The sequence below is a fragment of the Thalassospira profundimaris genome (assembly GCF_003326755.1).
Lineage (GTDB): Bacteria > Pseudomonadota > Alphaproteobacteria > Rhodospirillales > Thalassospiraceae > Thalassospira > Thalassospira profundimaris_B.
Genome location: NZ_JPWH01000016.1, coordinates 57672 through 100807, shown reverse-complemented (window position 1 = coordinate 100807; position 43136 = coordinate 57672). Strand labels below are relative to the sequence as shown.

The 43136-nt window shown below is 54.5% G+C and carries 34 protein-coding genes (1 of these 34 only partly in view); 14 read left to right on the top strand and 20 right to left on the bottom strand.

The window, feature by feature from the left end:
- The first annotated feature begins 447 nt into the window (after positions 1–447).
- The 6 genes from TH25_RS17400 (at position 448) to TH25_RS17375 (ending at position 7894) form a co-directional block, all read left to right on the top strand.
- Positions 448–1506 carry a LacI family DNA-binding transcriptional regulator gene (locus tag TH25_RS17400; RefSeq protein WP_114089578.1) on the top strand — a complete coding sequence of 353 codons (1059 nt, stop codon included), beginning with the start codon at positions 448–450 and terminating at the stop codon, positions 1504–1506.
- Positions 1507–1538: 32 nt separating this feature from the next.
- Positions 1539–2885, top strand: coding sequence for an ABC transporter substrate-binding protein (locus TH25_RS17395; protein ID WP_114089577.1), 1347 nt, complete (start codon positions 1539–1541; stop codon positions 2883–2885).
- A gap of 69 nt (positions 2886–2954) precedes the next feature.
- Positions 2955–4283, top strand: coding sequence for a carbohydrate ABC transporter permease (locus TH25_RS17390; protein ID WP_220151445.1), 1329 nt, complete (start codon positions 2955–2957; stop codon positions 4281–4283).
- A 186-nt stretch (positions 4284–4469) separates the two neighbouring features.
- Positions 4470–5534 (top strand): carbohydrate ABC transporter permease, encoded by a 1065-nt coding sequence (locus tag TH25_RS17385; protein ID WP_114089576.1) that lies wholly within the window; start codon positions 4470–4472, stop codon positions 5532–5534.
- Between the two features lie 4 nt (positions 5535–5538).
- Positions 5539–6840 carry an MGH1-like glycoside hydrolase domain-containing protein gene (locus tag TH25_RS17380; RefSeq protein ID WP_114089575.1) on the top strand — a complete coding sequence of 434 codons (1302 nt, stop codon included), beginning with the start codon at positions 5539–5541 and terminating at the stop codon, positions 6838–6840.
- Between the two features lies 1 nt (position 6841).
- Positions 6842–7894, top strand: coding sequence for an ABC transporter ATP-binding protein (locus TH25_RS17375; RefSeq protein ID WP_114089574.1), 1053 nt, complete (start codon positions 6842–6844; stop codon positions 7892–7894).
- 260 nt (positions 7895–8154) lie between these two features.
- Here the strand turns inward: TH25_RS17375 and TH25_RS17370 are convergent, their stop codons facing one another.
- The 6 genes from TH25_RS17370 to TH25_RS17345 form a co-directional block, all read right to left on the bottom strand.
- Positions 8155–9216, bottom strand: a complete 1062-nt coding sequence (locus TH25_RS17370) for an ornithine cyclodeaminase (RefSeq protein ID WP_114089573.1) — start codon at positions 9214–9216, stop codon at positions 8155–8157.
- 72 nt (positions 9217–9288) lie between these two features.
- Complete coding sequence (locus TH25_RS17365; protein WP_114089572.1) at positions 9289–10983, bottom strand: M20/M25/M40 family metallo-hydrolase; 1695 nt, start codon at positions 10981–10983, stop codon at positions 9289–9291.
- Between the two features lie 15 nt (positions 10984–10998).
- Complete coding sequence (locus tag TH25_RS17360) at positions 10999–11763, bottom strand: amino acid ABC transporter ATP-binding protein (protein ID WP_114089571.1); 765 nt, start codon at positions 11761–11763, stop codon at positions 10999–11001.
- Positions 11760–12416, bottom strand: coding sequence for an amino acid ABC transporter permease (locus TH25_RS17355; RefSeq protein WP_114089570.1), 657 nt, complete (start codon positions 12414–12416; stop codon positions 11760–11762). The genes TH25_RS17360 and TH25_RS17355 overlap by 4 nt, the downstream gene beginning before the upstream one ends.
- Positions 12413–13075 carry an amino acid ABC transporter permease gene (locus tag TH25_RS17350; RefSeq protein ID WP_114089569.1) on the bottom strand — a complete coding sequence of 221 codons (663 nt, stop codon included), beginning with the start codon at positions 13073–13075 and terminating at the stop codon, positions 12413–12415. Before TH25_RS17350 ends, TH25_RS17355 begins: the two co-directional genes overlap by 4 nt.
- Positions 13076–13267: 192 nt before the next feature.
- On the bottom strand, positions 13268–14041 hold the full coding sequence (locus TH25_RS17345) for a transporter substrate-binding domain-containing protein (RefSeq protein WP_114089583.1): 774 nt from the start codon (positions 14039–14041) through the stop codon (positions 13268–13270).
- A 251-nt stretch (positions 14042–14292) separates the two neighbouring features.
- Between TH25_RS17345 and TH25_RS17340 the strand changes: the two genes are divergently transcribed.
- Positions 14293–14706 (top strand): Lrp/AsnC family transcriptional regulator, encoded by a 414-nt coding sequence (locus TH25_RS17340; RefSeq protein WP_114089568.1) that lies wholly within the window; start codon positions 14293–14295, stop codon positions 14704–14706.
- 390 nt (positions 14707–15096) lie between these two features.
- Complete coding sequence (locus tag TH25_RS17335) at positions 15097–16716, top strand: hypothetical protein (RefSeq protein ID WP_147253040.1); 1620 nt, start codon at positions 15097–15099, stop codon at positions 16714–16716.
- Between the two features lie 460 nt (positions 16717–17176).
- Here the strand turns inward: TH25_RS17335 and TH25_RS17330 are convergent, their stop codons facing one another.
- From TH25_RS17330 to TH25_RS17285, 10 genes are read right to left on the bottom strand one after another with little or no spacing between them, the layout of a single operon-like run.
- Positions 17177–17575 (bottom strand): RidA family protein, encoded by a 399-nt coding sequence (locus TH25_RS17330; protein ID WP_114089566.1) that lies wholly within the window; start codon positions 17573–17575, stop codon positions 17177–17179.
- On the bottom strand, positions 17565–18041 hold the full coding sequence (locus TH25_RS17325) for an acyl-CoA thioesterase (protein ID WP_114089565.1): 477 nt from the start codon (positions 18039–18041) through the stop codon (positions 17565–17567). Before TH25_RS17325 ends, TH25_RS17330 begins: the two co-directional genes overlap by 11 nt.
- Positions 18041–18886 carry a tryptophan 2,3-dioxygenase gene (kynA, locus tag TH25_RS17320; protein WP_114089564.1) on the bottom strand — a complete coding sequence of 282 codons (846 nt, stop codon included), beginning with the start codon at positions 18884–18886 and terminating at the stop codon, positions 18041–18043. The genes TH25_RS17325 and kynA overlap by 1 nt, the downstream gene beginning before the upstream one ends.
- Positions 18883–20076, bottom strand: a complete 1194-nt coding sequence (gene kynU / locus TH25_RS17315) for a kynureninase (RefSeq protein WP_114089563.1) — start codon at positions 20074–20076, stop codon at positions 18883–18885. Before kynU ends, kynA begins: the two co-directional genes overlap by 4 nt.
- On the bottom strand, positions 20073–21698 hold the full coding sequence (locus TH25_RS17310) for an AMP-binding protein (RefSeq protein WP_114089562.1): 1626 nt from the start codon (positions 21696–21698) through the stop codon (positions 20073–20075). The genes kynU and TH25_RS17310 overlap by 4 nt, the downstream gene beginning before the upstream one ends.
- Before the next feature lie 15 nt (positions 21699–21713).
- A complete protein-coding gene (locus TH25_RS17305; RefSeq protein ID WP_309471289.1) occupies positions 21714–22874 on the bottom strand; it encodes an acyl-CoA dehydrogenase family protein in 1161 nt (386 codons plus the stop codon).
- Entirely contained in the window at positions 22874–23686 is an 813-nt protein-coding gene (locus TH25_RS17300; protein WP_258549202.1) for an enoyl-CoA hydratase family protein, read from the bottom strand. Before TH25_RS17300 ends, TH25_RS17305 begins: the two co-directional genes overlap by 1 nt.
- On the bottom strand, positions 23679–24188 hold the full coding sequence (locus tag TH25_RS17295; protein WP_258549201.1) for a MarR family winged helix-turn-helix transcriptional regulator: 510 nt from the start codon (positions 24186–24188) through the stop codon (positions 23679–23681). The genes TH25_RS17300 and TH25_RS17295 overlap by 8 nt, the downstream gene beginning before the upstream one ends.
- On the bottom strand, positions 24185–24949 hold the full coding sequence (locus TH25_RS17290; RefSeq protein WP_220151444.1) for an SDR family NAD(P)-dependent oxidoreductase: 765 nt from the start codon (positions 24947–24949) through the stop codon (positions 24185–24187). The genes TH25_RS17295 and TH25_RS17290 overlap by 4 nt, the downstream gene beginning before the upstream one ends.
- The gene (locus TH25_RS17285; protein WP_114089559.1) at positions 24949–27246 is read right to left on the bottom strand and encodes a bifunctional salicylyl-CoA 5-hydroxylase/oxidoreductase; all 2298 of its coding nucleotides are present in this window, start codon (positions 27244–27246) and stop codon (positions 24949–24951) included. The genes TH25_RS17290 and TH25_RS17285 overlap by 1 nt, the downstream gene beginning before the upstream one ends.
- A gap of 224 nt (positions 27247–27470) precedes the next feature.
- Here TH25_RS17285 and TH25_RS17280 point away from each other — a divergent pair, with 224 nt between their 5' ends.
- From TH25_RS17280 to TH25_RS17255, 6 genes are all read left to right on the top strand, one after another.
- Positions 27471–28319, top strand: a complete 849-nt coding sequence (locus TH25_RS17280; RefSeq protein ID WP_114089558.1) for an alpha/beta hydrolase — start codon at positions 27471–27473, stop codon at positions 28317–28319.
- Position 28320: 1 nt separating this feature from the next.
- A complete protein-coding gene (locus tag TH25_RS17275; protein WP_114089557.1) occupies positions 28321–30297 on the top strand; it encodes a 3-hydroxyacyl-CoA dehydrogenase NAD-binding domain-containing protein in 1977 nt (658 codons plus the stop codon).
- Positions 30298–30812: 515 nt separating this feature from the next.
- Positions 30813–31964: a non-hydrolyzing UDP-N-acetylglucosamine 2-epimerase gene (gene wecB, locus TH25_RS17270; RefSeq protein ID WP_114089556.1), complete on the top strand. Its 1152-nt coding sequence runs from the start codon at positions 30813–30815 to the stop codon at positions 31962–31964.
- Positions 31961–34135, top strand: coding sequence for a cyclic di-3',5'-guanylate-activated glycosyltransferase NfrB (gene nfrB, locus TH25_RS17265; RefSeq protein WP_114089555.1), 2175 nt, complete (start codon positions 31961–31963; stop codon positions 34133–34135). Before wecB ends, nfrB begins: the two co-directional genes overlap by 4 nt.
- Positions 34132–37314 (top strand): NfrA family protein, encoded by a 3183-nt coding sequence (locus TH25_RS17260; RefSeq protein ID WP_114089554.1) that lies wholly within the window; start codon positions 34132–34134, stop codon positions 37312–37314. Before nfrB ends, TH25_RS17260 begins: the two co-directional genes overlap by 4 nt.
- Positions 37314–38183 carry a DUF4434 domain-containing protein gene (locus TH25_RS17255; RefSeq protein WP_114089553.1) on the top strand — a complete coding sequence of 290 codons (870 nt, stop codon included), beginning with the start codon at positions 37314–37316 and terminating at the stop codon, positions 38181–38183. Before TH25_RS17260 ends, TH25_RS17255 begins: the two co-directional genes overlap by 1 nt.
- Before the next feature lie 82 nt (positions 38184–38265).
- Here the strand turns inward: TH25_RS17255 and TH25_RS17250 are convergent, their stop codons facing one another.
- The 4 genes in view from TH25_RS17250 to TH25_RS17235 are tightly spaced (at most 33 nt apart) and all read right to left on the bottom strand, a layout consistent with a single transcriptional unit that may run on beyond the window.
- On the bottom strand, positions 38266–39678 hold the full coding sequence (locus TH25_RS17250) for a TolC family protein (protein WP_181847678.1): 1413 nt from the start codon (positions 39676–39678) through the stop codon (positions 38266–38268).
- A gap of 33 nt (positions 39679–39711) precedes the next feature.
- Positions 39712–40641: an efflux RND transporter periplasmic adaptor subunit gene (locus TH25_RS17245; RefSeq protein ID WP_147253039.1), complete on the bottom strand. Its 930-nt coding sequence runs from the start codon at positions 40639–40641 to the stop codon at positions 39712–39714.
- On the bottom strand, positions 40638–42830 hold the full coding sequence (locus TH25_RS17240; RefSeq protein WP_114089550.1) for a biotin/lipoyl-binding protein: 2193 nt from the start codon (positions 42828–42830) through the stop codon (positions 40638–40640). Before TH25_RS17240 ends, TH25_RS17245 begins: the two co-directional genes overlap by 4 nt.
- Positions 42827–43136 carry the final stretch of an efflux RND transporter periplasmic adaptor subunit gene (locus TH25_RS17235; RefSeq protein WP_114089549.1) on the bottom strand. 1559 nt of this gene lie beyond the right edge of the window, so 310 of the gene's 1869 nt are visible here — the last part of the coding sequence; its start codon lies beyond the right edge, outside the window; the stop codon is at positions 42827–42829. The genes TH25_RS17240 and TH25_RS17235 overlap by 4 nt, the downstream gene beginning before the upstream one ends.

The following is a 43136-nucleotide window of genomic DNA, read 5'->3' as shown; positions in this document are numbered from 1 at the left end:
ACCTGACGCGATAGGTTTTTGCGGGTGTCCAAGTGCCTGCCAAGATTGTATAAAATTGTCCGCACTACGAAAAGATGCCAAAACAGCACCCTAAACGGGAAATTTACGAATCGCTGCACGCCAAACCCGTCGAATCGGGCCACAATGTTACAAACTTGCTACCATAAATAGCATTTCGCGTTTCGGCGATTCCGCCATCTCCACAAATGGCACACACCAAAACGGCAGCATCGACGCAGGCTGTTCCCACCCTTCGTTTTCGTGAAATAACATATCAAGCACCCTATCCCTTATCCGGCCTTTTATTCCTCTGCTCGGCCATCTGATGACTGTTATTTGACTTCCGAAAGCGCTTTCGGTACCGTTATTAACGCAATAAGGAAAACAGGCCCGGAAAATGTGCGCAAAAATAAAAACCCGCACATAACAAACCGGCGGGGAGGTTGCATGTCCGAATTACAGTCACGAAATGTACCCGTCACCATTGCCCGACTGGCCCGACATCTGGGGCTGTCGGCCGGGACTGTTTCGCGCGCCTTGAACAATTATCCCGACATTGCCGAAAAAACCCGCAAACGCGTGCAAAAAGCCGCCCTTGAACTGGGATACCGGCCTTCATCCAGTGCGCGACGCCTGGCACGCGGGATTATTGAAACCGTCGGCTTTGTGCTGCCCACCACCCGCAACCAGCATTCCGACCCGTTTCTGGCGGAAATATTAAACGGTCTGGCATCGGAACTTTCATTGCATGACTGGGACCTGCTTGTCGCGTCCGTGCCGAAGGGTCAAAACGAAATTGACGTCATTAACCGGCTTGCCGGTTCGGGAAAAGTCAGTGGTTTTGTCATTGCCCGTACCAGGCGTGAAGACGACCGGGTCAATTATTTGCGCAAAAGCGGCCTTCCCTTTGTCGCCCAGGGGCGCACCGACACGCCAGACGATTATTCATGGCTTGATATAGACAATGAACAGGCCTTTATGGATGCCGTAAGTTATCTGCGGGATCTTGGACATGCCAAAATCGCCTTTCTAGGCGGAGATCCGACCCTGAATTTTGCCTGGCAACGACGTAATGGCTACTTGCGGGCGATGGCCGACCAAAACGGCCATATCGGCGTTGGCTATCTGATTGACGGTGTCACCGACGAACTATCCGCGTTCCACGCCACCCGGCGTTTACTGACCATCACCGAACAGGACCGCCCCACGGCCATTTTATGCGTCACCGATGCCGTGGCCATTGGCGCAATGCAGGCCATTACCCATGCCGGACTGACAGTGAGCCGGGATATTTCAATTATGGGCTTTGACGGCCTGCCTATTGGCGAGGCTGTGCAACCCGCCCTGACCACCCTGCACCAGGACAGTTACGAAATCGGCCGCGAGGTGGGTCGCATGATTCTGGATTTATGCACCAATTCACCATCTGCCCCGACACAGACATTGTGGCAGGCCAAGCTGACGCCGCGCGCGTCGGTCAATCGGCCGGGAGGGAACCCGGCCTGAACAATACTGAACAATATAAGGGAGGCTTATTCATGACACTGAAATTTCCCCGTCTTCTGGCGATTGCCGCCATTGGCCTGATGGCCAGCACATCCATCGCCAGTGCCCAGTTACGATTCTGGACCACCGAGGAACAACCCGACCGCCTTGCCAAACAGCAGGAAATGGCCAAGGAATTTGAAAAGGAAACCGGCACTGCCGTCGAGGTTATTCCCGTTACGGAAACCGACCTTGGCAAACGCGCCACGGCCGCCTTTGCCGCCGGTGATTTGCCCGATGTGATTTACCTGACATTGCAATATGTGCTGCCCTGGTCGGAAGCAGGTATTCTCGACACAGTTGCCAATGACGAAATCGTCAAGGAACTGGGGCCCAAAACCTTTACCGCCAAGGCCCTGGAGATGGCGGATTTCAACGGCGAAGTTGCCGCCGTACCGTCAGACGGCTGGACACAAATGGTGCTCTATCGCAAGGATCTGTTTGACGAAAAGGGCCTGGCCCCGCCCAACAGCTATGCCAATATCGAAGCCGCGATTAAGGCCCTGCATAATCCGCCCGAAATGTATGGCTTTGTTGCCGCAACCAAGGTGGATGAAAACTTCATGAGCCAGGTGCTGGAGGAAGTCTTCCTTGCCAATGGCGCCACCCCGATCAAACCCGATGGCAGTATTGGTTTTGATAAAAAGAAACTGGTTGAATCGCTGAATTTCTACAAGACCCTTGCCAAGGCATCCCCCCCGGGGGACCTGTATTGGAAGCAATCCCGCCAGGTTTATTTTGCTGGCAAGGCCGCGATGATCATCTGGTCGCCCTTTATCCTTGATGAGCTGGCTGGCCTGCGCAACAGCAGCCCGCCCACCATCAATGATGATCCGACCTCCACCGAACTGGCCGAAAAAACCGGCATCGTCACCCGGCTTTCGGGACCATCGAACAAGGACGGGGCCGCCTGGGGCGACATTCGCTATTTTGGTGTCACCGCCGATGCCGATACCGACCCGGCGATGAAGTTTGTCAAATTCTCGCTTGATCAGGGCTATACCCAAACCCTGTCGATAGCGCCCGAAGGCAAGTTCCCGGTGCGGACCGGCACCAAGGATGACCCGGAAAAATTCCGCAAGGCCTGGATGACCCTGCCGGTGGGTGTGGACCGCAAAAAACCACTATCCGACATTTATTCAAAGGATGTGATCGATAACCTGATGAATGGTCTGGACAATGCGGACCGCTGGGGTGTGAAGGAAGGCAAACTGGCCGAAGCATCGCGCATCATCAATTCGCAGGTCATCAACCGCCTGACCCGCGAATTTATTGACGGGGAACGCAGTGCCGATGAAACCGCCGATCTGATCAACGAAGAAATCGCGAAAATTCAATAAGCGTTTCCAATCACGCCAACAACCGGCCGGGGGCTTCGTGGCTCCTGGCCGGGATGACGAGGCAGGCCCATGAACACGGCATCAACCAACACCCCACCACAATCTCCCGCAAAATCTCCGGTACCCGGCGGCAAAAAACGCCGCATCGGCCCGATGGAGAGGCGTGAAGCCCGGCTGGCTTACAGCCTGCTTTTACCAACCTTCGTCATTGTGCTGGGCATTGTGCTATTTCCACTGATTGCCAATTTCTGGATTTCGGCAAAACCCGTGACCCTGGGTGATCTACGGGCCCCCCGCATCATTGCCTCCGAACGCTTGCGCGGGCATTTGGAAAAGGCGGGTGATGAAGCCAAAATCGAATATCGTTTACGCAATTCATCGCAAACCGCCGACATTAAAAACGTCACCCTGACCGATACCCTGCCCGCCGGGTTAAGCCTTGCCAAAGCAGATTCCCATTGCCGCGTCGAAGATCGCAAAATTTCCTGCCAATTGGGGGACTGGAAAGGTGGTGCGCGCGAACGACTGTCGATTGGGGTCAAGGCGGACCAAAGCTATATCGATAATCCCGTCCGCCCGCGCGTAAGCGAGCCTGTCCTCAGCGGCACAGCAGACAATATTCTGACCAACAGCGAATTCACCTTTGACAATTTCATCAATGTTTTCAATTCGCGGGAATTCTGGTCGGTTTTTTGGGTGACGATTGCCTATACCGTTTTTGGCACCGGCGGGGCACTGGTATTGGGTCTGTTTGCCGCCCAATTGCTCAATAAAAAATTCGCCGGGCGTTCCATCCTGCGCGGACTGTTTCTGTTCCCCTATGTCGCCCCGGTCATTGCCGTTGCCTTTACCTGGCTGATTTTGCTGGACCCGTTTTCCGGCACCTTTAATGCCATGCTGCAAAAAATGAATATCGCCCAGGAAGGGATCAATTTCTTTGGCTCCCGCTCCGTCCCTGTCACCTTCTTTGGCATCACCTTTGAATTTCCCCTCGCCCTTGCCACCGTTATCGCGTTCGAGGCCTGGCGGTATTTTCCACTCTCTTTTCTGTTCATTCTCGCCCGCATGCAGTCCATTTCATCAGACATGTATGAAGCTGCCGAAGTAGATGGGGCAACCCCGCTGCAACAGTTCTGGCATATCTCGCTACCGCAGCTCATTGGCATTCTATCCACCCTGTTTTTGTTGCGCTTCATTTGGACCTTTAACAAATTCGACGACATCTTCCTGCTCACCGGCGGGGCCGCGGGCACCCGCACCTTAACTGTCGATGTTTACGAACAGGGTTTTGCCCTGTCCAATCTTGGCGCGGGGGCTGCGGTGGCCGTGGTCATTTTCTTCATGCTGCTGATTTTCGCCGTTGTTTATTTCCGCTTCGTCCATCGCGAGGATTCCTGACATGCGTATCGGAACCGGTTTTCTTCTTGCCATTCTGTCCGGGCTGTTTTGGGGGATACTCGCCATTGCCATTGCCGGCATTTCCCTAACACTGATTTCCGGCCTGCCATCGGCCCCGGTGCTGTCGGCCGGGGCCGTGGCGGGGGCCGGCAGGGCCGCCAGGGGGCCGTCAGTGCCGCCATCATTATGTTGCGCAGCCCCAAACTGCGCACCAACGGGCTTTATCTGGCCGCCTTTATGGGGGCCATCATTGCCATGCTGGGCTTTTCCTTTGCCGCCCCCTTTACCGAACCCTTCACCAGTGCGCCGGTGGGCCAGGCGATTGCCATTGCCATCATTGCCGGTGCCGTCACCCTGGCAAACCGCGCCTGCCTCGAGGACATCGAAAGCGGCATGCTCACCCGCTATAAAATTGATGTTGTGATTGTGCGGGTGTTGCGCGGTTTTGGCTTTGTCTTTTTCACCGTCATCGTGGTACTGCCCTTTTATGTGATGCTGATGACCAGCCTGAAAAGCCAGCAAAGCCTGTTTCAAAACCCGCTCGATCTTTCGGTGGATTTATCGCAAGGCAGCGCCAGCCTGTTTAACAGCTATGTCGAACTGTTCACCAAGTTCCATTTTGGCCGTTTCCTGCTGATCTCGACCATCGTTTCGGTCTGTACCGTTATCATCACCCTGGCCTTTTCCATTCCCGGGGCCTATGCGGTGGCGCGCCTGCGCTTTCCGGGGCAAAGTGTTTTATCAAAATCGGTCTTGCTGATTTATCTGGTTCCCATGATCGTGCTGGTCATTCCGCTTTATTCGGTCTTCAGCCAGGTCGGCCTGCGCAACTCAATTTTGGGCCTGCTGATTGTTTATCCCGCCACCACAGTGCCGGTCGCGCTTTATATGCTCCAGGGCTATTTCCGGGGTCTGCCGGTGGAGCTGGAAGAAGCCGGGCTGATGGATGGTTTGGGCCGCTTGGGCGTGATCTGGAAAATCACCCTGCCGCTGGCTCTGCCCGCTTTGGCATCGGTCTCGCTTTATGTGTTCATGATCGCGTGGAACGAATTTTTGTTTGCCTTCATGTTCCTTGATGATCCCAACATCTTCACCCTGTCGCGCGGCGTGGTCTCGCTTAATTCATCCGAAGTCCCGCGCCAGCACCTGATGGCGGGTGCCGTTGTCGCCACGATCCCGATTTTGGTGATCTTTTTGTGGTTTGAACGGTTCCTGGTGCAGGGCCTGACCTCTGGCAGCGTGAAAGGGTGATGGCATGATTGATCCCGAAACGACGGCCCAACTTGATGACGAAGCGCGTCACATCCTGCGCGCCAATGACAAGGAGGGCTATACCGTGCCCACCAAGGGGCTTTATCCCTTTCAATGGAACTGGGATTCCGCCCTCACAGCCCTTGGCATTGCCACCTATGATGCCAACCGCGCCTGGCAGGAAATTGAAAAACTGCTCTCGGCCCAATGGGATAACGGCATGGTGCCGCATATCGTGTTCTGGCAGCACGAAGAAGGCTATTTCCCCGGCCCCGGCGAATGGCAAAGCGGCCAGACCCCACCCACATCGGGCATTACCCAGCCCCCTGTTGCCGCAACAGTCGTGCGCCAGCTTGCATCATCCCTGCCGGGCGATCATGGCGCGCGGGTTACGCCCATGCTGCACGCGCTGGACCGCTGGCACCAGTGGTTTGCCGATGCGCGTGACCCCGATGGGCGCGGTGTGGTTGCCATCATGCACCCGTGGGAAAGCGGGCGCGATAACCTGCCAGACTGGGACGAACCATTATCCCATGTCGATACATCCACTGTCGGCACGTTCCTGCGTCGCGATACCCAAATAGTGAACGAAGCCGAACGCCCCCAAAACCACGACTATGATCACTATATGGCGCTGGTGCAGTTTGGCCGGAACTGCCAGTGGGATGTTAAAACCATTGCCGAAACCTGCCCCTTCTGGGTCGCCGAACCCGCCATGAATGCTATTTTACGCAGGGCCGAACGCGACCTGGTCGCCCTTGCCCTGCAATTTAACCTGCCTGAAATCGCCCGCCGCGCCACCGCCCGGCTGGCCCGGCTTGGTCAGGGTTTTAATCAGCTTTGGTCCGATGACGCGCAAGGTTACGTTACGCTCAACCTGCGACATGATAAAAAAGACAATCGTTTAACATCAGGTAGTTGGTTATCCTTATACGGAGGACCGGAAAACGATAATCGGGCAAAGGCACATTATTCAACCCTGATGGAATGGCGCCGGAAAATCAGTTTTACGGTTCCCAGCTTTGACCCCAACGATGCGGCATTTGACGATATCCGATATTGGCGCGGCCCGGTATGGGCCATGATCAACTGGATGATCGCCACGGGCCTGGCCGAGCATGGCCGACACGACCTTGCCGAGATGATTGCCAACGATACCGCCGCCCTGATCGCAAAATCCGGCTTTCGCGAATATTTCAGCCCCGTCACCGGCCAGGGTGGTGGCGGCAAGGATTTTTCATGGACCGCCGCCATGTGGCTTTACTGGGCCTCGCCCACGGCACGACCAAAAACGGAGACACCATAAAATGGGTCAGATCGAACTTCGCAATGTGCGCAAATCCTTTCGTGATGTCGAGGTGATCAAGGGCATTGACCTGACCATCGATGAAGGTGATTTGATGATTTTTGTCGGGCCGTCGGGCTGTGGAAAATCCACCCTGCTGCGTCTGATTGCCGGGCTGGTTGAGGCCAGCGACGGGCAAATCCTGATTGATGGTATCGATGTCACCGGCAAGCCCCCGGCGGAACGCGAGCTTTCAATGGTGTTTCAGTCCTATGCGCTGTATCCGCACAAAACCGTGCGCGAAAATGTCGGCTTTGCCCTCGAAGTCGCGCATATGGACAAGGCCTCGATCAAGGCCAGGGTCGATGAAGCCGCAAGCACCCTGCAACTTGACCAGTTGCTGGACCGAAAACCCAAGGAACTTTCGGGCGGGCAGCGCCAGCGCGTTGCCATTGGCCGCGCCATTGTCCGCGAACCCAAGGCCTTTTTGTTCGACGAACCGCTTTCCAACCTTGATGCCGGGCTGCGCGTTGAAATGCGCCTGGAAATTGCCCGCCTGCATAAAAAGCTGGCCGCCACCATGATCTATGTGACCCATGATCAGGTGGAGGCCATGACGCTAGCCAGCAAAATTGTGGTGTTGCAGGCAGGCCGGATCGAACAGGTCGGCACCCCGCTGGAACTTTACCGCACGCCGGCCAATCTGTTTGTCGCGCAGTTCATCGGCTCGCCGAAAATGAATGTCGCGGACTGCACGGGCGAAGGTGAAACCATCTCCTTCGCCAGCGGCGGCAGCTTTGCCACCGGGCGCAATGCGCAAACAGCCACGCGCTTTGGCATCCGTCCCGAACATATCACCCTGACCGACCCGGCCAATGGCACCCTGACCGGCCAGATCGAGGTGATGGAACATCTGGGCTCTGACAGCTTTGCCTATATCCAGGTCGAAAATATCGGCCTGTTTACCGTGCGCATTGTCGGCCATTCCGACCTGGAGAGCGGCGCAACTGTCGGCCTCACCTTCGATGCTGAAAATCTGCATCTGTTTGACCCGGATGGGAAGGCGTTAAGGTAAGACAGATATATATTTATACCAGGGTCAGGACGCATTCATTTTCCGCCCACCTTTTTGGGGTTAAAGTGCTTTGATCTGATCCACGAGGAGCATTTCATAAGCGGCCTGTTTTGAGTTTCCCATTCTCAGGTAAGGTGCATCAGCGACACCGCGCCCTGTATATCGCACCGCGAAAACCGAAGGCTTGCCTGTTTGTACTGGGAACAACATCTGCCTCAGGGATCGGCGACGCAAATGGTGCAATCGCCGATCCGTTAAGGCTAAATCTCTAGAAGCGTCGCCTCACGACGAAGTAGCATGCCATACAGATCACGCGGATCGTCCGGGTCCGCCAGCAAGTCAAGATTGACATACAGACCTGTTTCTTCAAGCTTGCTGCGCACATAGCGCAACGCGGAGAAATCCTCGATAGCAAAACCAACGCTATCGAATAGTGTAATGGCCTGATCCGATTCACGGCCTTCACTCTTGCCAGCAATAATTTCCCAGAGTTCTTTTACCGGATGGTCCGCAGCGAGCTGCTGTATTTCGCCCTCGATACGGGTTTGCGGCGGATACTCGACGAAGATGTCCGAGCGCAGCAAAATATCCTTGTGCAACTCGGTCTTGCCAGGGCAGTCGCCGCCGACTGCATTGATATGCAGGCCAGGCCCGACCATGTTGTCAGACAGGATCGTGGCATACTGCTTGTCTGCGGTGACTGTCGTGATGATGTCGGCACCTTCGACTGCCGCATGAGAAGAACTGCAGGTCTTAACAGTGAAGCCTTTACCGGACAGGTTCCTGGCACAACGCTCGGTCGCGCTTGGATCAATGTCGTACAGATGTAGAGACGTCACACCAAGTAGTGCCTTGAAGGCAAGCGCCTGAAATTCGCTCTGCGCCCCGTTGCCGATGATCGCCATGGTCTTCGAATTGGGACGGGCAAGATATTTCGCAGCAACCGCCGACATCGCAGCCGTGCGCAGCGCAGTCAGGATAGTCATTTCAGAAAGCAGCATCGGATAGCCATTGCCAACATCCGACAGCACCCCGAAGGCAGTAACAGTCTGGCGGCCTTCCCTCGTGTTTTTCGGATGACCATTAACGTATTTAAAGCCGTACAATGTTCCGTCGCTGGTCGGCATCAGTTCGATCACGCCTTCCCGGGAATGCGACGCCACGCGCGGGGTTTTGTCGAACTGTGCCCAGCGCCGAAAATCCTCTTCGATAAACATCGCGAGCTCGGTAAGAAAGGTTTCGGTTCCGACCTTTAGTACCAGCCTCATCATGTGGTCCACGCTGACAAAAGGTACGATGTTCAGATTGGAATGAGCAGTCATGATATTCAATCCTTTTGGTTTACCCTTGCGCCAATGAGGCATGTAAAGCGGTTCTTCACATGCCTCTCCGCGTCATTTTCCCTGGCTGTTATCAGCGAGGAATGTTTTGGCAATTTCAGAGACGAGACCCGGAAGTACTCCGAACGCGTAAGGTTCATGCACACGCTCGAACTTCTGGTGAAACTCGCGGCCCCAGGGGCCAAGATTAACGACCGGGAAGTGCTCTGCATTGTGCGGCGGTTGATCAATCAGCCGCGAAATCGGCGTGTTTTCCGAAACAACCTGGCTGTTACTTGCAACTAAACCAAGGAAGCTCATGTCGGAGATGCCCTGAAAATGAGGTTTCCAGACCAGACTGCGCTCGGGCTCGTTGCCAAGACCTGCGCGCGCGCTCTCAATCGCCTGATGCAGGGCGCGATCATTGGGTTCGTTAAGCCGCAGATGACTGGGAGGATAGTGGAGCCCGGCAAATCCGATAACGATTGCCGGGCCGGACAGACGAGCGACCTCGACCAACCACTCCGTCAATTGCCGTGTAAGCGCAAGCGGATTATCGATATGGGAAAGCTCTGCCTCCCGTTGGGCATAAAGCGCGTCAAAGCCTTCTCCACAAACCTTTGCCGCCAGCGCGCGCAGTTCTTGAAACGTCAAAAGACGTGGCTTTCCCGGAGTAGCACCCGCACGTCCACCGATCAGTCTGCCATATTCAACAGACTGGGAACTGAAACGATCCACGGCTTCCGCTGCTCCGGATCGTACTTCCTCCCTGAAACGGGCGAAAAGCTCGTCGGCTGTCATGGCATGGTACAGCCAGTTAAAAGCAATCCAGAATCGTTCCGGCGTGGTCACTTCGTAACCATCGCGAAGGTCCTTGGCTTCCAGGCAAATCGGCGGTGGCGAAATATCATTGTCATCACGATCTGCCAGTTCTGCATTACCTTCCAGACGCGCCAGAATCCCTGCGGCCATCGCCTGCGCACTGACGCCTTCAAATGGATAGCTGGCATGCGAGCTGCAACCAATCACCAGCGCGAAGGGCAGAAGTTTACCAATGGTACCTGCATAGACAGCGCGGCCTTCGCTACCATCGCCTTGATCGGACGTCACGTCCAGATTGAGACCCGCCGCAATCTCGATATCGAATGCTGACGTAATGCCAGGCAACGCATCTCGCAGCGATCGCATGCCACGGCTTTCACGTTCTTCGTCCGGCGTGGCAACAAGCATCAAATTGCCCTGTCGATCAGGGTTGGAGGCAAACTCCTCCAGACAAGCGATCGCAACAGCGATACCACTTTTCATGTCAAGCAAGCCGCGACCAGGCAAGAAGTCACCACCAAGCAAATCCTGCAACGCCCGCTCCTCCTGCTCGGAGCGATCGTCACGCTCCGACAGACTTTCGATCAATGCATCCTTTAATTCAAGACTGGTGCATGCCAGTGACTTGAGTTCGTGGTAATTGTCCGTTGAGACCGTATCAAAATGCCCCGCCATCACAAGCGTGCGCTTGCCTGTGCCGCGAACGAGGGCAACGACATTGCGGGTAAGCGGGTCGCCGTGGCTGTCGACAAGAGACAGGTCTTCGGGGTGCTCGCGGAAGTAGGGAAGCTCGCTCAGAAGTCCGTATAACTGATCAGCAAACTTCGCTTCGCCCGAGGTGCCGGTTTCACTTGGCCATGACGTAAGGCGCAGCGCAAAGTCCCGAACTCGTTCCCTATCGATCCGGGTTCCGGTTGACGGAACCGTCTTTTGTTGTGCTTTTGGCATCCTTTTCTCCGTAATTTAATTCGACAGGTGTTTGCGAAGGAAGACGCGCGTACGCTCCTCGATCGGGTTGGACAGGATCTGACGGGGATCGCCCTGCTCGACGACAACGCCACCATCCATAAACAGAACATGATCGGAAACTTCAGCGGCGAACCGCATCTCATGTGTTACAATCAGCATGGTCATGTGTTCGCTGACGAGCTGCTTCATCACCTGATTGACTTCCTCGACAAGCTCGGGGTCGAGAGCTGACGTCGCCTCATCGAACAACATGACTTTGGGCTGCATGGCGAGAGCGCGGGCAATCGCGACACGCTGTTTTTGCCCCCCTGAAAGTCGGGCGGGGTAGGCCTGGCCCTTATCTGCCAACCCGACTTTCGCAAGGAGTGCGTTGGCACGGTCGCGCGCGGCAGTCTTCGTCAACCCCTTAAGGCGCATGGGCCCGATCATGATGTTTTGCAGGACTGTAAGGTGGGGAAACAGATTAAACTGCTGGAACACCATGCCCATTTCCTGGCGGATATGGTTGATGTGTTTCTCAAACACACGACCTTTCAAAGGCCGGTTGACTTGCTGGCCATCGAGCCAAATCTCGCCGCTCGACGTTTCTTCCAACATATTGATCGACCTGAGCAGGGTACTCTTCCCGGAGCCGCTGGGGCCAATAATAGAAACGATTTTGCCACGGGGGACGACGAGGTCTATGCCCTTTAGCACTTCGTGGCTGCCATAGGATTTGCGGATCTGGCGCAATTCGATCATGGGCTTTTGCTGGTTCATCGGATTTCTTCCGTTTTGCGGCCGGCAATGCTCAGCATGAATTCCATCGCTAAATTGACGACGTAATAGAGAAGAGCCGCAGTGAAATAGAATTCAAAGGGGCGATAGGTCTCGCTGATGGCACGTTGTGCGTCCAGGACAAGTTCGGAGATACCGAGAACTGACAGAACGGCGGTGTCTTTCAGGAGGATGATGCTGTTATTGCCAACTTGTGGTAACGCGGTAAGAACAGCTTGCGGTATGATGAAGTAACGCCGGGTAGCGCCACGGCTGAAGCCCAGGGATCTCGCCGCTTCCATCTGCCCGGGATCAACAGCCTTTAGGGACGCTTGGAAAATATCTGCGTTATATGCAGCATAGTGAAGACCAAGTCCAATCACCCCGGTCCAGAAAGCCGGCAGCATGATACCCACCTGCGACAGCCCGTAATAGAGCAGGTAGAGCTGCAACAGCAGCGGTGTCCCCATGAACAGAAAGATAATACCGCGCATCGGCAGGCTTGCAATTCTTGACCCGTATAACGTTGTCGTCGCAATCACAATGCCCAGCAGAATGCTGATGGATCCAGCCAGAACGGTGATGAAAATAGTCCAGAGCAGACCGGTTAACAGAAGTTGTGAATAGGACCATACCACGCTGAAATCGAAGCTCATGCTGCGGCCTTCCTGTGGGCGTCAAACAGGTGTTCCAAACCGCGCACGGTGAGGAGAATGGCTCCGACGATAACGATGTAGGCCGCTCCGGCGACGGCAAAGACTTCAAAGGGCTTGTAAGTAGAAGTGACGAACCGTTGTGCCGAGTAGGTCAGTTCCACAACGCCGATTGTTGAAACAAGAGCGGTGCTTTTTGCTAAAATAACAGTGTTGACACCCAGAGAGCGGATCATCAGTGCCGCCGCCTGCGGGAAGATGAAGAGCCGCATGGTATCAAAGCGACCGAAACCAAGCGAACGTGATGCTTCCGTCTGTCCCTTATCCACAGCAATGATGGAGCCCTTAATGCCCTCTGACATATAGGCGCCGATATTGAGCCCCATTGTCAGGACGCCAGCCGAAAACGGCTTCAGATCCAGACCAAACTGCGGACCGCCAAAGAAAATGATAAAAAGCTGCACCAAAAGGGGGGTGCCACGCATAATACTAACGTAAGCCGTTGCAACCCAGCGTATCGGCTTGACTGAGGAAAAGCGCCCCATGGCGACGATCATGGCAACGAACAGCCCGATGACCAAAGAATAAACTGTCAGGCTGACTGTCAATAAGGACGCTTCTGCCATAAAGGGCAAGATTTGCCCCATAAGTTGGAAATCCATTCTGGACTCTCCAGAGTATGCTCATGAGTGATGTGCCGCTTTATCCAGGCGGCAGGAAACGGCACCTTACGGTGAGAAGTCCTGAAAACTGTGAGGTTCGACGCCTACGGGCGCCTGACATTCGTCAGGCCGACCCCTCCGTCAAGCTTTCAAAGAAGGAAGTGGGCCGGGTTGACCTCCCGGCCACAAATCTTAGCGGATGTCGTAACCAATCCACTTTTTCGATATGCTTTCGTAGGTGCCGTCAGCCATCATATCATCCAGCGCCTTCTGCATGGCGGCGGCGAGTTCGGGGTTGTTCTTGCGGATAGCAATACCAACGTCATAGCGCGGCAGCGTGTCGTCCTTGATCTGCTCGACCGGCGCATTGCTCTTGGCCATCGCCACGAACACCGGAATATCATCTGCGACGATCGCATCGATGCGGCCGGCAGTAAGATCGAGAAGCATTTCGGGAAGGCCCTTGTAAGTTCGGATGTTGAACTTGTTCTGATCACGCGCCCATTTCTCGGCAGCTTCGCCCAGCGTGACGCCAACTGTCTTGCCCTTCAAGGCACCAACAGTCGTGATGCCAGAACCTTTGTGCACAAAAACGGCAAGCCCGGAACGATAATAGGGACCAACGAAATCTACAGCTTTTTTGCGCTCTTCAGTGATGCTCATGGAACCAATAACGGTGTCATAACGACCGGTAATGAGGCCGGCGATAATGCCGTCCCATGCGGTCGTCACAATGACCGGCGTGGTCTTTAGACGACGCGCGATTTCGGAGCCGATATCGACATCGAAGCCGACCACCTGGTTGTTTTCGTCAACGAAACTGAACGGTGGAAACGCACCAGACATAGCAATAGACAATTTGCCGGCATTCTGGATCTTTTGCAGGTCATCCGCTTGGGCAGAGGTGAACGGCAAGCAAATCGCGGCAGCCATCACAACAGCAGAAAAAACTTGTTTTAATTTCATGTATTTCATCTCCCAGTGCGACCCGTCACAGCGGATCGTCGCGTGATTTACGACGCCAGTTCAAAAGACATGGACTGATCGAAAGAATGCGAAGCCGGGCTAATTTGTATTGTCCCGATTTTTTCCTCTGGCTCTGCATCAACAGAAGAGAAGCGTAGAATGTTTACAAAGAACAAAAAAGAACACAAAGTGCTTGAAATTCACAATATCTGACGAAATAGTAATAAAAATGACGAAATAGGAAGTGATCGATGGATGACCTTGACAGGCGGATGATTGCGGAACTGCGCATCAATGGGAGAGCTTCGGTACCGCAACTTGCGCAGCTTCTGGGAGTTGCCCGGGCAACAGCTCAAAAGAGACTGGACCGGCTTATCGCGGAAGAGCACATCAAAGGGTTCACAGTCCGTCTGAAGGATGACATCAACAAGGATCTGATCAGAGCATTTATCCTGATCACATTGAAAGGCTCCCCGCGGCCAGCAGTGTCGGTCATCAAGCGCCTGCCTGGCGTCGTCGCCGTTTCCAACACCAACGGCGTTTGGGATATCATCACCGAGATCGAGGTTTCCACCATGTTGGAATTGAACGAGCTTATCTCAACTGTTCGGGCGACAGATGGCGTCTCGGCGAGCGAGACCTTTATCATGCTGGGACCTGCATGAGTTGGCTCAGCACCCTTTAAACCGGCCCGTCTTTAATGGGAGCTTTACGTGCTAGTGATCTGCTCCCAGCAAGAGCAGGCCCGGAAACATGGTTAACTTTGCTTGCGGTTTACCGTCAGAAGGGTCGATTGATTTGTTTTGTGACAAGGTACCATCCAATTTCATGGATCTTGCGCAACTGCTGGCAAAAACCCTCGAAAAAAATCATACATCTCAAGCCGGAATATAATTGCTGAGTCTAATAGCCCCTTACCTTTTACTGGCGCTTATTGGACGGCCTTCGACAAGTTGGCAGCACACCGCGTCAATTATCAAAATTTGAACTATTTTATTTACATATGATCAAAATCTGAAATCATACACCCTTGGGTTGATGTGGTCCGGGGGGATATGATGAAAAAGTCACGGGTTTTACGCAGTTGTGCCTTGGCAACAACGCTGATTTTCACATCCGGCTGTGCGATGGTATCCAATGTGGACAGTCCGATTTCCAAGAATATGAAGATTGGTGCCAACAAGACATTGTGGGAACGTGATTTATGCGGGGTCAGGACCAGCAACGGCAAGAAGGCCGAAGACATCTCGCTGACCGACCTTTATCCGCAGCAGGGTTGTGTCGCCTTTGCCAGTGCGCTGATAAGCTGGAAACGCTATCGCGATGCGGCTGATGACATCACCACGGACCAAAACCTGGTCAATATCGGCATTCTCGGCCTTGCTGCGGGCACAATCTGGGCCGCGGTTAGCGAAGGCCCGGATGACCTGATTGCCGGCCTTGGCCTTGGCACGGCTGTGCTTTATGCGGGTTCAAGCATCCTTGCCCCCGAACAAAAACGCGAAATCTATCGTGCAGGCGCAAGAGCAACCGCCTGCGTCATGCGCCGCGCCAACAGCATACTGACGGATCCCGTCATAACAGGGAACTATCAGCACAGATTGAATGAACTGACCGAACGATATCTTACCCTGCGACAGAAAGCCGCATCCTTGACGGGAGCAGACAAGATAACAGTGGACAACCAGCTTGTCCTGATCGGAACAAAGATCAGCCAAGATCAACAGGCCATTGATACCCATAACCTGAAAGGCAGCCGTGTCGCCGTTGAAATCAGTCAGCTTTTAATCGAAATTGACGACAAGATGCGCGAGCTTCTTGACCAGACACTGCCCAACCCCGCAACCATTTTCGAGACCGTACAACGCAGCACAACGGGTTATCTGACACAGGCAAACGCAACTGCGGCATTGCCTTCAGCCAAGAACATGTCCTTCCCGCTCGAAGAAGTCACTCAATTAACGAACCCACAAAAAAAGGGCAATACTCCACAAACCAAGGAACAACTAATAAAAGAGATAACCATACTTGCTGAGGATCTCGAGACTTTTCACCTGAAATTACAGGCAACCCTTCAGGTACCTTATGAGTTTGATTTTGCCGGTTGCAACGATCTGGGGATCGCCACAACACTGGTGCTGACCGAAAGCGAAATCTCGCTACAAGCCGGTCAAAGTGCAACCGTTGGCATCATTGGCGGTAAACGCCCCATCCGGGCTGCCATGACCCGCAAACCGGCGGGACTGACCCTGGAGCGTGATTTTAATCAGGATGGCGACACCGAATATACCATTCAGTGGAACGGAACCGGCAACCAGTATGGCAGTTATCCGGTGCGCTTTATTGATGATAACGGCGCCAGCAATATCGTCACGCTTGAGCTGTCACCCGGTCTTGTATTGGCAGAGACAGCACTTACACCCGACAGCAATAACACCATTACCCTGAGCATAAAAAATGGAACTGCGCCTTTTCGCATCTTTTATCAGGGCGGCGAAACAGCGCCGGATTTAAAAACAAATGCCAACACCAGCTATGCTTATGGTGAGCCGATTGCGAACCAGCCAATCACGTTGACTATGCCTGATAACGGCATGACAGCAGACACAACCGGAACGTTTATGATTGTCGATAAAACCGGGAAATCGGCCAGCTTTCGCATTACGGCACCGTAAAAAGCAGAAGCCTCTTTCCAATGATCGGCGCAGTTTTCCCCCTTGGACCCGGTCAGAAAACAAATAGCAGGCAGCGCCGGATTTTTCGGCACTGCCTGTTTCTTTTTAATTCATACCGCATTCGCAACAACACGTTTATCCCGCCAGTTCTGGACGAATGACAACCTGAAAAAACGTCATCTCGTTACGAAACAGAAATATACAGCCCCGGCAACAACTACAATTGAAGTTACGGGTATTCTCAAAATACCTTCAGCGCATCATATACACCAAATAGAATTACCTAAAGAACTCAATTATGACTTTTACGCAAAATAACCCGCATATAATCCAAAATAAGATATATCAAAATATCTTAAAAAGATATTCCCAGACCACATTCACATCCTGAACAGCAATCCAGGCGGGACAACATCATCCACGTAAACAGCACCGGCAAACCAATATAATGCCGTGCCGCCTAATCCGGCAGCACGGCTGTCGCCTCGATCTCGACCAGGGCCTCGTCCTCAACCAGAGCGCGCACTACCACCATTGTCATGGCCGGAAAATGCTTGCCCAATACGCGCCGGTAGGCGTCGCCCACTTCACGCTGATGGTTCAGATATTCCTGCTTTTCGGTCACATACCAGGTCAGGCGGCAAATATGTTCGGCCTGTCCACCGGCGGCGGTAACGACAGCCATAATATTGCGCAGGGCCTGCTCCATCTGGCCGACAAAATCGCTGGCTTCAAAAACCTGTTTTTCGTTCCAGCCAATTTGCCCGCCAATATAAAGCGTCCTGCCCCTTGCCAACACGCCATTGGCATATCCCTTGGGCGGGGCCCAGCCTTCGGGCTGCACGATTTTATGTATCATGATGATCCTGTATTGTTATTTTGCTTTCCAATTTGGCCCGTAAATCTTCGGGCCACGGGGCGGAACCGGTAACGCCCTTTTGGGTAAAAACCAGTGTCAATGTCACCGTCAAACGGCTTTGCCCGGCTGGGTCAGCCCGCCCGTTCACATCAATGCGCAAATCAAGACTGCTGCGCCCAACACGCTCAACGAACAGGGAAAACACCAAAATGTCGCCAAGGCGGCTGGGCTGTTTGAAATCAACCGTAAGCGAAACCGTCGGCACGGCTGCCTGCATCGGGCCATGCAATTGGGCAAAACCGAAACCAAGCCCGGTTTCAAACCATTCCTCGACCGTGGCATTGACCATCTCGAAATAGCGCGGATAAAAAACGATACCTGCCGGGTCACAATGGGCAAACCCCACCTTGTGACGGCATATAAAGGCAGGTTGTGCCACGCCGCATGTATCGTCATCACCCTGCATTATAGGATCGTCCTGACACGCCATAATTCAGGAAACAGCTCAACCTCGAGCATGCGTTTCAGATACGAAACGCCACCTGTGCCCCCCGTCCCGCGCTTAAAGCCAATCACGCGCTCCACCGTCGTCACATGGTTAAAGCGCCAGCGGCGGAAATAATCCTCGAAATCCACCAGCTTTTCCGCCAGCTCATACAGTGTCCAATGGTCCTGCGGGTTTTGGTAAACGGTTTGCCAGGCCGCAATCACGTCCTCATTTGGCGCATAAGGCTCCGATACATCACGCTTCAAGACGGCTTCGGGTACCGTGACGCCATTGCGATCCAGCAAATTCAGGGCTTCGTCATACAGGCTGGGTTTTGCCAGTTCGCCTTCCAGGATCGACAGAATATCGGTCCGGTGGGCATGGGGCTTTAACATCGCCTTGTTACGATTGCCCAGCATGAATTCGATCATGCGATATTGCCAGGACTGAAAACCGGATGACGGGCCCAGCGCATCGCGAAAGGTGGTATAATCGCTGGGCGTCATGGTGCGCAAAACATCCCAGGCATTATTCAACTGTTCAAATATCCGCGACACCCGGGCCAGCATTTTAAAGGCAGGCTGCAATTGCCCCTCGCGCATCACCGTGCGGGCGGCATCAATCTCGCGAATGGCAAGTTTCATCCATAGCTCGGATGTCTGATGCTGAATGATAAACAGCATCTCGTCATGGGCGTCACTTTTGGGGTGCTGTGCCGTTAAAATGGCATCAAGCGACAGATAATCCCCATAGGACATCTTGCCGGAAAATTCGGTTTCCGCCCCTTCGACAGAGGGATCGTAGGGTTTGTTGCTCTGGGTCATGTCACTGCCTGACGTTTCTTGTATTCCGCTGCATCCCACAGACGGTTTTTCATAATATCGGCCAGAATTTCGATACCCGCCGCAACATCCTGTTCATCAAGATAAAGCGGGGTAAAACCAAAACGAATAACATCGGGCGCCCGAAAATCGCCAATCACGCCATGCGCAATCAAAGCCTGCATCACGGCATAACCTTCCTCAAACCGGAAGGACACCTGGGACCCCCGGCATTCGGCATTTCGCGGACTAACCAGTTCCAGCATCGGGCAGGTTGCCTCCACCCCGGCAATGAACTGTTCACACAGGACAATGGATTTTTGCCGGATATCGGCCATGTCCACCCCGTCCCAGGCATCAAGGGCACTATCAAGGATCGCAAGCTGAATAACAGGCGGGGTGCCAACCCGCATCCGCTCAATCCCCGGTGCCGGGCGGTAATCCGGGTCAAAGGCAAACGGGGCCTGATGCCCCATCCAGCCGGACAATGCCGGTCGCACCTGATCGGCCAGATCCGGGCGGACATAGATAAAGGCCGGAGCGCCGGGGCCACCGTTGAAATATTTATAGGTACAACCCACGGCAAATTCGGCATTGCAACCCGCCAGATCAACCGGCACGGCACCAGCCGAATGCGCCAGATCCCAAATAACGACAATACCCAGATCATGCGCCTTGCGGGTAATGGCCGCCATGTCGTGCATGCGCCCGGTACGATAATCCACCTGGGTCAGCATCAAAACCGCTATCTCGTCAGAAAGCGTGGCTTCGACATCTTCCGGATGAACAGTTTTAAGGACATGACCCTGTTTCAAACTGTCAATCAGGCCCTGCGCCATATAAAGGTCGGTCGGGAAATTGCCGTTGTCCGAAAGAACAACCTTGCGACCGGGATTAAGCTCCAGTGCACTTGCCAGCGCCTGATACACCTTGATCGACAGGGTATCGCCCATCACAACGCTTCCGGCAGGTGCGCCAATCAGGCGGGCAATACGGCTGCCGACCCGGCCGGGCAGGTCCATCCAATTTGCATCATTCCAGCCGCGAATAAGCATTTCGCCCCACTGGTCCTCAATGGTTTGACGGCTGCGTTCAATTGCGGCTTTGGGCATTGGCCCCAAAGAATTGCCATCCAGATAGATAACATTTCCGGGTATGTGAAAAAGTGCCTTGGTGGCAGCAAAGTCCGTCATGCTGCGGGCTCCTGTTTTAGTCTGAAACGTTGAATTTTGCCGGTTGCCGTTTTCGGCAGGGCATCGGTAAACACGATGGATCGCGGATATTTATAAGGGGCAATCGTTGCCTTCACATGGTCCTGCAACAGCTTTGCCATTTCCGGCGATGGATTTGCCCCCTCGACCAAAACCACATGCGCCTGGACAATTTGCCCGCGTTCGATATCGGCGGCGGAAACAACCGCGCATTCGGCAACATCGGGATGGGCAAGCAAGGCCGCCTCGACCTCCGGCCCGGCAATGTTATAGCCCGCCGAAATGATCATATCGTCGCTCCGCGCGGCAAAATGGAAATAGCCGTCTTCGTCGCAATAAAAGGAATCTCCGGTCAAATTCCAGCCCTCCCGGACATAGCCTGCCTGCCGGTCATCGGCCAGGTAACGGCATCCTGTTGGCCCGCGCACGGCCAAACGCCCCACCGTGCCGGGCGGCACATCCTTCATGTCCTCATCAACAATGCGGGCCTGAAAGCCGGTTACGGGCTTGCCCGTACAGGCCGGGTGGCTATCGCCAAAACGGTTGGAAATGAAAATATGCAGCATCTCGGTCGCACCAATACCGTCCAGCATCGGTTTGCCGGTTTTTTCCATCCAGGCCTTGTAAACCGGGGCGGGCAGGGTTTCCCCCGCCGAAACCGCCGCGCGCAGCGATGACAAATCCGCCCCGTCATCCATCGCGGCCAGCATGGCGCGATAGGCCGTGGGCGCAGTAAAACAGATGGTTGCCTTATAGGTTTCGATGATTTCGATCATATTGGGCGGTGATGCCTTTTCCAGAAGCGTCGCCGTGGCCCCAAAGCGCAAGGGAAATATCGCTAGCCCGCCCAAACCAAAGGTAAAGGCCAAAGGCGGCGAGCCAACAAAAACATCATCCGGCGTTACCGCCAAAACTTCCTTGGCATAGGCATCGGCAATGATCAGCAAATCACGGTGAAAGTGCATGGTCGCCTTGGGTGCACCGGTGGTACCCGATGTAAAACCCAACAGGGCAACATCATCCCGCCCGGTTTGCACCGCACTGAATTTTACCGATTTGGTCAGGGCAATGCGGTCCAGTTCCGCGTCATGGTTGGCCGTGCCGTCGAACCCGATCACTTTTTTTAAAAACCGGCTGTCCTTGGCACAGGCAACCATTTCATCCATCAACCTTGTATCACACAAGGCAAAGGCGATTTCGGCCTTATCGACAATTTTGCCAAGTTCGCCCGCGCGCAACATTGGCATGGTATTGACCACCACGGCGCCAATCTTCGTCGCCGCCAGCCAACAGGCCACCATTGCCGGATTATTGGCCGAGCGGATCAAAACCCGGTTGCCCGGCATAACACCGTAATCTTCGGCCAGAGCATGGGCGATACGGTTGGTCCAGTCCGACAGTTCCTTATAGGTGCGCTGGCGGCCATTGCCGATCAGGGCGGTATGATCGCCAAAACCGCGTTCAACCATCCTGTCCGTCAGTTCCACACCAACATTGATGTATTCCGGGTAATCAAACCCGTCGAGCAGAAATTCCGGCCAGGAATCAGCCGGTGGCAAATTGTCGCGGGTAAAAGTATCGGTATGTGCGGTTGGTCCCAGCATGATGAAGCCCCTGAATTATGTATGTGCCAGCGTTTGCCGTGCGATAATTATTCGTTGGACGTCTGATGCTCCTTCATAGATGCGAAGGGCACGGATCTCCCGATACAGGCGTTCAATGATGTGCCCTGATCGCACACCGTCGCCCCCGTGAATTTGCACCGCCTTATCAATGACGGATTGTGCATGATCAGTCGAAAAAAGCTTTGCCATCGCCGCCTCGCGGCTTACCCGTGCCGCGCCGCTATCCTTCAGCCAGGCCGCGCGATAGACCAGAAGCGCACTGCTATCGACGTCCAGCGCCATATCGGCGACATGCCCCTGCACCATTTGCAAATCAAACAGGGGGGCACCAAACAAATGCCGGTTCTGCACACGATGGATGGTTTCATCCAGCGCACGCCGGGCAAAACCAAGCGCCGCCGCCGCAACGGTTGACCGGAAAACATCAAGCACCGACATGGCAATTTTAAAGCCCTGCCCGCCCTCGCCAATGCGATTGGCCGCCGGAATACGGCACCCCGCAAAGCGCAACCGGGCCAGAGGATGCGGGGCAATGGTTTCCAGCCGTTCGGCAATTTCAAGGCCCGGTGCATCGCCCGGCACAATAAAGGCCGACAGGCCCTTGGCCCCCGGCCCTTCGCCAGTACGGGCAAAAACCACATATAGCCCGGCAATACCCCCATTCGAGATCCAGGTTTTTTCACCATCAAGGACGTAATCATCGCCATCGCGCGTCGCCGACAACGTAATATTCGCCACATCGGAGCCCGATTGCGGTTCGGTCAAAGCAAAGGCCGATAAAACCCTGCCCCCGCGCACCAGCGGCAGCCATTCATCCTTTTGCGCCGGGGTGCCAAACAGCGAAATTGCCCCACTGCCCAGCCCCTGCATGGCAAAGGCAAAGTCGGCCAGCCCGTCATGGCGCGCCAGTGTTTCGCGAATGATACACAGGCTGCGCACATCCAATGTCGATGCCGCGTTTTTGGGGTCAATCGTGGCATAATCCAGCCAACCGCCAGCGGCCAGCCGCGATACCAAATTCCGGCAGGTATCATCGGTATTGGCATGGTCCAATCCGGTGAGTTCCCGAGCCGCCCAAGTATCCAGATCACAGGCAAGTTTGCGGTGATGATCGCTAAAAAACGGCCAGTCCTGCCACGAGGTATCGCCCATCATCAACCCCCTTTGAAAACCGGTTTTTCACGGGCGACAAAGGCCTCATAGGCACGTTTGAAATCAGCGGTCTGCATACAAATGGCCTGCGCCTGGGCTTCGGCCTCGATCGCCTGTTCGATGCCCATATTCCATTCCTGTGCCAGCATGGTTTTGGTCATCATATGGGCGAAATTCGGCCCCTGGGCGATGCGCTGCGCCATTGATATGGCTTCGTCCTCCAGCGTTTCGGCATCAATCAGGCGGTTATAAAACCCCCATTTTTCGCCTTCATCCGCACTCATGGAACGGCCGGTATAAAGCAGTTCGGCTGCCCGGCCCTGGCCGATAATGCGGGGCAAAATGGCGCATGCCCCCATGTCACAGCCCGCAAGGCCGACACGGGTAAACAAAAAGGCGGTTTTGGCATCCGGGCTGGCAAGGCGAATATCCGATGCCATCGCAATAATCGCCCCGGCACCGACACAAATGCCCTCCACTGCCGCAATCACCGGCTTGCCACATGCCACCATTGATTTCACCAGATCGCCGGTTAACCGGGTGAAGGCCAACAACCCCTTCATGTCGCGATCAATAAGCGGGCCGATAATGTCATGCACATCGCCACCCGAACAAAAATTGCCCCCGTTCGAGGCAAAAACAACCGCCTTCACATCGTCGCATTCAGGCAAGGCGCGAAACATATCGCGCAATTCGGCATAACTCTCGAATGTCAGGGGGTTTTTGCGGTCTGGCCGGTCCAGCGACACCACCGCCACATCCCCTTCCATCCGCCATTTGAAATGATGCGGGGTAAACTGTTTCATATCAGTCATGGGAAGCATCCTTTCGGCTTTGCACCCGGCGCAAAATCGCAATCAGGTCGCTGGCATCTTCGGTTGTCATGCCGTCAAACAGGTCACTGACCCAGCCTTCATGCACCAGGGCACGGCGGGCAAAATCATCCCGTCCTTCGGGCGTCAGTTTTACCATCAGGGCGCGGCGATCATTTTCCACGGCAATGCGCGTGATCATGCCTTCATTGACCAGGCGTTCGACAATGCCGGTCACATTGCCATTCGATACCATCAGCGATTTTGAAAGTTCGCTCATACGCAGGCCATCTTTGGCGCGGTAAAGGGCGGCCATCACGTCAAACCGGGGCAGGGTTGAATCATATTCAACCCGCATTTTTTCGCGCAATTCGCCTTCAACCTGCCGGGCCACCCGCAATATTTGCAACCAGGCCCGCAACCGCGCCTTGGAAAGGTCGCTGGTTTCACCCGCATGATCTTTTTGCGCCGGGTCGCGGCGGGGATGTGGATCATCCATTTTCATATTTCCCCTCCTGAAACCGAAATAGCCTGGCCGGTGATGGACCCGGCATGTTCCGAACATAACCACAATACCGTCGCGGCAATTTCCCGTGGCGTAATAAAGCGATTTTGCGGGTTGATCTTTGCCAGGCTGGCACGGGCGGCATCCTCGCTCATGCCGGTTTTTTGCGCGATATTGGCAATGGATTGTGCCAGCATCGGCGTATCGGTAAAACCGGGGCAAATGGCATTCACGGTTATGGCACTGCTGGCAAATTCAGCCGCCAATGCCCGGACAAGGCCCACCACCCCATGCTTTGCCGCGCAATAGGGCGCAACATAGCCATAGCCCTTAAGCCCCGCGGTCGAGGCAATGGCAATCAGCCGGGCCGGTTTTGCCACATCCATCACGCGCAAGGCCTGCTGGAAGGTATGGAATGTCCCGGTCAAATTGACATCCATGTTTTTTTGCCAGACATCAAGCGTCGTGCGGTCAAACGGCGCGCTTTCGGCCATGCCCGCATTGGCAATCACAAGGTCGGGCGCACCGGCCTGTTTCACCACTGTTTGTATCAGGCCTTCGACCGATGCCTGATCGGTGACATCAACCGCAACCGGAAAAACAAGCGCGCTTTCTGCGGCAACCTTTTCAAGCTGCGCCATCCTGCGACCGGCGATAAAAACAGTTACCCCCGCTGCCGCCAGAGTTCGGGCCAGTTCGGCACCAACGCCGCTGCCACCACCGGTAACGATGGCTGTTTGAATGGCAAGATCTCCCGCCATCATACTTTCCCCGTCATCTGGTCGGTCCGTTCTGCCAGCCGCCACATCTGATCGCGCCCGGCAAGGTAAGGCAGCGGCCAACCCTCGCTGCGATTGCCAAGCTGGGCTGCGGCGTGAAGTGTCCAATACGGGTCTGCCAAATGTGGCCGTGCGAGGCAAACCAGGTCGGCCCGCCCTGCCATGAGGATGGAATTGGCATGGTCCGGTTCGTAAATATTACCCACCGCCATCGTGGCAATTTTGGCTTCATTGCGAATACGGTCGGAAAACGGGGTCTGGAACATTCGGCCATAAACCGGTCGTGCATCCTTTGTGGTCTGCCCGGCCGATACGTCACAAATATCCACACCATTTTCCTTAAGGATTCTGGCAATTTCCACCGCATCTTCGGGTGTAATACCGGCATCCCCCACCCAGTCATTGGCGGAAATACGTACCGAAAGCGGCTTTTCGTTCGGCCATACATCGCGTACCGCCAAAATCACTTCCAGCGGATAGCGCATGCGGTTTTCAAGGCTGCCGCCATAGTCGTCATCGCGGTGATTTGTTACCGGGGTGATAAAAGATGACAGCAAATAACCATGTGCGGCATGAATTTCGATCATGTCAAACCCGGCGCGATCCGCCATTTGGGCTGCGGCAACAAACTGATCGCGCACCATATCCATATCCGCGCGCGTCATGGCCTTTGGCGTCTGGTTATTCGCCGACCATGCCACGTCCGATGCAGCCATAATCGGCCAGTTGCCATCCTTTAACGGGGCATCCATTTCCTCCCACCCCACCTGGGTGGACCCTTTGGCACCGGAATGGCCGATCTGGGCGCAAATTTTGGCATCACTTTCGTTATGCACAAATCCAACAATGCGCGTCCAGGCGGCTTCATGCTCAGGCGCATACAGGCCTGGGCAGCCCGGCGTAATCCGCCCTTCGGGTGAAACACAGGTCATTTCGGTATAAACAAGGCCCGCGCCGCCCTTGGCCCGTTCACCATAATGGACCAAATGCCAGTCGGTCGGGCAGCCATCAATGGCCTTATATTGCGCCATCGGCGACACAACGATGCGGTTTTTCACCGTCATGTCGCGCAATTTGAATGGCACAAACATCGGATGCAGGGCGGTATCATTGGCGGGGGCCACACCGGCGCGACGCGCAAACCAGTTTTCGGCATCGCCCAGCCATTTCGGGTCACGCAGGCGCAAATTTTCATGGCTGATGCGCTGGGACCGGGTCAGCAGCGAATAGGTAAACTGCACCGGGTCCAGGTCAAAATACCGTTCAACTTCCTCGAACCATTCCATCGAGTTGCGCGCTGCCGATTGCAAACGAAGCACTTCAAGGCGGCGTTCATCTTCATATTTGGCGAAGGCAGCGGGAAGGCTGCTTTCACTATGCAAATATTCCGCCAGCGCAATGGCACTTTCCAGCGCCAGTTTGGTGCCCGAGCCAATGGAAAAATGCGCCGTTGCCGCCGCATCGCCCATCAGCACGATATTTTCATGCGACCAGCTTTTGCACAAAACACGCGGGAAATTAAGCCATGCCGACCCGCGAATATGGTTGGCATTCGACATCAGGGCATGGCCGCCCAGATGTTTGGCAAAAATTTCCTCGCAGGTGGCAATCGACTGTTCCTTGGTCATCTCGCCAAAACCATAGGCCGCCCAGGTTTCCTCGGAACATTCAACGATGAAGGTCGCCGTCTCCTCATCAAACTGATAGGCATGCGCCCAGACCCAGCCTTTATCGGTTTCTTCAAAAATAAAGGTAAAGGCATCGTTGAATTTCTGGTGCGTGCCCAGCCAGACAAACTTGCATTTGCGGGTATCGATATCAGGCTGGAAATGGTCGGCATATTCACTGCGCGCCCGGGAATTAAGGCCATCACAGGCAACCACCAGATCATAATCCGATTTCAGGTCCGATGCGGCGGCAATCTCGGTTGCAAACTGCAAATCAACGCCAACTTCGCGCGCGCGTTCCTGCAACAAAATCAGGAGTTTCTTACGGCCAATGCCACAAAATCCGTGCCCGGTGGAAACGATTTTCTCGTCACGGAAATGAACGGCAACATCATCCCAATAGGAAAAATTGTCCCGAATGGCACTGGCACTTTTGGCATCATTCTCTGCCAGATTACCCAATGTTTCATCGGACAGAACCACGCCCCACCCGAAGGTATCATTGGGCCGGTTGCGCTCGAAAACCGTGATATCGTGCGAAGGATCACGCAGCTTCATGGAAATGGCAAAATAAAGCCCGGCGGGGCCACCCCCCAAACATGCAATTCTCACCTGATCCCTCCTTTATGAGGCCGTCATTATGGGATGAATGCAAAAACGGTACGCCTGCTTTGGATTTAGTTCAAGCATAAATATTTTATGTTTAAAATAATTGCGAATTTCGCTAGTCTGCTATCAACATCGCGTCGGATGACTGCGCGACAGATCAGTTGCATCCCTGCTGCAATCGGTCCATGTCTTTGTTGCTACGGCAAAAATCGAAAAGGAAACACGCCATGATCAGAGACTGGGACGATGCCTATGCCAATGGCAATTACATTGAAAATGCCACCAGCTATCCGCCCAAATGGGAAAAAGCGGCACAGGCCTTTCGCGATCAACTGGCAACAACCAATCGCGCAAGACTCGATATTGCCTATGGCACATTGACGCGTGAAAAATACGACCTGTTCCTGCCCGAAGGCACACCCAAAGGCCTGATGGTGTTTGTACATGGCGGCTATTGGCGGTCATTTGACAAATCCACCTGGTCACATTTTGCCAATGGGGCGGTCACACAGGGGTGGGCGGTGTGCATGCCAAGCTATACACTGGCCCCCAACGCCCGCCTTGCCACCATCACCAAACAAATTGCCACAGCCATTGACCATGCTGCGGGTGAAATTGACGGCCCCATTCATCTATCGGGTCATTCGGCAGGCGGACATTTGGCCGCGCGCATGATTTGCGACGGTAGTCCGCTATCCTCCCAAACCCTGGACCGTATCGGCCATGTCATGCCGATCAGCGGCTTGCATGACCTGCGCCCGCTGCGCCATACCGAAATGAACCAGGTTTTAAATATTGATGCCCCCGAGGCACAAAGTGAAAGCCCGGCCCTTCTGGCGCCGGCCCGCCCCGGGAACAAACCGGCGCGCGTAACCTGCTGGGTTGGTGCCGACGAACGACCGGAATTTGTCCGCCAAAGCGATCTTCTGGCGAATATCTGGACCGGTCTTGGGGCCAATACCCAATGCGTCCACGCACCGGACAGGCATCATTTTACCGTGATTGACGATTTGACTGATCCTGAATCCGACATGACCTGCTGCCTGCTTTCCGGAATCATCGAAGACGGAGACTGAAATGCCCGCCGTAACGCTGGAATTTGCCGATCATATTGCCATCATCGACATCAACAACCCGCCAATTAACGCCACCAGTCACGCGGTGCGTAGCGGTGTGATGGATGCCCTGGCACGTATCCGGCAAAATCCGGCGGTTACGGCCATTATCCTGTGTTGCACTGGCACAACCTTTATTGCCGGGGCGGATATTTCCGAATTTAACCAGCCCGCCCGTGCGCCGCTGTTGCCTGATGTTATTGCCGCACTGGAGGACATGCCGGTCCCGGTCGTTGCCGCCCTGCACGGCACCGTATTGGGCGGTGGACTGGAAGTGGCCCTTGGTTGTCACTATCGTATTGCGCATCCTGCAACCCGTCTTGGCTTTCCCGAGGTTAATCTGGGCCTGATCCCGGGGGCGGGCGGCACCGTTCGCACCCCGCGGCTAATTGGCGTGGAAAATGCCATTTCACTTATCAGCAATGGCAAGCCCGTCACGGCCTCTATCGCCCTTGACTGGGGCCTGATTGACCAGATCACAACCAGCGAGAGTGACCTGCGACAGACCACCATCGACTATGCCCGCAAGATGGCAACACAGCCCTGCCCGATTCCCCTTACAAAACGCACTATACCCGGCACGGAACAACCGGACTGGGATAAGCTGATTGCCAAAACAGAACAAAAGGCGCGCGGGGCGGTCGCTCCGGTTATCGCGATTAAAACCATGCGTGATAATCTTGCCCTACCCGCCGATCAGGCCCTGGCGAACGAACGCCAGCAATTTGTCTCCTTGCGCGAGGGGGAACAATCCCGGGCATTACGCCATATTTTCATGGCGGAAAAAAATGTTGCCAAACTACCGATGGTCAAGGGTATTACCCCCACCAACATCACGATAATTGGCATCGTGGGCGGTGGCCTGATGGGGGCAGGCATTGCCACGGCCTGCCTGCTTGCGGGCTATCAAACCATCATGATCGAACGCGATGATGCCGCCCTTGCCAAAGGCCGGGAAAATGTCACCAACCATCTGCAAGGCAGCCTGAAACGCGGCATCATTTCCCAGGATCGTTGCGACCAGCTATTATCGCAATTGCATGGCAATACCGATTACGCGGCACTGGCTCCGGCAGAATTGGTTATCGAAGCCGTGTTTGAAGATTTCGAGGTCAAAAAATCGGTCTTTGACGCCGTCGCAAGGATTATTGATTCAACCGCTATTATTGCCTCAAACACATCTTATCTGGATATCAATGCGCTGGCGCACAGCATCCCTAACCCGGAACGGGTGATTGGCCTGCATTTTTTCTCGCCAGCCCATATCATGAAACTGTTGGAAGTTGTCTGCACCGATGGGGCCAATCCGCACACACTGGCAACAGCATTGGCCTTTGCCCGCAAGCTTGGCAAAATTGCCGTTCCCACCGGCGTGTGCGACGGTTTTATTGGCAATCGCATCATGTCGGCCTATCGCAAGCAATGCGAATATATGATCGAGGATGGCGCCTATCCCGAACAGATCGACACCGCCATGACCGATTTTGGCTTTCCAATGGGTCTGTTTGCCATGCAGGATATGGCCGGGCTGGAAATTTCGTGGAAAACACGGCAACGCCAGGCCGCAACCCGCAACCCCAATGAACGTTATGTCGCCCTGGGCGATTACCTGTGCGAACAGGGCCGCCTTGGCCGTAAAACCGGGCGGGGATGGTTTCGCTATGACAATGCCCAATCGGCACCACAACCCGATCCTGACGTCAAACGCCTGATTGAACAGGAATCAGCCCGCAAAGGCATTGTCCGGCGCACCTTCAGCCAATCCGAGATCATAAAAACCATCATTGCAACCATGCAACGGGAAGGCGATAAAATCCTGAATGAAGGTATCGCCCATTCTGACGATGCCATTGATGTTGTCATGGTAAATGGCTATGGCTTCCCGCGCTGGCGTGGCGGACCGATGTTCATGAAAACGAACAGCCCGACGGGATCATAAACACGCCTTTGAACACCGGCGAACTCTTTATCACCTACAGGATGGTTCTAACCCTTGCTCCTGCATCGGGCGTGATTTTCCTTTGAATGCACGGTTTGCGCGCGATAAAAAACAATTAAAAATAAACCACGGATCAAAAGAATCTTTTTGTGATTTAATTCACTTAAAAACACCCTGCCAAGATGTGACCCAAAATCGCCCGCCCACCAAAGATTGTAATAATTTGTCAGAATTGAGATTTTGACAACGGCACAATTTTCGGAGATATATAATTAAATATACAATTTAAAGTCGAAAATTAATCAAATTAAATTTTGTCGTTTTCGTGTCAAATCAAGCCATTATTTCGCCGAATATGGAACAAAATATATAGCACGCCGTTTGATGAAATTAATTAAATTATAAAGACCGCACTCCGGAAAGTCCCCAGCCTGAACAGATAAACCGCCACCAACCCTGAAATCGCCGCCCAAAAAATGCCCTTACAAATATCAGAAAAAATATACGAGGGAAAAATGAACCTCAAGATCATGATGGTATTTGGAACACGCCCCGAAGCTATTAAAATGGCACCCTTGGCGCGCCTGCTGCAAAATCGTTCCGACATCGACCTGCATATCTGTTCAACTGGCCAGCACCGGGAAATGCTGGCATCTGTTATCAAGGCATTTGATCTGCAAATTGACGAAGATCTTGATGTCATGACGCGCGATCAGACATTAAACGGTCTCTCGCAGGCGCTGCTTGGCAAACTTGATCACAGCTATCACCAAAACCAGCCCGATATCGTGCTGGTACATGGTGACACCACCACCAGTTTTATTGCCTCTCTCGCCGCGTTTCACCGCCATATCCCGGTAGCCCATATCGAGGCCGGTTTAAGAACAGGCGATCTGCAATCCCCCTGGCCGGAGGAAGCCAATCGCCGCCTGACGGCCGTACTGGCAAACCTGCACTTTCCGCCAACCGAAAAGGCCAAACTGAATCTTCTGGCAGAAGGGGTGTGCGATCACTGTATCCTTGTAACCGGCAATACCGTCATTGATGCCCTGTTGTGGATGAATGAACGCCTTGATCAGACCAACTGGCAGCCAGCCCCGCAGTCGCCACTTGCCAGCATTGACCCCGCCCGCAAAATGATCCTGATTACCGGCCATCGCCGCGAAAGCCTGGGGCACGGGTTTGAGGAAATCTGTCACGCACTTGATACACTTGCCCAACGCTATCCCGACATCCAGTTTGTCTATCCCGTTCACATGAATCCACGGGTGCATGATGTTGTTTATCGGATGCTGGGCCACCGTGAAAACATTATTCTGACAGCGCCGCAGGACTATCGCCATTTTGTCTGGCTCATGAAAAATGCCTATCTGATCATGACCGATTCCGGCGGCATACAGGAAGAGGCACCCGCCCTGGGCAAACCGGTACTGGTCTTGCGCAATGTCACCGAAAGACCATCGGGCCGCTTGCAGGACCGCGCCATGCTGGTAGGCACCAACCCGGACAAAATCATCGCGCAAACAACCCGCCTGATCGAGGATGCCGCCTATTATCGCGAGTTCACCACCAGACACTCGCCCTTTGGCGACGGGCGCGCCTGTGAACGTATCCTTGAAAGGTTGCTGGCATGGAAACAGTCACAATCACTGGATGAATGTGCATGAGTTTCGAGACAGTAGACACCCTGATCTATATTTTCTTTGCGCTCAAAATCATCGTCATCCTGCTTGCCGGTACGATTTTCCTGCTGGGGATCGATGATTTGTTCATCGACATCGTTTATTGGGCACGCAAGTGTTTTCGCCATTTCCGCATCTATGACAAACATGCCCCGGCCGATCAAAAGCGCCTGTATGGTGTGCCGGAAAAACCGCTCGCCATCATGGTACCGGCCTGGCAGGAGGTGGGCGTAGTTGGTGAAATGGCACGTCTTGCTGCCGCCACCCTGGATTACGAGAATTATCAGATTTTTGTTGGTACCTATCCCAACGACCCCGAAACCCAGCGCGATGTCGATGCGGTTTGTGCGCATTTTCCCAATGTGCACAAGGTTGTCTGTGTGCGCCCTGGCCCCACCAGCAAGGCAGACTGCCTCAACAACATTATCGATGCCATCCTGACATTCGAGGATCAGGCAAATATCCAGTTTGCCGGGTTCATCCTGCATGATGCCGAAGACGTCATCTCGCCGCTGGAATTGCGGCTGTTTAACTATCTTTTACCCAAAAAGGACCTGATCCAGGTGCCGGTTTATCCCTATCCACCAAAATGGTGGGGCTTTACCGCCGGGCATTATGCCGATGAATTTGCCGAATATCACGGCAAGGACGTTATCGTGCGAGAGGCCCTTTCCGGCCAGGTGCCCAGTGCCGGTGTCGGCACCTGTTTTAGCCGCCGTGCCATTGCCGCCCTGCTTGAGGAGGGCGACGGCATTGCCTTTGACGTACAAAGCCTGACCGAGGATTACGATATCGGTTTTCGCCTGAAACAAAAGGGCATGGTCTGCATTTTTGCCCGTTTCTCGGTTTCCGATCCCAGCCTGGCACTCAAAACCCGCTGGATGCCCGGTATGGACCGCAAAACAACACAGGTCATTTGTGTCCGCGAACATTTTCCGCGCTCCTTTGGTCATGCCGTGCGCCAGAAATCACGCTGGATTACCGGCATTGTCTTTCAGGGCACCAGCAATCTGGGCTGGAGCCGGTACGGGATCATCAATTACTTTTTGTGGCGCGACCGGCGCGGTTTGCTGACCAACCTTCTGGGCCTGCTGGTCAATGTCATGCTACTCGTCATCCTGACCATGTGGCTGATTACGGCCCTGGTCCCGGATGCCTGGCATTTTCCCTCGCTTCTTGGCAACGATCCGCTGTTGCATACCGTGTTATTATGCAACGGTTTTTTACTGCTCAACCGGCTATTGCAGCGCGGCTATTTTGTCACCCGTTTCTATGGCATTCATCAGGGTCTGCTCTCCGTTCCCCGTGTCATCTGGAGCAACCTGATCAATTTCTGTGCCAATGTCCGCGCCCTGCGACAGGTGGTCAAAACAGGAGATTCCCGGCGCGTTGCCTGGGATAAAACGTCGCACGAATTTCCGACGGTTTCGCGCAGCGCCCAAATTCCCATCGGCCAGCGCCTGATCGAAAAAGGCCTCCTGACCCCCGAACAGCTTGAAGCCGCCATTACCAGCCCCCACCGCCGCCGTCTTGGCCGCGAGCTGATGCTGCGCGGGCTGATTAACAGCATTCAATTGACCGAGGTCCTGGCCGAACAGGCCGGCATGGAATGGGGGGATTTCAATCCTTTTGCCGTTTCAGCCGATCTGATTGAAAAATTCCCCCGTCATCTGGCGTTACGCTATGCCGTTGCGCCATGCGAACAGCAGGACGACACCCTGGTCCTGGCCTCTGAACGACCGATCAGCCAGGTATCGCTTGGCGCGATCAGCCGAAAACTGAAACAGCCTGTTTCCTGCCGCCTCGTCCCGCAGGGACGTGTCACGCTGGCCTTGCGCAACTGGTATAGTGACCGTCACCAGAATGACGAAACCCGCACGGTTCTGGCATTTGCCCGGGCCAACTGCAACAATCCCGAACGCATCGAAAATATCTGCCAGCACCAGGTCATGCTGGGCGAATTGTTGCAGGTACGCGGCATTGTCTCGTCGGCGCTGTTCAATCAGGCGCTGATTGATTATGACCCGGAAAAAGAATCTCTCGGGGCGCATCTGGTCGCGCGGGGAATCATCACCCGCGACCGCCTTGAACAGGCCTTGAAAGACCAGGAAAACGAACAACATGCCGCCTATCAATTCGCACGCGAGGCTGCATGACCCGTTGCTATCGCAAAATCCGCCTGTTGTTGCTGGCTTTTATGGCAACACAAATAGTGCTGTTTGTGCCCGTATCATCTTCGTGGGCAAAAGATCTTGATACGTTTGACCGGTTCAGAAGCTATCCCTATCTTGACCGCGCCTATCGTGCGGCTGCCCACGAAAACTGGGCCGATGTTGAAAAACTGATGGCACATCTGCTGTCTCTGGTGCCTGAAAATACAGAAGCCCGTCACCTGATTATCCAGGCCCAGATCAATCAGGATCATTTTGCCGATGCCCTGGACAGCGCACAAAAACTGCCTGATAACGCGGAAAAAAACAAAATCCTTCAGGATGTGCGCCTTAAATGGATTGAAACATCACCACCCCCCGAAAGCGACATCCGCACCTGGCTGAACCATATTGTGGACACTGCCGATCGTGAACAAATCTGGCGCGCCTATGCCCAAAGCCTGTCGCAGCAACCGGGTGGGGACGAAAAAGCCCTGGCGTGGCTCGATAGCATCAAACCCGACCAGGATGGTGATGCCCTGCACCGCGCACGCGCGATCTGGGCTGAGCAGCTAGATGACTGGCGCGCCGTCATTGCCGCGCTGGCCCCGCTTGCCGATCAGGGCCGGTTATCGCCTGATAACTGGCGTCGCCTTGCCAACGCCTATGCCAATATGCAGCTGGAAACAGAACTGACGGCCCTGTTGCCCAGCGCACCGGACAGCGCCAGCCAGACAGAGGCCGAACTGGCACTGGCAAAACGGGCCATTGCCCTTGGCAATATCAACCTGGCAAAAAAATGGATCAAGGCCCTGCCCGACAAACAGCGGAACGCCCCGGAACAACAACAAACCCTGTGGGAACTGGCAAAGACAACGGGTGATACAAATTTGTATCAAACTACCAGCAACAATATCGGCCGTCCTTGCCTTGAAACCGCCGAATGGCTGTCGCGCCATAACCCGGAACAGGCAAAACAGCAATTTACCCAATGCCGTGCCGCAAGCGACCCCAAAACCTGGCTTGTTTTGGCACAGCGCCTTGAAGCCGTCACCGCCCTGAAAACAGAATCCCTGCCCGCCCAATGGCAGAACAAACGCCAAAACGTGCTGGTCAGCCTGTTGCGTGACCGGGGCGATGAAAGCGAGGCCCTTGCCTGGCTTAAGCAGCAGCCCAAAACCATAGAAACCTTAACGCTAAGCGCACAGCTTGCCCAAAATATGCAGGATGACACCGCGGCTGAAAAATACTGGCTGGCGGTCTATCGCAAAGACGGGGATCTAAACGCACTTGACCAGGCAAGTTTTCTTGCCCTGAAAAACAACCGGCGCGGTGCTGCCAGGCAGCTTTTGGAACAGGCCTTTGACCAGCATAATGGCAAGCTGCCCCATAGATTATTGCAACGTCTTGCATCTTTCTACGCCCGGGATATACGGCCAAATGACGTGGCACGGATAAAACAGCTTGTTGCCCGCCTGAAGGGTGAAACACGCGGCGTGCTTTTATCGCAGCTTGCAAGCCATAACCATTGCGACATCGTCCGTCAAAACGCACCTGGCCTGCCCGATCAGCCCACTACGCTGGCCGCCCTTGGCCAATGCGCAATGGACAAAACCCCGGGCATCGCCTCGATTTATTATCAAAAAGCGGTTGATCTGGGCGACACAGGCAGCATCATAGCGCTTGCCTATGCGCTTGAGGCAGGTGGCAGCCCGGAGGCGGCGTTGAACATATGGCAAAAGGTCCCGCCAGCGGAAATGACCGGCAATGCCTACCTGACCGCGGCTCGCAGCGCCCTTGAAGCAGACCAGCCCGACAAGGCCGAACAGTTCTGGCTGCAGGCAAAGAACCTGACACGCGCCAATGACTGGGCATTGGGGGCCGCCATTGCGGAAGCCCGCAAGCAGCCTGATCTTGCCTTGCAGCGGCAAAAAAACGCCCTGAAACACACCCCTAATGCCGAAAATTATTATGCGGCATCGGCAACCGCGCAAAAGGCAGGGGATATCGCCCTTAGCACCGACTGGCTGACGATGGCCCAAACCCTGGATCCCGACAACCCGCGTTATATCGCCGATCTTGGTATGCGTCTTGCCAGCCTTGACGATGCAAAGCAGCAAAATGCCGCTATTCCCTATCTGGAAAAGGCGGTTGTGGCCTATCCGAGTGATTATCGCCTGCATGAAACACTGGCAAACCGTTATAACGCCGTTGGCGATAGCAGGGCCGCACGCAAGCAACTGGAAGCTGCCATTGACCTTGAACAATACCCCGTCACACAGGGCGATGACTTTGGCAGCCTGGAAGCCCGGCGCTACCGCCAGCGCCGCGCGCATGAAACACTCGAACGGCGTGACAGCATCACACTTGCAAGCACCTGGTCGCCCGCCGGAACCACCGAATTACCCCTGGGAAATAATCGTTCCGATCGCCGGGCATCATCCCAAAATGTGCAAACCGCCCTGTGGGACCATGCCCTGGGTGAAGAGCCCAACCGTGATGGCAGCAGCATATCGGTTTATGGACGGGTCCTGACCGGCGGAAATGGCAGGGCACGCTTTGCCCAGACCCTGGCGACCGGTGTTGGCCTGCGTTACAAGCCATTTGGCGATTATAACCTGAACCTTTATGGTGAACTGTTTAGCCAGACAGAACGCAACAAAAGCGACGTACCCGGTATCAAAGCTGGCGACATTCTTAAGCCGAACAAATTGATCGACGGGATCAGCGACCTTAACGGGGCCCATAAACGCAATAATGATCTGATCCTGCGGGCCACCGCATCCTTCCTGGACCAGGGGGACTATCGCAATGACTGGCGTGTGGATCAGAATGACTGGAACGAACGGTTCGTCAATCTTGATCTGTCCTGGTGGACCCGGTCGGGCAACCATATGGCATCGTCACGGTTCCAGCAGGGCCACAGCTTCAAACTGCCGACACAATCGGCACAAACAATCATGCCCTATGGATTTGTCGAGGCAAGCGCACAGGACCCCGATAACACCTGGCGCCAGGACCTGCGCGGCGGGATCGGCGTGCGCTGGCAACTTTATACCGATGATGACAAATACAATGCCTATCGTACCCGCGTTCATGCCCGCCTTGAATATCAAAAGTCACTTGGCGGAAACCTCTATGAGGGGGCTGATGGTGTTCTGTTCGGACTGGAGGTAAATTTCTGATGTCCATTTTCCGAACCGTGTTTGTCATCGCCGCAATACTGTGCGCATTCGCCGGATCGGCCCTGGCCCAAGATACCCCGGCATTATTTTATCAACCCCAGGAAACGGACCGGCAAATCACACCGGCACAATGGAAAGACATCTGGCAACAAAGCCGGGCCAACGGATATGGCACACTCATTGTGCAATGGACATCCTATGGTGAAATCGATTTTGGCGGCAAACAGGGCTGGCTGGCAAAAAGCCTGCAAATTGCGCAGGACAATCACCTGTCGCTGATTGTTGGCCTGCACATGGACCCGGCCTATTACAACCGGCTGTCGGAAATTGATACTGCCGGGACCGGTGCCTATCTTGAAAATCAGTTGGGTCTGTCGTTAAAGCAGGCTGATAGGGTCCGCCAAGGTTGGGGACTGGACATTTCCGGGTGGTATGTTCCCCTGGAACTGGATGACTGGAATTTTGTCCAGCAGGCCCGACGCGATATTGTCAATGAACGTTTGCGAGGCCTCGCTGCCCGGTTAAATCACCCGCTGCATATCAGCAGTTTTAGTGGTGGCAAATTGACACCTGATGCCTATGGCCACTGGCTGGACAGTCTGAATGCGGCAGGTATCCATGTCTGGGCGCAGGATGGTGCCGGTACCGGCACCCTGCCTCCTTTTGCCCAAAAAACCTATCTAAAGGCCCTGCCCTGCACGATCGGTATTGTGCTGGAAGCCTTTCGCCAGACCAGCACAGGGAACGAACCCTTCCGGGCGGAACCCGCCCCCGTCAAGACAGAAGATGCGCAATGTCACCCGATAGCGGTTTTCGGGTTGCGTTATATGCCCTGGGCAAGACCCTTTTTTCCGTCGCAAAACCGGTAAAGCCAAAAATTCAAACAAAACACCCCTGTCGGCCATCGCCAACAAGGGTGTGAAGGAACATACATCTTGTGTGCTGACCGGTTTATTGAACCGAAATCGGCATCGTATCGTGGGTGTAATTGGCAAAATCGGTGCTTGCCGTAATCATCGGCAGGGTCGGGTCCAGAAGCTGGTTGATCGAGGCAATCTGGCCTTCATCCAGGGTACCGGTAATCTGATGGATCAGGGCATAATTCAAAAGATGACTATAGATTGCCGCCAGCGCCTGACGCTCCATTGCGAACAAATCCTCATCTTCATCAAGCATGTCAATCACCGTCGACTGGCCGGCATCGAACTTGATTTTAATCGAATCAACGATACGACGACGGGTTGCCACACCTTCAACCAGCGCCTTGATCCGGTCCGGACCATTGACCAGTTCGTTAATGGTGCCGGTCACGGTTTCACGCAATTCACGCAAATAAATCGCACGCTGGTAGCGGGCCTGGTCTACCTGGCTTCTGGTTTCCAGGGCCTTGTAACCCTGACCACCGGGGTTAAACAGCGGCACATTCAGACGCAGCATGGCAACCCCTTCGTGGGTGAGGCTGCCGCCACCAAAAAGCGAGCCACCGGAATCCCGGCGGGTATCGGTAAAGATGAAATCAAAGGTCGGCATGGCCTGGCCCACATCGGCAGCCAGGGCCGCGCGACGTTCATCGATGGAATAATCCATCGCCCGAACACGCGGACTGCTTTTAAGGGCAGCATCAAGCCAATGATCAACATCGGTTTCCGTCAGCTTGGGCAGTTCAACATTATGTGCCAGTGTGGCAAGTGATGCGGGCAGCGTGCCAACACGGCGCTGCAACTGGGCAAAAGCCCGCTGATAGGATGTGCGGGTAGCCACGATACGGGCCTGGGCTTCGGCCAGGCGGGCCGCAACCAGATCCGCCTCGTAAGAGGTGGCAAGACCCTGTTTACGGCGGGTTTCAATATCCACCTTGCGTTCGGCCATCGAGGCATATTCGATCTGGGCCAGCCGGGCATCATCAGCAGCGGCAAGCGTGCTGAGATAGGCTTCAATCGTCTGATAACCGACATCAAGTTTGGCGGTTTCCAGCGATTTTTTCAACCGCATCCGGTTCATGTCGGACGCGACAATCTTCATGATGCTTTCAAAATCAAAAATATGCTGCTGAAGCTGAAAGGTGCGCTGGCGGTTATCGAAATTGCCCTTGCCAAGGGCAAACACCGTATTGTCCGAACGGTCAATACGCTGTTTGACCCATTCACGGTCAAAGGTTGCCGAAACCTGGGGCAAATAGCCCATGAAGGCGTTTACCTGGCCCGAAACCCCTTCACTGACCTGTTCTTCAGCCAGTGAAATATTGGGGTTTTCGGTCATTGCCATTTGATAAACCGCCGAAAGATCTTCTGCCCCCGCACGATCCGTAAAACCGATCGCGGAGATCCCCAGCACATACGCCGAAACGAGGATTTTCTTTTTCAACACCATGCTCTCCACAAGAATATTATGTTCTGTTCACTGTTTTTTGGGTGACAGGAATTCGATATGACAGCCAATCCCCGCAGGAATGGCCAGGTCCGGGTTCGGCAGCACAACGCGCATGCCAAAAGTTTTGCTTTTGGGTTCGACAATCTGGTCAACCAGTGAAATTTCGGCATCACGTGGGCCGATCTGCGGCCCTTCAAAATGAACGATCACTTTCTCCCCCTTGTGATATTTGCCAAACTGGGCAACCGGCAAAGATACTTCGACAAATAACGGATCAAGCTGCGCAATCAGGGCAATCGCCTTGCCGTCAACCTGTTCGCCAACGGTCAACAGCTTTTCGATCAGAACACCGTCAATCGGACTTTTGATCATCCGGTCGGCCAATTGCGCCTTTGACAGGGCCAGTTCGGCTTTCATGATGTCGATATTTTCGCGCGCGGCATCGTAATCAAGCCGGGCACTGTCACGTTCTGTTTCCAGGGTATCAATCTCTTCCTGGGTCATCAGCTTGGCAGCGCGCAGTTTTTCCGTCCGTTTGATGCGGCGTTCGGCAAATTCAAGCTGACGTTTGCGCGCCGCCACATTGCTTTGCGACTGCACCCGCACCTGGGCGTAATTGACCTGTGCCTTTTCAACATCGGCCTGAAGCTCGGCAATCAGTTCGCCTTTTTTAACCCGCTGGCCGCGTTTGGCGTGCATCGCATGAATAACGCCTTCCACCGGGCTTGCCAGTTCGACCAGTTCGCTCGCCGCTACCTGGCATACATTCTGTTCCTGCCCGGCAGCAGGGCCGCTTGATTCCGCCCCCTGACGGGCATTTTCAAGCAATTGCGCAAATGGATCCGGGTTGCCAGGTGCCGATGATGTATCCTGTGCAAAAGCAAGCGGTGCCGTGCCCCCCAACAAAAGGCACAGCGCCAGCATCCCCGGAGCAATATGGCGAAACGATAAAGTCAAACTTCAAACCTCTTCAGGAAGTTACGGCGGACAACGCGATAAACCAGAACGGCAGCAGGTTCCCACCCCAAATCGAACCTTACATGGGCACGATCGCCGTAATTTTCAGGGGTCAATCCTTCACAACAATCAATTGTTGCGATAAATACCGGATTAACCAGTTCCGGTCGCTTGTTGGCCTCGGGTTTCAGGGCAAAGGGTCCGCCGCCCTCCAGCGACAAAACCGGGCTCGGCAATTGCAAGGTGGCACTGGGCGACCAGGATTTTACCGTACCTGGCACCACGTCGCCCAAATGGCTGGCGAACCGCAATTCAACACCGCGCAAATGATCCTGGATCAAATCACCATCCACGGCGGGTACCGCCACCTTGATCACTGGCGTCATGCCCGGTTCGAGCAGGAAGCCCGCCTCACCGCCACGTGGCAGAAAACGGCCAATTAAATCTTCGGGCACGCCGACTTCAAAGATGCCGTCATGGCTGGCACGAATGGACAGGGCATCAATATCGCGGCCGGTGCGGGCAAGGCGTTCCTGCGCATTAATCAGGCGCTGGCGGGTGATCGAGGCCGCAACCTGGTCTGTCGCATTATCTGCATCAAGCTGCAATTTAAGGGCTTCAATTTCGGCATTTACCTTGCGATGTTCCGTAACCAGCTTGTCATTACGCAAGGTCATCAAAAGGTCGCCCTTGTAAACCTTTGCGCCGCTATGCTGGTGAATTTCGGTAATAAAGCCGCTTGAACGCGCGCGGACCGTTGCATCATCAGGCAGCCAGACAACCCCCTGCGACATGATCCGGTCGGGCATCGGCACAAAGGCCAGCGCCACCAGACCTGCTGCCAGCATCAGGCCACGAATAATGGAACGCTGGCGCTTGCCCTGCAAGGTCGGACTCTTGAGAAGAAACGCGCTGCCCTTGATCACTGGCATGGCAAACATGTTAAAAACGGTCCATCCGCCCAACAACGCCCCGACAAAAAAATACTTTTCCGCCAGATGGATCGCGATGGTGACAAGAATCATCGAGCGATAGGCAAACGAAAAAGGAGCATAAAACAGGAACCACCGCCGTTCGGAGGGCAGTGCATCAAACTCATACTGACTATCAAGACCGATAATGTATCGCTTGATCAGATAGCTGTAATACTTGGTTGATTTCAGTGCGAGATTGGGAATCTCGATCAGGTCACACAGCAAATAATAGCTGTCAAACCGCTGCAAGGGATTGCCGTTAAACAGCAGCGTCGAAACCCCGCTGATGATCATGACATTGTGTGCAACAGAGCGCACAACGCCCGGTTCAGCCGCCACCCAGACAAACATGGCAATCGATGCCATTGTCAGTTCGACCAGAATGCCCGCACCATCGACAAAGGCGCGATGCCATTTGCTGCGGAAGGTAATGCTTGATGACGCATCGACATAGGGTACCGGCATAAACAGCAGGAACATCAACCCCAGTTCGCGCACATTGCCGCCATAGTGACGCACAACAACCGCATGACCAAATTCATGCACCAGTTTCAGGACCGGATACACAAACCAAACGATCATCAGGTTTTCCGCACTGATAAACCGGTCAAGCCCGCCTTCGGTTAATCCGTCCCAGTGAATCCCTGCCAAAACAATGGCCGATCCCAGCAGCAGAAAAAACAGAAACGCGGTGATCGGGCTAAAGACCCAGCGCATGGCCGGTTCGAGATAATCAAGAACCCGGGTCAGATCAAACAGCGGAATACGCACATAAAGCGGATTTTTGAAAGGTGCAATCATCTTGGCCCGTCGGGCCTTGACGATACGCTGTTCCAGGAACGCACTATTGGGCGCCTCCCCCGTGCGGATCAGTTCAAGGGACTTTAACTGATCAACGATCTGGGCAAATTCGGCATCATCAGCGTCGATTTCACCTTTCTTCTCAAGGTCGCGGCGAATATCGGCCAGCGGCGTGACACCATCCATCCGGCGTAACAGGGCATGTGCCGCGGTTGTCAGCCGATGGTAGCGGTTTGACAGGCGATCATGGGCAATATAGGCGGCCACATTGTGATAGACATGACGGAAAAACGAGATGTCACTGCGCACCATCGGCCTGAGACCAGACAGCGTTTCCCAGCGCGACGGCTGGGCCGGTGCCATGGGTGAAGACATCATGTCACGTCCGGATTCTGCGGCCAGCATATCGCTCATGGCAGGATCCGCCACAATTGCAGGCGCATCCAGTCCCACAGCGGATGGGTATAAATCCAGAAAATGGATTTCGGTTGGGTTTCAACCTTGGCAACACCGCGCATACCCGGTTGCAGGTCCTGCTGCGGGTTTAACAGCAGGGCTTCGACATTAAAGTAATTTTCGCCGTCGCTGGCTTCGGAAATCGGCGATATGCGATCAACCGTAATTTGATCAAGGCTGTTGGGCCGTGCATGAAGCAGCAACGCACCTTCCTGCCCCACAGCAATATAGCGAATGTCCTTTTCGTTCACCTTCAGCTTCAGG

Excerpts from the sequence above, each read along its gene's own strand:
- TH25_RS17400 (WP_114089578.1), top strand. The coding sequence starts at position 448 with ATGTCCGAATTACAGTCACGAAATGTACCCGTCACCATTGCCCGACTG.
- TH25_RS17395 (WP_114089577.1), top strand. The coding sequence starts at position 1,539 with ATGACACTGAAATTTCCCCGTCTTCTGGCGATTGCCGCCATTGGCCTG.
- TH25_RS17390 (WP_220151445.1), top strand. The coding sequence starts at position 2,955 with ATGAACACGGCATCAACCAACACCCCACCACAATCTCCCGCAAAATCT.
- TH25_RS17385 (WP_114089576.1), top strand. The coding sequence starts at position 4,470 with ATGTTGCGCAGCCCCAAACTGCGCACCAACGGGCTTTATCTGGCCGCC.
- TH25_RS17380 (WP_114089575.1), top strand. The coding sequence starts at position 5,539 with ATGATTGATCCCGAAACGACGGCCCAACTTGATGACGAAGCGCGTCAC.
- TH25_RS17375 (WP_114089574.1), top strand. The coding sequence starts at position 6,842 with ATGGGTCAGATCGAACTTCGCAATGTGCGCAAATCCTTTCGTGATGTC.
- TH25_RS17370 (WP_114089573.1), bottom strand. The coding sequence starts at position 9,216 with ATGACTGCTCATTCCAATCTGAACATCGTACCTTTTGTCAGCGTGGAC.
- TH25_RS17365 (WP_114089572.1), bottom strand. The coding sequence starts at position 10,983 with ATGCCAAAAGCACAACAAAAGACGGTTCCGTCAACCGGAACCCGGATC.
- TH25_RS17360 (WP_114089571.1), bottom strand. The coding sequence starts at position 11,763 with ATGAACCAGCAAAAGCCCATGATCGAATTGCGCCAGATCCGCAAATCC.
- TH25_RS17355 (WP_114089570.1), bottom strand. The coding sequence starts at position 12,416 with ATGAGCTTCGATTTCAGCGTGGTATGGTCCTATTCACAACTTCTGTTA.
- TH25_RS17350 (WP_114089569.1), bottom strand. The coding sequence starts at position 13,075 with ATGGATTTCCAACTTATGGGGCAAATCTTGCCCTTTATGGCAGAAGCG.
- TH25_RS17345 (WP_114089583.1), bottom strand. The coding sequence starts at position 14,041 with ATGAAATTAAAACAAGTTTTTTCTGCTGTTGTGATGGCTGCCGCGATT.
- TH25_RS17340 (WP_114089568.1), top strand. The coding sequence starts at position 14,293 with ATGGATGACCTTGACAGGCGGATGATTGCGGAACTGCGCATCAATGGG.
- TH25_RS17335 (WP_147253040.1), top strand. The coding sequence starts at position 15,097 with ATGATGAAAAAGTCACGGGTTTTACGCAGTTGTGCCTTGGCAACAACG.
- TH25_RS17330 (WP_114089566.1), bottom strand. The coding sequence starts at position 17,575 with ATGATACATAAAATCGTGCAGCCCGAAGGCTGGGCCCCGCCCAAGGGA.
- TH25_RS17325 (WP_114089565.1), bottom strand. The coding sequence starts at position 18,041 with ATGCAGGGTGATGACGATACATGCGGCGTGGCACAACCTGCCTTTATA.
- kynA (WP_114089564.1), bottom strand. The coding sequence starts at position 18,886 with ATGACCCAGAGCAACAAACCCTACGATCCCTCTGTCGAAGGGGCGGAA.
- kynU (WP_114089563.1), bottom strand. The coding sequence starts at position 20,076 with ATGACGGACTTTGCTGCCACCAAGGCACTTTTTCACATACCCGGAAAT.
- TH25_RS17310 (WP_114089562.1), bottom strand. The coding sequence starts at position 21,698 with ATGCTGGGACCAACCGCACATACCGATACTTTTACCCGCGACAATTTG.
- TH25_RS17305 (WP_309471289.1), bottom strand. The coding sequence starts at position 22,874 with ATGATGGGCGATACCTCGTGGCAGGACTGGCCGTTTTTTAGCGATCAT.
- TH25_RS17300 (WP_258549202.1), bottom strand. The coding sequence starts at position 23,686 with ATGACTGATATGAAACAGTTTACCCCGCATCATTTCAAATGGCGGATG.
- TH25_RS17295 (WP_258549201.1), bottom strand. The coding sequence starts at position 24,188 with ATGAAAATGGATGATCCACATCCCCGCCGCGACCCGGCGCAAAAAGAT.
- TH25_RS17290 (WP_220151444.1), bottom strand. The coding sequence starts at position 24,949 with ATGGCGGGAGATCTTGCCATTCAAACAGCCATCGTTACCGGTGGTGGC.
- TH25_RS17280 (WP_114089558.1), top strand. The coding sequence starts at position 27,471 with ATGATCAGAGACTGGGACGATGCCTATGCCAATGGCAATTACATTGAA.
- TH25_RS17275 (WP_114089557.1), top strand. The coding sequence starts at position 28,321 with ATGCCCGCCGTAACGCTGGAATTTGCCGATCATATTGCCATCATCGAC.
- wecB (WP_114089556.1), top strand. The coding sequence starts at position 30,813 with ATGAACCTCAAGATCATGATGGTATTTGGAACACGCCCCGAAGCTATT.
- nfrB (WP_114089555.1), top strand. The coding sequence starts at position 31,961 with ATGAGTTTCGAGACAGTAGACACCCTGATCTATATTTTCTTTGCGCTC.
- TH25_RS17260 (WP_114089554.1), top strand. The coding sequence starts at position 34,132 with ATGACCCGTTGCTATCGCAAAATCCGCCTGTTGTTGCTGGCTTTTATG.
- TH25_RS17255 (WP_114089553.1), top strand. The coding sequence starts at position 37,314 with ATGTCCATTTTCCGAACCGTGTTTGTCATCGCCGCAATACTGTGCGCA.
- TH25_RS17240 (WP_114089550.1), bottom strand. The coding sequence starts at position 42,830 with ATGAGCGATATGCTGGCCGCAGAATCCGGACGTGACATGATGTCTTCA.